Origin of the sequence: Corynebacterium sp. HMSC075F02, assembly GCF_001838335.1 — a bacterium.
Lineage (GTDB): Bacteria > Actinomycetota > Actinomycetes > Mycobacteriales > Mycobacteriaceae > Corynebacterium > Corynebacterium jeikeium_D.
This window is the reverse complement of record NZ_KV836313.1, coordinates 1-55,952: the sequence shown is the minus strand read 5'-3', so window position 1 is coordinate 55,952 and position 55,952 is coordinate 1. Positions and strand designations below refer to the sequence as shown.

Genomic DNA, 55,952 nt, shown 5'->3' with positions numbered 1-55,952 from the left:
AATTACGGCAAAAATAGACACTTGAAAGGGCAGTGATGTTCGAGAGGTTTACGGACCGAGCACGTCGCGTTGTCGTCCTGGCACAGGATGAGGCACGCGAGCTCAATCACAATTACATCGGCACGGAGCACATCCTGCTCGGCCTGATTAGTGAAGGCGACGGTGTGGCTGCCAAGGCGCTCGAGTCCATGGGCATTTCCCTGGATGCTGTGCGCTCTGAGGTAGTCGACATTATTGGTCGTGGCTCCCAGCCGCCGAGCGGTCACGTGCCGTTTACTCCGCGTGCAAAGAAGGTGCTGGAGTACTCTCTGCGCGAGGCTCTGCAGCTGGGGCACAAGTACATCGGTACTGAGCACCTGCTGCTTGGACTGATTCGTGAGGGCGAAGGTGTTGCCGCTCAGGTACTGGTTAAGCTCGGCGCTGACCTGCCGCGCGTACGTCAGCAGGTTATTCAGCTGCTCAGCGGTTTCCAGGGCGATGAGTCCGATGGTTCTCCGGAGCAGCGTCCAGTCGGTGCTACTTCCGGCGCTCGTGTGCAGGAGGGTAACCACCAGTCCGGTTCGCTGGTGCTCGATCAGTTCGGTCGTAACCTGACCGTGGCTGCACGTGAGGGCAAGCTGGATCCGGTCATTGGCCGTGAGAAGGAAATCGAGCGCATTATGCAGGTTCTTTCTCGCCGTACCAAGAACAATCCTGTGCTGATTGGTGAGCCGGGCGTTGGTAAGACCGCCGTTGTGGAAGGCCTCGCGCTGGACATCGTCAACGGCCGTGTGCCGGAGACACTGAAGGATAAGCAGCTTTACTCCCTCGACCTGGGTTCCCTGGTTGCGGGTTCCCGTTACCGCGGTGACTTCGAGGAGCGTCTGAAGAAGGTGCTCAAGGAGATTAACCAGCGCGGTGACATCATTCTGTTTATTGACGAGATTCACACGCTGGTCGGTGCCGGTGCTGCAGAGGGCGCAATTGACGCGGCCTCGATTCTGAAGCCGAAGCTGGCTCGCGGTGAGCTGCAGACCATCGGTGCTACCACTTTGGATGAGTACCGTAAGCACATCGAGAAGGACGCCGCTCTCGAGCGTCGTTTCCAGCCGGTGAACGTGCCGGAGCCGAGCGTGGATCTCACTATCGAGATTCTGCGTGGTGTTCGCGATAAGTACGAGGCTCACCACCGCGTATCCATCTCGGACAAGGCGCTGGTTGCGGCAGCTACCCTCTCGGATCGTTACATCAACGACCGCTTCCTGCCGGATAAGGCTGTTGACCTTATTGACGAGGCCGGTGCTCGTATGCGCATCAAGCGCATGACTGCCCCGGCTGACCTGCAGGAGATCGACTCCAAGATTGCCGATGTGCGCCGCCAGAAGGAAGCCGCCATCGACGAGCAGGACTTCGAGAAGGCAGCTGGTCTGCGCGACAAGGAGCGCAAGCTGGGCGAAGAGCGCCGCGAGCGCGAGAAGAAGTGGCGTGCGGGCGAGTCCGACACCATCGCTGAGATTGGCGAGGAACAGATTGCGGAGGTCCTGGCTTCCTGGACTGGCATTCCGGTGTTCAAGCTCACCGAGGAAGAGTCCTCGCGTCTGCTGCGCATGGAGGATGAGCTGCACAAGCGCATCATCGGTCAGGAAGAGGCTGTCAGTGCTGTCTCCCGCGCTATTCGTCGTACCCGTGCTGGCCTGAAGGACCCGAAGCGTCCGTCCGGTTCGTTCATCTTCGCTGGTCCGTCCGGTGTTGGTAAGACCGAGCTGTCGAAGGCTCTGGCCGAGTTCCTCTTTGGTGAGGAAGACGCACTCATTCAGATTGATATGGGTGAGTTCCACGACCGCTTCACTGCTTCTCGTCTCTTCGGTGCTCCTCCCGGATACGTCGGCTACGAAGAGGGCGGCCAGCTCACCGAGAAGGTGCGCCGCAAGCCGTTCTCCGTCGTGCTTTTCGACGAGATTGAGAAGGCCCACAAGGAGATTTACAACACCTTGCTGCAGGTCCTGGAAGACGGTCGTCTGACTGACTCGCAGGGTCGAGTGGTGGACTTCAAGAACACGGTTCTGATCTTCACCTCGAACCTGGGTACCAGCGACATTTCCAAGGCTGTTGGTATGGGCTTCTCGGGTGTCGGCGAGGCCGATGAAGATGGCAAGTACGAGCGGATGAAGGACAAGGTCCACGACGAGCTGAAGAAGCACTTCCGTCCGGAGTTCCTGAACCGTATCGACGAGATTGTGGTCTTCAAGCAGCTGAGCCAGGCTGAGATTGTCCAGATGGTCGACCTCATGCTGGCCCGCGTCAGCGACCAGCTCGACGAGAAGCGCATCACCATGGAGATTTCCGACCGCGCCAAGAACCTGCTGGCCAAGCGTGGCTTTGATCCAGTGCTCGGTGCCCGTCCGCTGCGTCGCACGATCCAGCGCGAGATTGAGGATCAGCTCTCCGAGAAGATTCTCTACGGTGAGGTTGGTCTCGGCGAGACCGTCTTCATCGATGTCGAAGGCTGGGATGGCGAGTCCAAGGACGTCGACAAGGCGAAGTTCACCTTCACCAACAAGGGCAAGGCCGGTAACGTTGATGCCGACGGCGGTGCTCTGGCTGACTCCGAGGAAGACAAGGGCGTTCTCGGAAATGCTGACGGCACCCTGAGCGTTGAAGCCGACGACATCGAAGGTGCTGCTGACCAAGCCGCTGCCGAGGCAGAGGTCGACTCCGATGACGACGGCCACAACCCGCCACCGGCTGGTGCGGGTGCTGGCCAGTCGCTCTAAGAGGTTTAGCCGCTAGCAGTACCAACGAACACTGCCGCCCCAGTTCCGACTCCATTATGGGAGGAACTGGGGCGGCAGTGTGTCTATATGCGGTCTTTCCTAAAAGCGCGGATAGTTGTAGTTTTACTTGGCCACGCCGAGGTCGACCAATGCTTTCTTTGCCACTTCGGGGTCATCATTTTTGATCATGTACTCAACGATTCCCTGGTCCTCTGGGAGGATTTCCGCAACTGTGATGAGGGACTCCACTCTCTGCGCCTTGAATGTGGAACCGCGCGTTGATTCTGCCGGAATCTCAACGGCATCCAAGACGGGCTTGCCGTCACGAACGGCGGCGGTGGCGGCAGGGTCATCGGTGAAGACTACGTAACCAACGTCGGGTGCCTTCGTAGTATCCACGGAACAGTTGGTACCCATTGCCTGTGGGGCAGGGGCGCTATCCGCACCATAGTAGCTAAACACCACTTCATAGTCTGTGCAGGCCCGCACGAAACTAGCAATCGGTTCGGGTGCGTGGTCGGCAGGGGTGAGGCCGCCAGCGGTATCCCCACCAGTGGCACCGGTGGCGCCACCGTTGGAAGCGCCGGGATCGGCAGGTGCTTCAGCGGCGGACTGTGCGGGAGCAGCGGACTCGTCTGACTTGTCACTAAAGAGCGCGTCTTTAGCTGCAACGTAGGCAATCGCTAGCACCACGATGCCCGCTATCACTAAGGGAAGGAGTAATAGCTGCTTCTTTACACTGAGACCTTTCGATGCGCCGCTGGTCTGGGCACCTGTCGTGCCCGCGCTGGCGTTCGACCTTGAGGCGGCCGTCGTATTTGCTGGAGACGCTCCAGTTTCTAGTAACGAGCCATGCTTGATGTAATGGCGATAGCCATTTTGCGCAATAGCCAGGTTTTGCTCGATGTGTGATGTGTCTTCTGGCCCATTTAAGCGGTCGGGCGAACCCGGGTATGCAAGTCGAATCATTTTTCAGTCCACCACCGTGAATCAATGTCGGAGTACAGGGAGCGCATCGACTCTGCAAACTCTTCCAAGCTATTGCGATTGAGACGGTGCTTGTTTTCTTTCCATCGCTCAAACAGCTCAGTTGACGACACTGCACGCGAGGCCTCAGTTCGTGCCTCTCGGCCTGCGGTCAGAGCCCACTGGGCGGCAAATTGCACACGTTTCGCAGCCTTTTCTGTGAAACCGCTCCACACTTTATATGTGTTGTAGAGCTGGGCCACGACGGCCCAGCCGCCCTTGTAAGGCAGAACTGTGACGTTGCCCAGGTTGTCAAGTTCAAGGAACTCAAAATGGGATGGATCCTTCTTATCGGCGGTCACGAGGATCCTGCGGTTGGTGACAAACGCGGCACCATCCACCCCACTTGCTTTCGTGGCGGCGGCCTCGAGCACAATCTCGTCGACACCAAGACCTTCTACAACAGCGACGGCGGCAGTGCGCACAATCCCGGAATTACCGGTACGTTCAAGTGCGGCACCGAGATCTGGCCGGTCGGTCAATGCAATTTGGGGTCCTGTCATGCACACGAGACTAGCAACACAATAAAAACCGCGCCTGCCGTTCAGTGCTATGGCATAACTCACCCCAGGTGTGGGGTGGTGTGTGAAGTAACGCTGACTCAACCCCGAAACCTCGGTACGTTCTGTGGGTATGAGCTCAACGTTCACGCCAGCAAAGTTTGATGATACTTGGATCTACCGCCTTACAAAGTTCCCATGGCCGGAACCGGCGCCGAGCAAAGATGAGGTGCGCCGCCACTCTTGGGGAATGGTGTACAAGAGCAATAAGGCGTTTGCGACCCCGCTAGGGGTTGAGGCCATCAACGCAAGGGCGGCCAAGTACTACAAAACATCTCTCGAGCAAAACTGGGGGGTCACTGGTGCACAGGAAGCGTATCAGGTTATTGATGCTCTGCTCGAAGGTGGCCAGCACGTGGAAAATGACCTGCTTTTACCGCTCGCATATGCAGTGAAGGACATCTCTGAGAACGAGCTCGAGGCAGAGATGGAGGAGCGAATCGAGTTTCTGAAAGACTTCTTTGTTGTCCAAGGCGTGGATCCGCGTGGTGCAGAACATAAGTTCCGTTACCTTGTACGGATGTTGCGCTCGGAGGGCTTTGCCAAAGCAGCGGCCCCGGCACTGCCCGCCACTACTCGCGCATGGGACATAATCCGTGTTCACAGCGTTGGTGGCGCGGCAACGGAGCTGGGGTGGATCTCTCCAGAAGAGTTCCTTCAGATTTCAGACAAGGCCGTGGCGGCGCTGCAGCGCTACTTCGTGTCGTGGGCTGACGTAGCCGCAAGTTTCTGGTGGGGTCGAATGATCTGGGCGAGTGATGGTGAGCCCGACGTCACCGCTGCGATGAAGGATCAATCGCAACGGCTCACCGAGCTGCTCGCACACAGTGATTCGCCTTGGGTGCGCGTGCCCTTGCACGACATCCAGGCCGAGGAGCCATTCGCATCCCTGGGCGGTTTGCACTAACTAGCTGTCGTCATTGTTCGGCGCGCTGTGGCGGTGGCCGGTTTCATGAGCTCACTAGGGGCGGTCACAAATAACGGATTGAGGCATCTATGGCGCAGGGACGGCGAGTTCAACGACATCTGCAAGGCGAAGTTACCTTCACCAATATGAGGCAAGGTCGGTAACGTTGATGCCGATGAGCGGTGCCTTGGCCGATTCTGAGGAAGATGACGGGCGTTCTCGGCAGCGCTGACGGTATCCTGAGCGTTTGTATCTGGCGACATCAAAAGTACTGCCGATCAGGCCACTGCCGAGGCAGAGGCCGAATCTGATAACTCCGAGGGAGAGAACTAAATGGGGATTCAATTTCGCAAGAAGCAGAACCTGGACAAGGACACGTGGCTGAACTACTCGGGTTCGGGAGTCTCTGGTTCTAAGCGTATCGGTCCAGTGACAATTAACAGCCGTGGCGGGTACACCGTCCGACTGGGCAAGGGCCTAACCTTCCGTGGTCGCTGGAAGAAAAAGTAGCTGTACTTGCTAGATGGAGGAAAGTGGCGGTTGTCGCCGCTAGTACCCCATTTTCTGATTCACCCAGGCAAGCATCTCTTCGTGAGTGAGCACGTAGGCAAGGCCGTGCGTCCCATCACCGAGGTCAGTCTCGACCTCCACGTAGGTGATGTCGGCGCCGGCCTTTTGCCACTTCTGCACAAGCTCGCGTGCCGACGTCACGGGTAACACATCATCCAATGCATTATGGGTAACGAACACGGGCATACTGGGAGTCTTTGTGCCCAGAGCCTGCTCGTCCACGTGGCGTCGAACGACGGGGGAGAGCTCGGGCGAGCGCAGATTCTCCGCTATCCCCAAGTCATTGGCAGTAAATGCCTTGGTGTCATTGCGAGGCCAACGTTCGACAGTGGCGCCAATGCATTCATCGGCGGTGAGCTTCAGGAAGTCCTGCCCCAGTGGGCTGAGCATGCGCTCGATTGGTTCTTTTGTCTCTGGGTACTCTGCAATCAAGCCGTTCATGAAGTAACCGACGAGCCCCGCCAACGCCGAGCCGCGAATATGCAGCGCAGTGTCGGTGAGATCGGCCGGAATAGCCCCGGCGTAAACAGCGCGGATGTTCAACTCCGAGGCGTACTCATCGGCTAGCTCGGCGGCTGCAGCGGTGGCACCTCCGCCCTGTGAGTAGCCGAACAGCGCAATGGGAGTATCTGCAGGTAGTTGTAAAGTTTCAATAGCCGCTCGCGCCATATCGAGCGTGTTATTCCCGGCAACCTCACGGTTGAGATACGGATGTACCCCGGGCGTGCCGAGCCCCTGGTAATCCACGATGGCAACATTCCATCCCTGTGCCAGCAACTGAGGTGCCGGAGGCGTCGGAGGTGCTTCGTAGCGCAGCGCAACCGAACTGGCACAGTTATCGGCCATCCCGAGAGTCCCCGGCGCAATCACCGCCAGAGGCCGTGGGGACTTCTCCGACCAGCGGGCATAGGGCTGCAATACGGTACCAGATACTGCTGTTTGGCGGTGGTCGCGTGCACCTGTGGAGGAAAACACGACCCGCTGTGCGCGTGCGGGCGCATTGACCGGAAATGGTGTCTGCGTAATTACCTGCCCCGGAGGCAATCGCTTCACCGCAGAAGAGTCAGAATCTGAGGAGCCGAAGTCGATGGAACCTAGTCCATCCACCGCCGAGCAACCGCTGATCCCACCCGCGCTAGTGCCAATCAGAGAAATTCCGAGCACCATGCTCAGTGCAATTCTGCGCTTACTAGCCCCAAAGAGACAGCGTTGGCGCTGAGATCGATGGAGCGAGGTGTTCATGTTCCTAATTCTAGGCAACGCACTTGTCCGAATCTGGTCTTTACCGGAGCATTGCCTCGGCTTTAACGGGGCAACTGGAAGCGGCCATCGGGAGTTTGCTCCGCTAGTCCGTCGTCAAGCAGGGAAAACAGTGCGCGGGAACGCTGGTGTGCATCATCCCAGACCGCATCGAGAGCGGCCTGTTCGACGGGGGAGTCGGCAGCGCGGAGCACGTCGAGAAGCAATCCCCGGACTTGGCGGTCGGTGCCTTCGAACTTCTGCACACGCCGTTTAGCAGCGGCGATTTCGTGGTCTTCGGGTTCGGGGCGACCGGCGGCAATCCAGACGCAACTGGTGGCGATGGGGCAGGCCTCGCACTCGGGTGTCGTTCGGCAGACGGTAGCGCCGAGTTCCATGAGCGCGACGGAAGTCTCGGCCGCAGTCGTGGGGTCGAGTGGTAGCAACTCTTCGACGAGCGCCATGTCGGCGCGTTTGGCGATGCCGGGAAGGTACGTGCCCTGGCGGTGTCGCCGGAGTACGCGGCGCACGTTGATGTCCACCACCGGCGTGCGCGCGCCAAAAGCAAACGCCGCTACCGCCCGAGCGGTGTAGTCTCCTACCCCCGGAAGGGCTAACAGCGTGTCCACGTCACTCGGCACTTCGCCGTCGTGCTTTTCGACGATCTTTTCTGCGCATTCACGCAGCCGGAGCGCACGTCGGGGATAGCCGAGTTTTCCCCACATACGCACGACTTCATCTTTGGGGGCGACTGCCAGATCGGCTGGGGTGGGCCATTTTTCCAGCCAGGCGCGCCACGAGGGGATTACCCGGGCGACGGGAGTCTGTTGACTCATCACTTCGCTGACGAGCACAGCCCATGGTGAAGTGCCTTCTTCGCGCCAGGGAAGTGGCCGCATGTTGGCGCGATACCAATCACGTAAGGCGGCATCGACGTGTTCGTCGAAGTCGTCGGATTGGTTAATTGCAGAGGTCAATCTACATTCTCGCTTTCCCATAAACAGCGGAGTCGTTGCACAATATAGCTATGAGCAATTCTGAGAGGACTCCTGAGAGTGTATGGCAATCGATGGTGCGCGGAAACCTCCGCTTCTGTGAGAGCAAGACTGCGCATCCCCGTCAGGACTTGGTTCGTCGTAAGCAGCTGACGCAGGGGCAGAAGCCGAAGGCCGTTGTGCTGGCTTGCTCGGATTCCCGTGCTCCGGTGGAGATTATCTTCGATCAGGGTCTGGGCGATGTATTTGTGATTCGTACTGCCGGTGAGATTACTGACCTGTCGGTGCTGGCTTCGCTGGAGTTCGCAGTTGATGGTCTGGGAGTTCCGCTGGTGATTGTTCTCGGCCACGAGTCCTGCGGCGCTGTGGCTGCGGCGAAGAATGCACTGGACGGTGGCGAACTGCCGGGTGGTTTCCAGCGTGTGCTGATTGAGAAAGTCACCCCGTCGCTGTTGGCGGCTCGCAAAGATGGCGAGACGGAAATCGACGAATTTGAGCGGCGCCACGTGCGCGAGATTGTTAATCACATTATTGATCGCTCGCCAGAGATTTCATCGCGCTTGGTGACCGGCGAGGTAGGCGTTGTCGGTATGCGGTACCGCTTGGAGGACGGACGCGCTGAGACCGTCGTTACCCATGGAGTCAGCGAGAACCCGCTAACCTAAATGTGTGACCAATAAGCTGCCTCCAGAAATCTACCGGCGTCGGCGTATCGCCGCGGCGGTGTTGCTCGTTATCATCCTCGTTCTCCTGGGCTGGGGTATTTCCGCACTGGTAAACCGGGACAGCGAGGATTCTGAACCGGTGAATGTCACCAGGGATGACGGGAAAGAGGTGACTCCTCCGGAACAGCCCAAGGAACCTTACGCGCTTAAGTCTGACAAGGACTCGGAGAACGACAAGTCTGACAAGTCTGACAAGGACGCCAAGAAGGGCGACAAGGAAGGCGAAGACTCCGCGAAGGATAACGCTCAGGCGGCGCTTGCGAGCAAAAAGGACTGTACCCTTGCAGATCTGCAGGTGACGGCCACCTCGGATCAGCCGAACTACGGCGATGAGCAGCCGACTCTGGCGATTACCGTCCACAATCCCACCGGCGGTGAATGCCGCGTGAACCTTGATGAGCAGCAGTTGCGCTTCGAGGTGTACGACCTGGCAACGTATGAGCGAGTCTGGTCGGATGTGGACTGCAATGACTCCGAAGGCCACGGTGAACTGGTATTGGCACCGGGCGAGGAAGTCAACTATGCCGCCACCTGGTCGCGTCTGACCTCGGCGCCGAACAAGTGCTCCGAAGAAGACCGGGTCCCAGTTCCCTCCGGGTCGTACATCTTCTACGGCGTGATTGGTGACAACAACTCTGACGCCTACACGTTCAACATGCGCTAGCGCTTAGCTCCTAACCCAAGCTCAATGGCCTCGGCAACGGTGCCTGCTTCCAGCAGTTGCATCCCTGCCGGGCCTTTTGCGCCTCTGGGCACAATTGCCGTGTCGAAGCCCATTCGATGAGCTTCCTTAAGGCGCCACTCCAAATCGGTCACTCGCCGCACTTCGCCGGCCAACCCCAGTTCGCCGAGTGCAATGGTTTTGTCCTGGAAGGTCCGCTTAGTCATGGATGAGGCCAGTGCCAGCGCAATCGCCAGGTCCGCGGCAGGCTCCGACAGCGTCATTCCGCCGACGGTGGACACGTACATCTCCATGCGGGCTAATTGCTTGAAGTTACCGTGTTCAGTCAGCACGGCCGCGACCATCGGCACGCGCCTCGGGTCGAGACCAGAGACATTGCGTCGTGGATTATGTGCCTCAGTGTTGATTACCAGGCCCTGCACCTCCGCCAGCAGCGGTCTGCGGCCATCCATGGCCACGGTAATTGCAGTTCCCGAGGTCGGCGTTCGGTGATGCAAAAACAGCCCCGAGGGATCCTCAACTTCCGCAATACCGCCCGCGGTCTGCTCGAAGCAGCCCACCTCATCGGTGCTGCCGAAGCGGTTTTTCAGACCCCGCAAGAAGCGTAGCCCCGAGTGTCTATCGCCTTCGAAGTTGAGCACCACATCAACCAGGTGCTCCATCGTGCGCGGGCCGGCCACATTGCCGTCCTTGGTCACGTGCCCTACTAAGAAAATCGCAGTCCCGGTCTCCTTTGCCAACGCCGCCAGGGCAGAGGTTACGGCGCGGGCCTGAGCAACGCCACCGCGAGCACCTTCGACGTCGGCACGCATCGTCTGCACGGAGTCCACAATGAGCAGACCGGGGGAGAGCTCTAGCGTCAGATCGATGACGTCCTCGATATTCGACACCGCCGACAGGTACAGCGAGTCCGACAGCGCGCCAGTGCGTTCGGCACGCAGCCGCACCTGACCGACCGACTCCTCACCTGTGACGTAAAGTGTCGGCCCCAAATCGCCTTCCGCGCAGCGATAGGCCACTTCCAGCAGCAACGTCGACTTACCAACCCCCGGCTCGCCGGCCAAGAGCACCAACGAACCCGGCACAATACCCGAACCGAGCACCCGATCCAGCTCACCGATGCCCGTGCGCACCGCGTGCGCAGCCTTGGCGGAAATCCCGGTAATGGCCGTCAGCTCAGAAGAAGAAGTGGGGATTCGATCTGTTGCGGATGTCTCGGCGAGGAAACGTTCCTCCGCCTCGTCGTCAAGCGCGCGCTGTGCTAAACGCTGGCTCTCAGCCGCGACGGAAGTGGAAGATGCTTTACGACGACCGCCCCGCGTGCCGGGCTCCGTTGCGGCAGCACTCCGGCGACGTTGCTTGGCTGCCCGGGCGGCGATTTTGTCCTCAAGGGTGGAGCCGGACTTCCCGCTGCTGGAGCGGATAGTGACCTTCTCCAGCGTGCCCCACTCTTTGCAGTTGGGACATTGGCCGACCCATTTTGACACCTGCCAACCGCATGCCGAGCATTCGTAGGCTTCGTCTTTGGTCTTGGCCACGGTGCAACCACCTTTGCTTCAAACGAGGGGGCGACAGACCCGACAACGTTTGGTGCGGGATGTGCGGGAAATGTCGCTAAAAAATTGCCCCAGATACGCGAGAACGGGCCAGGGCAGAGTCAATGACATGTGTCAAGGACTGACTGTACCGCCGTGGCCCGTATCAAGCGACCAATCGCCCATGCCCGCTCGATGAAGCTCCTCGCGTTATTTGCGGGACAGGACTGCGCTGTACCAGCGCTGATAGTGCGCTGCGCACGAACAGCGCAGGGAACGCGCTGTACTGCGCTTACTTGGTTTCAATCATGCCGTCAGCACCGCGGTTCGGTGCGCCAGCTTCCAGAATGTCAGCGGAGACGGTGATGTCCAGGTCGTAGGTGTTGGTGTTGCCCTGCGGGTCAGTGAACTCGAAGGTGGCCTCGCGGTTCTGGCCAGCAGCGCTGCTCTTGTCGCCAACCAGGGTGGCCGGGTCCAGCTCATTGGTGTAGTACGCGATGCAGCCGGTGTTGTCCTTAGCGGTCTTAGCCAGCGGATCGATGACGGACTTCGGGCCGGCAACAATCTGGCACTCGCGCGGCAAGGAGTTCTCGCCCTTGGCAGCCTTAGCGAAGGAAGGAGTCTCAGCGACCTTCTTCAGCTCAACCTCGCCGATACCTTCAACGGTGACGGACTTCAGCGTGTAGACCGACTCGGTAGCGCGCTGCTGGTTGCTGGCGGAGAACTTCAGACCAGCGGTACCAGCCTCCGGGTCAACCAGGATGTGAGCGTCGCGGATGTTGACGAAGCCAAGAGCCGAGTTGGTGTTCTCAGCACCCTTGCCGGCAGCATCTTCGCCGCCGTTCATCGCACCGTCGACAGCCGGGTGCTGATTTGCGGTCTGCGAAATCTGACCGGCGCCACAGGCAGCAAGTGCAACTGCAGATGCTGCGGAGACGGTGATGAGAGCGCTGCGGCGAAGTACGGACTTGAAGGCCATGACTAGATTTCCTCCAGTAGCTTGAGGATGGGCGATAGGATTTTCAGTATTTAAAGAACACCTTAGTGTCTTCCTAAGATGTTCTCATACTACCCGTAAAATCATGGGGGGACATGATAGGGTGGAAGGCCGTTGGAAAGGGCGTGTGCATTACATGGAATTCAGCATTGGCGATACCGTAGTTTATCCGCACCACGGAGCTGCGAAAATCGAAAACATCATTGAACGAGAGCTTAACGGTGAGACCGTTCAGTACCTTGTACTGCAGATTCTGCAGAGTGATCTGAATATCCAGGTGCCCGCCAAGAATGCCGAGCTGGTCGGTGTCCGCGATGTTGTTGGTGAAGAGGGACTGCTGAAGGTCTTCTCCGTGCTACGTGAGACCGACGTGGAAGAGGCCGGCAACTGGTCTCGTCGCTACAAGGCCAACCAGGAGCGCCTGGGTTCGGGCGACATTAACAAGGTCGCTGAGGTGGTTCGTGACCTGTGGCGCCGCGATCAGGACCGCGGTCTGTCCGCCGGCGAAAAGCGTATGTTGAGCAAGGCTCGCCAGGTTCTCGTCGGTGAGCTCGCGCTTGCCGACGGCGTTGATGAGGCCAAGGTCGAGGAAGTTTTTGCCCGCGTCGATGCCACTATCGAGCGTCACCGCGCGCTGGCACAGGAAGGTGCCGCTGGTGAGAAGAAGGATGAAGCCGACGATAAGCCGGTGGACCTGGACGCAGACGCATAAGTCGAGCCCCCTTATCGGTTTTCCACCCAGTAGGGATTTTCTGCACTTTTCCGGATAACGGCTAGCGCACACACATTGCCCGTGTGCGCTAGCCGTTTTCTCTTTTTCACCCGTATCTATTTCCCCGCTATGCTCGGGGCTGTGACATTTCAAATCTTCGATACCGCAACCCGCCAACTGAAGGATTTTGAGCCTCTCCGCGAGGGGCATGCCTCCATTTACCTGTGCGGTGCGACTCCGCAGGCTCAGCCGCACATTGGCCATGTTCGCTCTGGCGTGGCCTTTGATATCTTGCGCCGTTGGCTGATCGCCAAGGGGTATGACGTCGCGTTTGTGCGTAACGTCACCGATATCGATGACAAGATCTTGAATAAGGCCGCCGAGCACGGCCGCCCTTGGTGGGAGTGGGTCTCCCGCTTTGAGCGCGAATTTACCTGGGCCTACAACCAGCTCGGTGTTCTTCCGCCGAGCGTTGAGCCGCGTGCCACCGGACATGTCACTCAGATGGTGGAGTACATGCAGCGTCTGATGGATAACGGCTTCGCCTACGCCGTCGACGGCAGCGTCTATTTCGACGTGGATGCCTGGTCCAAGGCTGAAGGCAGCGACTACGGCAGCCTGTCCGGCAACCGCGTCGACGAGATGGAGCAGGGCGAGACCAATACTCCGGGCAAGCGCGGTGCGCACGATTTCGCACTGTGGAAGGCGGCTAAGCCGGGCGAGCCCTCGTGGCCGACGCCGTGGGGCAATGGCCGGCCGGGCTGGCACCTGGAGTGCTCCGCCATGGCCACCTACTACTTGGGCTCGGAGTTTGACATCCACTGTGGCGGCCTCGACCTGCAGTTCCCGCATCATGAAAACGAGATTGCGCAGTCGCACGCAGCCGGCGACGGCTTTGCTCGCTACTGGATGCACAATCACTGGGTCACCATGTCCGGTGAAAAGATGTCGAAGTCGCTCGGCAACGTTTTGTCTGTGCCGCACATTTTGACCATGGTTCGTCCGGTTGAGCTGCGTTACTACCTCGGCAGTGCGCACTACCGCTCCGTGCTGGAGTACTCCGAGGAGGCTCTGCAGGAAGCGGCAGCGGGCTACCGTCGTATCGAGGCGTTTATGCACCGTGCCGTCGATAAGCTCGGCGATATCGAAATCGGTGAGTGGACGCCGGCGTTCGAAGCAGCGCTCGACGACGACCTCGCTGTCCCGCGCGCGCTCGCAGAAATCCACAACGCTGTTCGTGGAGGCAATCAGGCGCTTGCCGACGGCGACGAGACCAAGGCCAAGGAGATTGCCGGTGCTGTCCGCGCTATGGCCGCAGTCCTTGGATTCGATCCGCTGAATGAGCAGTGGGCAACCTCCGATTCCGGTTCTGATGCAGCAATGCATGCGCTCGGTGTGCTGGTTGAGCACCAGTTGGAGGAACGCACCCGGGCTCGTGCAGAGAAGGACTGGGCTACGGCTGATGCTGTGCGCGACCGCCTGAAGGAAGCGGGTATCGAGGTAACTGATACCGCGGATGGTCCAGCATGGTCTGTCGCTGACTAGGGCTGAAAAGCTGGCTTTAGGCTAAAGAAAACTATTAACAACAGGAAGCAGGTAGCTATGGCAGGCAACGGTCGTCGTGGTGCAGTGCGCAAGGCAAGCAAGAAGAACGTTGGCGGCTCCGGTGGCCAAAAGCGTGGCTTGCGTGGCAAGGGGCCGACCCCGAAAGCAGAGGACCGCGTTTATCACGCAGCTCATAAGCGGGCGAAAGAGAAGCGCCGCCGTGACTCGGGGCGTCATGAGCGCAAGGGGGATGGCACCGAGCTGGTAGTTGGCCGTAACCCGGTCGTGGAGTGCCTGCATGCAAAGGTGCCAGCGGCCGCGCTGATTGTGGCGCTGGGTACCGACAATGACGAGCGCCTGCAGGAGTCAGTGCGTATTGCTAACTCCCGTGGTATCCCGATTCGCGAGGTACCCCGCCACGAGTTGGACACCATGACCGGCAACACCATGCACCAGGGTATCGGCCTGCAGATTCCGCCGTACAAGTACGCATCTGTCGAAGATCTGATTGATTCTGTGGCCCAGACCGGTGAGCCGGGCCTTATCGTCTGCCTGGATAACATCACTGATCCGCGTAACCTGGGTGCGGTCATTCGCTCGGTGGCGGCCTTTGGTGGTCACGGTGTGGTGATTCCGGAGCGTCGCTCGGCTGCCATTACGGGCGTCGCCTGGCGTACCTCTGCTGGTACTGCTGCGCGTCTGCCGGTTGCGCGGGCGACCAACATGGTGCGCTCGCTCAAGCAGTTCCAGAAGGCTGGTTACCAGGTCGTTGGACTGGATGCCGGTGGCGATCACACTCTGGACACTTACGACGGCACCACCCCGGTGGTTATGGTCGTCGGCTCCGAGGGCAAGGGACTTTCGCGCCTGGTGCGCGATACCTGTGACACCATCATGTCCATTCCGATGACCGGTTGGGTTGAGTCGCTCAACGCTTCCGTTGCTGCCGGCGTGACTCTGAGTGAGTTTGCCCGCCAGCGCCGGGCAAAGAGTAGCCAGTAGCGCATTTGATACCCCCGTAGGCACCATTACCAATTCGTCATAGTAATGGCGTTTACGTGGGGTATTTTGCGTTCTAAATGGCGGCCGGTACTTATGGCTACCCCCAGTAGTTCAGCGCTTTAAAGATAATTCTATTTCCGGCGTGCGCTGCAGAAATGACGGCGTTATTATCACTTCCAACAGAAAATTATCCGTAGTTTCCTGAAGGGGAGGGCGGGCAAATCATGCTCCTAGAAATGGGGGCGTAATTGGCCGTAATTTAGGGATGCTCACGGACCTAGCGGTGGCTTGTACAGCTAGCTTTTGGGTCACTGAGATGTCAGACCACGACATCCTCAGCGTTAGTTTTTCTGTCTGCCGGGTCACCCCATTTCGGCAGCCTCGCAGTCTTAAAAAGAGCGGGGGTATTGGAGTCTGCTTTTAGAGAATCCAGTAAAAATACGGGCAGCCCCTCGGTGGCGAGAGGGGAGGTGGACGCACCTTCTCCGCAATCGTCACTCGAGGAGCTGCCCGATGTTTTTGTTGTTTTAAAAGCCACTCCGAAAAGCGTATGTGTCTATTTGCTCCACTTGGCAGCCTGAACGTCGTCACGCGTTGCCTTACGCGACTGCACCGTTCCGATGGCGTAGCAAATCAGGTAGAGGACAAACGCGATTGTCGTCACTAGAACGCTGACCGGGATGCCCGGTGCGAGCGAGAGGACGATGCCGCCGACAGCCGCGACCTCGGCGAAGATGGTCGACAGGATGATGGCCTTCACCGGCGAGGCAGTGACGAATGCGGCCGCGGCACCCGGGGTGATAATCAGGGCGATGACGAGCAGGGAGCCGACAATTTGCACGCCCTGGGCGGCGACGAGACCGGTGAGAATCGCGAAGTAGATCGATAGCGCCTTGACGTTGACACCACAGGCGGCGGCCATGATGGGGTCAGCGGAGGCGAATAGCAGCGGCCGCCATTTCCAGGCAACGCCGCCGACGACGATGACCGCGACGATGGCCATCGTCCATAGAGAAGTGTCAGTCAGACCAATGATCTGGCCGGTGAGAAGTGAAAACGCGGTACTTGTCCGGCCAGGGTAGAGGTGGATAAACAGCACCGATAAGCCCATGCCGAAGCTCAAAACCACGCCCACAACCGCATCTTGGCGCCCTCGAAGCGACAGTGCTGCCAGGACTATTGCGATGAGCACCGAGCCGATAATGGCGCCGCTGCTGACACTGACACCAAGTAGTAGGGCCGCGGATGCGCCCATGAGTGCCAGCTCACTGGTGCCGTGGACCGTGAAGCTCATCTGCCGCATGACAATCAGGGGCGAGATGATGCCGGAAATCAGCCCAAGCAGTGCCGCTGCAATGAGGGCATTGTGGACGAAGCCGACCTGGAGTAGAGCGGCGGTGTCGGAGAAATACTGAGTCAGTAGGGTCATTAGACGATAACCAGCTTTCCCTCGACACGGGCAACCACAATTTTGGTTTGGTAGAGCTCCGAGAGCGTCTCTGAGGTGATAATTTCCTCGACCGATCCGACCGCATGTCCATGCGGCGTCAGGTAGAGCACCCGGTCACAGACGCCCAGGATGGGGTTGATGTCGTGGGTGACAAAGACGACTGCCGTGTCATTTTCCCGGCGATGCCGGTCCAGGCGCTCGACCGTGGTCCGTTGTGCCGCAGGGTCGAGGGAGAGCAGAGGCTCGTCGCAAAGCAAAAAATCCGGTGCCGAAACGAGCGCCTGCGCCTGGCGCACAAGCTGTTGCTGACCGCCAGAGAGCGTGCCGACACGACGGTCCGCAATACCCGTTGCGCCGACAAAGTCCAGCATCTGGTCGGTGGCGGAGCGGTTCTTGCCGGCCGCCAGCTCGACGAGGTCGCGAACCCGAATGGGCAGTGAGGGCTCGAACATCCGCTGCTGTGGAATGTAGCCGAGGTTCCCGTCGACTTTTACTGAACCGTGAGTCAGCTGGCGCATGCCAAGGGCAGCGGTCAGCAGCGTGGATTTGCCGACGCCATTGGGGCCCAGGATGGCCAAGAACTCGCCGGGCTCGATATTCAAATTGAGACCGGACCACAGCGGTTCGACGGCTGCGTCAGTAAAAGTCAGTGAGGGCAAAGTTATGCGGACTCCATATCGGAAAGGGTTTGCTTGTAGAGGTCAAAGAACGACTGGTCAGTGCTGGGTGACTCAAAAACACCGACGATTTTAACGCCCTTTGCTTTGGCTGCCTCGACGAGTCGCTGCGAGACCTGGTCGTGGGTCTGTGGCGAGTCGATGAGGTAGTCCAGCTCGCCGGACTCGATCAGCTTGAGCATTTCATTGACATCGCTTGCCGACGGCTCGGACTCATTCAGCGTGGACTGACGGTAGCCCTTCGGGGTGATGTCCTTGATCTTCGTGTCCTTCAGGATGTCATCGGCCAGCGGGTGAACCTGAGCAACCTTAGCGGCCTCGAGCTTGCTCTTGGCCTCTTCGATGTCCTTGATTTCCTTGTCGACAGCCTTGGCGTCGGCCTTGGCGCCCAGCTTGGTCAGAGCTTCGGCGAGCTGCTCTGCAGTTTCTTCAACCGCATCGGTGTCGTACCAGACGTGTTCGTTGGCTTCGCCGTCATGGTGGTGGTGCTCGTGGCCTTCGTGGTCGTCGTGACCTTCGCCATCATGCTCGTGGCCTTCATGGTCGTGCTCGTGGCCCTCGTGATCATGGTCGTCGTGGCCCTCGTGATCATGGTCATGTTCGTGGTCATGGCCTTCTTCCTGCGGCAGCGCAGAGATGATGACCTTGTCCTTTGCGTCACGCAGAGAGGAGGTCAGCCATGCGTCGTAATGCCCGCCACCTGCGACGAGAATATCGGCGTCCCCTACCTTTGCCATGTCGGCTGCGGCCGGTTCGTAGGAGTGAGGGTCGATGTCGTTGGACGCGATAATCGGGTCGATGGAGACCTTCTCGTCGTCGGTGACTGCGTCGGCGACGTCTGCCCAGACCTTGGTGGAGGTGACCACCTTAATGGTGTCTTCGGACTTGCCCGCGGACGTAGCGCTGTCATCATTGCTGGAGCATGCGCCGAGACCTGCGACGAGGCCGGCGCTGGCGACTAGCGCCGCGATGCGCGTGGAAAAGCGTGCCTTCATATATGTATCCAATCCTGTTGCGGGCTGAATTATTCCTTTTATTCAGCTCCTGAGCATCAACCGCTATTGAAAACAGTTGTCTTTTAGTTCAAAGAACATAGTAGGGGCTGCGGAGACCCAGTCACAAGGCGGGCCTCTGCCGGAGTGGCCGAAATGACAGTCGCGCACATTCGTTGGGTAAAGTTGTCCGCGATTAGATGCGTGTGATGCTCGTTGTAGTTCTTTTCCATAAAATCGAGGTTTTCTACCTGAGGTAGCTGGACGAAGATATCTGAGCGGGCAGTCGCTGTTGGTTTTTCAAGAAGGGTCGGTATTCCGTGCAAAGTCGGCGTCGTCGTGGCACCTTGGCTTCCATCGCTGCAGAACTTGGGGTCTCGCGCACGACTGTGTCCAACGCGTACAACCGCCCTGACCAGCTCTCGGAGAAGTTGCGGGAGCACATCTTGGAAACTGCGGAGCGGCTTGGCTATCCCGGGCCGGACCCAATGGCTCGCGGTCTGCGCATGCGCCGGGTTGGCGCCATCGGCGTGCTGTTCACCGAGCACCTCCCGTTCGCTTTTGAAGACCCTGCGTCGGTGGATTTTCTCGCCGGCCTCGCAGAGGAGCTCGGCGAAATGGGCGACTCCATGTTGGTCATTCCAGCTTCCTCCGAGGAGGGCGGGGACGTAGATCTCAATCTGATTCGGCAAGCGGTGGTCGACGGTTTCGTGGTCTACTCCGTCGCGGACAACGACCCGTTCCTCGCTGCCGTGCGCGCCCGTGGCTTGCCGACGGTCGTGTGCGACCAGCCTGCAGATGCGGTGGCTCTACCGTTTGTGGGCATCGATGACCGTGAGGCCATCAAGCCCGCGGTGCGACACCTGACTGAACTGGGACATCGCAAGGTGGGAATCTTGTCAGTGCGATTGTCGCGTACCCCGAACTCGGGATATGTCACGGAGAAGCGGCTGGCAGAAGCTCATCACCAGGTGCAGAAGAACCGCGTCGAAGGTGCGCTGGAAGCGCTTGCCGAGGCTGGTATTCAGCAGGTGGATGTGCCTATCATCGAGCGCCACCTCAATGACCGCGAGAATAACCGCGATGCGGCTCGCCAGCTGCTGACCGACAACCCGGATCTCACGGCGGTGGTCTGTACCACGGATACTCAGGCAATTGCGGTCTTGGAATATGCCAAGGAGAACGGAATTCGTGTTCCGGAGGACCTGTCCATCACAGGCTTTGACGGAATCGAGCGCGCCCTCTTCCACAAGCTGACCACTGTAATTCAGCCGAATAGGCAGAAGGGCATTGCCGTCGGCCGCGCGCTGGCCGAGGAGCTTGAGGCCGCACGCGAGGACAGCGGTCGCGCTCCTCGCGTCTTGTTGGAGACTGAGTTTGTCGTTGGATCGACAACCGCAGCGCCGTCGGCACCGTCAGCCGGGTAGCGGGCCGACGAGGGTAACAACATCGTGGCGCTATCGGGGGCTCTTGGGGTGGTAAACCCCACCTCGTCTTTACTGTGTTCGGATTCAGATTAAGGTCTATTACATGACAGATTCAACAAATTCGAGCACCGACCGATCAGCTGCGGCTCTCAATAGTCCGGAAGCTACCCGCGACGACCATGTCGAACTTGGCGGCCCCGTCGAATTGGATGAAATGTCTATCCGTGGCGCGATGAGTGAGTTCACCACTGGCGTGACCATTATCGCCACCGAGGATGAAGGCGAAGCGTACGGTTTCGCCTGCCAGTCTTTTTCCTCGCTGAGTCTCACTCCACCGATGGTTCTGTTTACTGTCATGAAGACCTCGCGGTCCTGGCCGCATATACGGAACGCTGGACGCTTCTCCGTCAATGTGTTGGCCGAGGATCAGGAGGATATCTCGGCAGCCTTCGGCCGCAGTAATGGCGAAAAGTTCAAGACGGGGAAGTGGACCCGCTCTGAGCTGGGCAACCCTTTATTGCACGGCTGCTCCGTGTGGATTGATTGCACCGTCGTCGATGTTTACGAAGGCGGCGATCACTGGATTGTGACGGCGGATATTGTGGCTATCGGCAAGCGTGAAGAAATCAATCCGCTCATTTACCACCGCGGTTCTTACGCACGGGTTTCTCACCCCGGCACCGATGCGCCTGTCGATCAGAAGTGGCGTCAGCGCCCCTCGGTGTAACCCGAAGTTGTCGCAGTCCAGCCACGGCGATCCTCGCCTGGCTTGGGGTCTTTCATCTCTCGCATGCGCAGACCATTGTTGTCCTGCGTGTAGACGAATTCGCCCGCCACAATCTTGTGGAAACGCTCCGAATAGGTCTGCGCCTGGTCTGAGCAGTCCAAACTGCGAGTCTGCTCCGGGGTACCGAATTCGACCGCCTCGCCCTTCCACTGCAGCGAACCAGAGCCGTTGCCACAGGAATCAGCGAAGGTATATGTTGTCTGCCCCAACGTAATAGTCGGCGCCTGAGTTCCGTCCGGCACACCGTGGGGCAGGTTTGGGTCATCAAAGATCGCGGTTATCTGCCATTGCTTGCCGACGATCTCCGCTGCCGGCTTTGCCTGGCATGCGGTAGCCGTCATGGACACTGCCGCAACGACAGCTACTGCGGCAACCGCTTTTTTCCCGCTCCGACCCATGCTGCGTGACCCCGTTAGTTAGCTGCCTTCTTGGTGGTCTTCTTAGCAGCCTTCTTCGTCGTCTTCTTAGCGGCCTTCTTGGCAGCCTTCTTCGCCGTCTTACGAGTGGTCTTCTTTGCGGCCTTCTTGGTCGACTTCTTCGCAGTCTTCTTAGTGGACTTGCGTGTGCGCTTTGCGGTCTTCGGAGCGTTTTCCTTCTCGTATTCCTCGTGAACCTTCTTGAAGCTCAGGCCTTCCTTCTCCACTCCGAGCATGCACATCAGAGTGACGGCATCGTAGAAATCCTCGGCGAAGGTAGCAACAATTCGCCGTGCGCCAGCAGCGGTCTTTTCTTCGACCTTGTGAAGAGCCTCGTTCTGAGCAGTGCGAGTGTCTGTGACCTTCGGTGGCACGAATCCTCCTGGCAAGCATGGCCTTAATTGCGCCCAATACACCTACTTCTGCCAGCCATCTCGCCATATGCTCCCGTCACTGAGCTCAACCGAGTTCAGCGGAGAAGGAATGGGATTGTGATGACGCAGTTTCGGCTTTAAGCGCTACTTACAATTCAAAAACCTAATTCTACCACGTTGTTGATAGGTCGCGCGGTGTGGACAATGCTCCCACGGTACGGCTAGTCCACGCGCGGGTTCATACCGCCCTTGAAGCGGTAGTTGCGTGGACGGCGAGGCTTGTTCCGCGGATTCACAGGACGGATGCGACGCATACCGGCCCGGATTGGACGGGTCAGGCCACTGTCTTCGCGCAGTGCGCGAGGGCGACGGAGCCTGCGCGCCATCCATTCACCGAGGACAATGCCCGCAGCTAGTGCCGTCGCAATGCCCAGCGCTGAGGCCAGCGCCGTAAACCCCTTGGTCGGGTGGTCGTGCAGCAGTGCGTGCATACCGCGGTAGATTGTCATACCCGGAAGCAGTGGGGTTACGCCTGCCACTGCCGTAATTAGCGGCGGGATGGACCAACGTCGTGCCAGCAGGCCACCGATGAGACCAATCAGTGTTGCTGCCGCGCCTGCGCTGGTCACCGGATGAACTCCCAGCGGAGTCAACACGTAGTAGTAGGTCATTGACCCCAGCAGGGCGACCGTTCCGGACACTGCCAACGCGGTGAACCCAGCATTCGAGGCCAACGCAAATGCGATTGAGGCGGTAGTTCCCGCTATCACCCGCACTGTCGCCTGGGCCAGGTTGAGGTCGGAGCCCGCGATGACGTCGGGAAGCGGAATGCCCAGCATTCCAGAAAACTCGATGCCCATCGCGATGCCAGCGACGATGCCGCCGGTCAACAGCATGGTGTCGAAGAAGCGCGCTGAGCCAGTCACTGGCGCGCCGGTGATGCCGTCTTGCAGTGCTTGCACGAGGGTTAGGCCGGCGAGCATCACGATGATTCCCGAGGCAATTAGCCTGGATGGCTGCATTTCAAAGGGAAGGTATGCCTGTGCCGCATTGAGTACAGCAGCGGAGAGTGTGGCGATGAGACCGCCGACTGCGTTTTGGAAGAATGTGGGCAACTCGCGGGCGGCAAGCTCGCCAATCACAATGACAATGGCCAGTGTGACGGCAGCCGCGATGAGAGCGACCTCGAAACTCGAGCCGAGTAGCACTGTCACAGATGAGGCCAGCAACGCCCAGCCAGCGTAGATGACGCGGAGGCGGTATTTTGCGGGCTCACGCTCGACCTTGTCGATAGCCTCAATAGCCTCCTCCAGGCTCAGATGGCCCGCGCGAATTCGGCGGATGACACGGTCCGTGTGGCGCAAGCGCTCGAAGTCGGGCACTGGTGCGGTGACTACGCGCATAGCCGTAATTGGTGTGCGGCGGGCACCGATGAGGTGGTAGACCGTCACCGAGGTCAACGTGATGTCAACCTGGATCTGGGTGAGGCCATAGGCTGAGGTCACGGTCTTAATCTGCAGCTCGGTGTCGCGGTTGCCCGAGCCACATGCCAGCAGCAGTCCTCCGATGCGAGCAGCGAGATCGAGTACGGCCGTAACCTGGCTGGGGTCGGAATAATCAATCGGTGCCAGCGGCAGTGGGGTAGTGGTCGAGTGCACTAGGTCGACAGTTGCCGTTGGGCCGGAAACGAAATCAATCACGCGCTGCTTGAAGGTGGACTGATTGTCGATTGCAGGAAACTGGGTCTGCGGAGTGTCGTCGTAAGAGACAGTGGGGTCAGCGGGGTAAGCGACAGCGGCTTCGGCATCGTAGGCATCATCCTTCGCAGCGGAGTTTTCTTCGGCGTTGGATTTGTTGCCACCATCGAATGGCATGTCGACACTTCCTTTCCCCGATACTGCCTGGGGTGCGTTGCAGCGCTATTGCAAAGACGAGTTCTAGAGGCGTTGCAGCAACATAGCCCCAGTGATTTAGCGATAGTCACACTACCCCGTCGGTGACGGAGAATCTCAATTCGTTTTCGGTGGGGTGAATTTACCTATCTGAGCGGGGCTTTTAGTGTGCAGAAAAGTGTTCAAGAAGTGCGGTTGCAGTATTCCTGTGGTGTCGTTTTTAACTTCTGCTTGCCAACCTGTACAATCGCCTGTCAGCGGCACAGCTGAGTTCGATTCTCAGGTTGACTCTGATTCTTTCGAGCCAGCGACGGCTAACGCCAAAAGGGTCGCTTTAAAGTTGCCGGGATGGCGCAATTGGTAGCGCAACTGATTTGTAATCAGTAGGTTACGGGTTCGAGTCCCGTTTCCGGCTCCAAAGCCCCAGGTCAGGAAGTTTTCTGGCCTGGGGTTCTTTGGTTTAAACGGTGCTTGCAACGGTATTGCAATTGTTTTCGTCGTCTCAATGCAAAAAACCCGCACCGGGAGGGCGCCGGGGGGGGGCAGCGACTAGCCGCCGAAAATCGCCAGTGCGTCGGTGGCGAACGCCTCGATAATCGCGGAGTTGGCAAACCCACCCGCGCGGTTGATGTAGGCCGCCTCGGTCGTAGAGACGGAGGCATGCCCCAGTTGCAAGGTGGCCAACGCGGCGTTACCGGCCCCAGTCGTAGCTGTGGCTGCCGTGTGACGTAGGCCATGACAGGATATTATCGCGGGCAGTAATTCCCTATCCGTCTGTGTCAACATCGTCGCCGGCGAGGTGTGGCAAGCCTGCTCATGTTAGAGCCCGGCCAGAGTTTTGCCAGGGTGGGGCGTGTGCCGGATGGGTCGTCGCGCATAGGCAGTACCCGCGTCGTCGGTGCCCCTGTCGTGCGTTGGCCGTGGAATAAGCTCGATAGGCTTATCGGCCAAGCGCTCGGCAATCCTCGAGTCTATTGGTCTGAGAAGCTGGTCTAGCAAAAACATGTAGGTGTGACGATCAGCTATAACTTTCCTCCCTGTAAGCAGGAAACCCGCTCGCCTCTCATGACGGCAATGTACTTGGATAACCACATCGCTACTTGACCGTAGATTGATGCAGCGATACGCTTTGAACATGTTCAGTGAACAAGTTCAATCAAGTCGTGCTACTCAAAAGGAGGCGACGCGCAATAAAGTCTTGGACACCGCCTATGCCCTTTTTGTGTCAGTCGGGTACGCGGATACAAATGTGCGTGCCATCGCGCAGAAAGCCAACGTCAGCGTTGGAACCGTTATGAGCGTCGGGAGCAAGCAGTCGCTGTTGGTTCAGACCGTCGGACATCGAATCACCGTCATGCACGATGAGCTCCGCGGACAATCAGACAACCTTCTCGACGTTCTCGCTCCTTTTCTGAAAATGTTTACTGGGCAGGAAGAATTATCGAAAGCGTATGGCGCTGCCCTAATCACACAGGGAAGCAACGGAGAGATTCTCAACGGGCTTCGAACTCTCTTGGTAGATGAAATCGTGTTGCGCCTAGGCAACATGCTCCCTAAAGATGACGCTAGAGAGTTCGCAACAATCCTTTACAACATTTATCTTGGGTTGCTTCTTGGCTGGGCTGCCGGTGCATACGACACCGACGAACTATCCATTCACGCGAACAGCTCCATCTCCCGTCTTAAAATCGCGTACGGAGTAAAATAATGATTCTCGAATCTTCGCCTGCTTGGCCCTCCATCATTCTTGCCGCCATTTTGTTCGGAGATGCGGTACTCTCGCTCAAACCCGTAGCATTCATCGAGGCCTGCCTCAGAGGAGTACGACTTCCTACAGAGTGGTGGTGGGCTCTTATCGTTATCAAGTGCCTAGCAGCAAGTGGACTCATTATTGGGCTCTGGATACCAGGCATTGGAATAGCGACGATGGTTGGAGTCATTGCCTACTTCTGCACCGCAGCAATCGCACATATCCGAGCCAAGTTTCTAGGTAGCGAGTTTTGGGTCAATTGCTTAGGGATGCTCGCTATTTCACTAGGTGCTCTCATTGCAACACTACTGATAGCCTGAGACGACCAATTTACCAATTGTGTTCGCCCATTGAGGGGCGCCGTTGCCCGCGCCGGGCGGCCTGCCGCGGGTGCCTGTGACCCGCTAGCCGCCTACCGCCTCGCCGGCCTGTCGAAGGGTATGAGCGTCTGCCTCGGTGCAGAAGGCATGACAAAGCCCTAGCTGATTGGTCGGGGCTGGGGGAATTGCGGAGTGGCGGGCTGCTGCGGGACTGGTAGATAGGTGTCCAGCTCTTCGACGGGTATCTGCAGTACTGGATCCGAGATGCTAGTGGCGAGGGCTGCGCGACTGGGCCCGCGCCGGGATGTCATACCCGACGACGTGGGGTGGCAGGAGCAGTAACCGGAATTGAGGGGTTGGGGGCAATCTCAGTCCCTTTTTATGCGCGGGGTAGGGGGCGACGGGCAGGGGTTGCTGGGGCAAGGGGTGTGTGGCCCCTAGCCGACACCGCGCAGCCACCACGGGTTAAGTCTTGTACTCAGGCTGTGGCGTATGTCTAGCTGCGGGTCTACTTCGGAAAACTCCGCACTTCCCCAAAGGCTTTCCTCAAAAATTAGTAGGGGAGGTGCCCCTGTGCGGCGCGAGAAACGGCCTTTGACAGGCATAAATGGCATTATAGGTCAAACCTTTACAGGGTGCCCTAACGGTAGGTTACGGGTTCGAATCCCATTTCCGGCTCCAAAACCCCAGGTCAGGAAGTTTTCCGGCCTGGGGTTCTTTGGTTTAAAGGAGAAAAGTAGGGGGTTAAGTAGCGTGAGGGGTGAAATCGTCTAACAGAACGTCCGCATCCCTTCTGCCCCGTAAGCCGGCTTAGAAGCTGGAAGAACCACCTGAACCGGAAAACCCCGAGCTAAACCCGCTGTTGACGCCGCCGCTACTAGAAGAGCTGTCGCGGGCAGTGGTGGCATCGCTATCCCAGGTGCTCACGACATAGAAGGGCACGTAGCCGTGGTAGCCGGAGCCAGCGAAGAAATTAGAGTCGTAGATGCGCGTGCGCTCGGGGCGCTCGTCGGCCTCATTGCGCTTCTGCAGCTGGGACTGCACGTGCTCCGACAAGAGCGCGGAGCGATCCAAGAGTTCTAGGTAGCGCTCCATGAACTGCGGATGGTGTGGTTCCTTGGATAATTCAGTGGCGGCATCTTCCAACTCCTTCGCGTGGCGCTCAAGCGTCGAGTCGATGCTTGCGGCCAAGTAGCCTGCCTGTGCCAGATCCTTCCCCAGCTCGTAGAGTTCATAGCGGCGAGCATCCGCATCAGCGTTCTCAATGCGGTGCAGCTTTTCAATATTGACCTCAGCGGTTTCCACGCGCTCGCACAGTTGGCGCGCATTGGCGATGAGCTCAGAGCGTGAGCGGAATTGCTCATCTGGCGCATCCGCCGGAATCGACATGAGGGAACCAACCTGGCTATCGATCGCTAGGAAGTCATCGCGCAAACCCTCCCAGTCCTGGCGCAGGCGCTCATCCACCAGTCCTGATTGGAGCGAGTGCGCTCGAATATCAATCTCCCTTAGCCGTTGCGCCACATCGGTGTAGGTCTGCGACACGTAGTCCCAGTCCTCGCGTGCCTGCTGTGCCTTCTTCTGTCGGCTGCGGCGTATACCGCCGGCGAGGCCGACACCAGCGCCGCCAACGCTCAGGCCCGCCACCCCGAGGCCAACGGCCGCCCCCATCCGATCCTCTTTTGCGCCCTCGTACTGAGTATCCGCAGCACGGTCTACGTCGATTGCAGCCGCTGCGCCAGCAAAGAGGCCAGCAGGAATGTTGCCATCCCGCACGCCCGGCTTAATTGCTTCGATGGACTGTTTCAGATGGCTGTCATTCTTGCGTAGCTTCATTTGAGCAGCCACGTCCTCACCCGCGAAGACGAAGGCTTGGCGCGGATCAAGGCCCACGCCGACGAAGACCTGGCCATCAGCAAACTTATCCTTGCCGATGAGCTCCTGGTGGTTATCGCGCAGGTACTCCTCTACGGAGTCATTAACGTTTTCCTTGTTCTCGGCAAAGACCATGTAGTGCAGCTCTTGGACCACGTCAGGGGCGGCGATCAGGGAGACATCGCGAAGCATGCGCTCTTCTTCCTCTGGGGTGAGCACATCGTCCGGGTCCATGATGTCAGCCTGTACCTCACGCTGCGCAGTCTTCATGACGTAGTCGGAGCGCTCGGGCACATCGAGAATTGCCAAGCAGGTGCCCGCACCGACACCTCCGAGAAGTAGGCCGCTCACTGCTGCTGCGCCGATGATGGAGCCGATGGAGGTCACTTTGGAGCTGCGGTTGGCTGCAAAAGGTTTAATATCGCGAGAGTCGGTCACGGTGATTCTCCTATTCGCGAGCGATTGGCCCCGCCAGTTTTATCCGGTCTAAGGGGGCCGGGGCGGGGAGCAAAGGATTCTTTTGAAGGCAGATTAAAGGGCAAATGCCTGTCGGGGGCTGGGGCGGGGGAATTTTCTGTCACTTATGCGCACGTTGTCGGAAGTCCCGGTCGACATATGGATGAGCTTTCCACTTATGGCCACGCTGCTGCGTATCGATAGGTGAATATTGCATCGATAGGACAGCGCAACGCCGCCAGCAGGACAGCGCAACACCGACAGCAGGACAGCGCAACGCCGACAGCCGGAAAATCACAGGCCACGGAGCTTTCACATCTGCAACTCTAGCCCCATGCTTCACAGGGGTTGCATGCGCATGTAAAGTGGACTTTGTTTTTAAGTCATAAGCGTCGATAGGGCTGGTCTCGGGGAAGGGCCTGCGCTATGGGCGCTTTTGGCATTTTTCTGCAAAACCTTCCAGAAAACCCCACAAGCTGGGGTGATTTCTCCTAGAAAAATATTCTACGATAGAGCCATGTCAGAGGTGCTCTTTGTCAGTAGTTCAAACATGGGACTCTCACGCGTACTCGAAGGGCTGCTGCGGCAAGCTGCCCCAGGCCTGACAGTTTTGTCAGCAGGTATCAGCATCGATGATGATGACCGCGGTCTGGATGAAGACGCGCGGCGTGCGCTCTGTGAGGTGGGGGCACGGTGCGATGGCGATCCTCATCAACTCACGCCGTCTCTCGCAGACAGTGCGGATGTGGTCATTGTTGTGGGGAAAATCGACGTTTCGGACTACATCGCGCCAGATGTAGAGACTGAGCGCTGGGAATATGATGACCCAGCTGACCGCGGGATTTATGGTTATTCCCGCTACGCGGAATTGCGGGATTTCTTCACTCTGCGCGTCAATACGCTGGCGGAACGGTTTGCTGCCTAAATAGTCGCTGAAATAGTCGCTGACTTAATAGAAGGTAGGGCGCGGGAACCGTCGTAAAGCATGTGCTGAAGCCGACACACTTTTGTTTTCTGACAATAATGCCCGCGTTCGCCCGGTCAACACCTAATGTAAGTAGTTATGTCTATTGGTCCATCGCTGCGACGCACCCTGTACAAGCTTGCTGAGAAAGAGATGTCCCCGGCTAAGGCAAAGTTCTTGCTGAATATTTGGCCGCCGCTGTTTGGCACCGGCATCCGTATCACCGAGATTGCGGATGACTGGTCGGCAGGTCGGCTGGAGCTGCGCCTAAACGCTCTGACTGCGAATATGCATGGCGCGGCATTTGGCGGTGCACTGTTTTCGATGACGGATGTGCTGTTTGGCACGCTGGTTATGCAGCGCCTGGACGTCAAGAAGTACGAGGCATGGACCCGAACTGGGTCGTTTGAATTTATCCGCCCAGGTAAGAACGGTGCGTACCTCGAGGTAGAGGTGCCGGATGAGATGGTCGAAAAGCTTAAGGCCGAAACTGAAGGTGGCTATTCGACGGTCGTTCCATACACCTCTGTAATCCGAAACCGCGATGGCTCCCTGGTCGGTATTGGTCAGCAGGAGCTCTACGTGCGCCGTCGTGGTCGTAAGAAGCCGCCGGCCAATCCGAACCAGCAGGATTGTGTTGCCGGTGAGAACCTCATCTCTGCTGCTCGCACTCTTGCACGGCTGGGGATGCGCGGGGTGGAAAACCGTGATGTGCTCGTCCAGCAGGAACGCACCGCACGACGCTGCATTTCACCAGAGTCGCGTGCAGTCGCATGGCTCCACGGGGTCCTCGAGTACGGCGATGTCACTGTCGACGACTACCGCGCCGCAGGGCTTCCCGACGTCGTCATCGAGGCCCTCACCTCCGATAACCCCTCGCTAGCCGCGCAGCAGCTGCTTGCGGATGTCGTCACCGCGCGCGAGTCGCTGACCAAGTTCTAGGTCGAAGCTCTACGCCAATAGCCGAGTGATCAGTTCGATCACTTCGGGGTCTGTTTGCTGCTTCCAATGCGCAACAGACCTGCCCTCCAGCTCGGTTTCGAGCAAAACAGCTCGACTGTCCGGCAGGAAGCTCTGCGCGGTATCGGACCACGGAATGACCAGGTTGTCATGGTGGCTGATGACATTAATCCAGTCAGGTGTGGCTGCCTTGCGCCTTCGGAGGTGTGGGGCAGTGTTGGCTGCAGGAAGTTCATATTGTCCTGCCGCTACCGCAATTTGATCGGCTAAAGCCTGTCCCATTAGCCAGCGGGCAGGAGCCCCATTCCACCAGCCCAAAATGCGGGAGATCTCAGTCAGATTTACACCGCCGACAGAGCCCGACACACTGATGACACGTCGAAACGAAAAACGCTCGCATTCATGGTTTGCAAGACGCGTAAACAGCAGGAAAGCCAGTAGCCCACCCTGCGAGTGAGCCACAATATCGACCGTGTCCGAGTTCGTTTCAGTGCAGACTCCGTTGATATAGGCCTCGACTTCGGCGACAGAATCTACGAGGGCAGCAGTGCCACGGTCTCCGTAGGCCGGTACATAGACTCGGCGGCCGCGGGCACGGAGTCCGTCGGCAAGCGGTGCCCACGCGCCGGGACTATCGAGCGTGCCATGAAGTGCGATAACCGGAACGGGGTCTCTGAGGTCCCCCGACGCTGGACTTGGATTTGGCAGGGACGGATGTGCGGCTGTCGGTGGGAAAATCCGCGTTAGGAGCGGTCTATTCCGCATGCTCGATTGGGTCAAAATCCTCGCCTACCAGCTTGAATAGTGCCTCGCGAGTAAGCGCGCGGGGGCGCCAATCGTGCGCCATCTGCTCATGCAAAACGATGGCTTGAGGGAACGTGTCCTGCACATAGAGATTGGTGACCATGCCTGTGTCACCATCATCCAAGAAACAGGACTGTGGAGGGGAAATGAGCTGGTCATACTTGGTGGCAATGCAGGTGTAAGTAACACCGGGACCGAGGATATCGTGGGAATTGGAGTTCAAAACCATCTTTGAACCCGTGAGCTGTTCCAAACCGGAAACGCCCCAATAGCTCTGCACAAAGTTGCTCATCAGCGACTTTGTGCCGGGGATCTTAGTGATACTGGAAGCGATGCCGCCCAGATTGGTGCCGTGATTGGGCGCGGCAAGGCAGACAACATGCTTGATGTACTTGGAAATGCGCAGAGAAAGCAGGGTGGCAATTAAGCCGCCTTGCGAGTGCCCCACGATAACGGCGTGCTTGGCGTCAGTCGCGTGCAGGACAGCCTTGATGTAGGGCACGAGCATGTCGATGGACTGATTGATGGGGTCTGTTGCACGGTGCCCAAAATCTGGCGCGAAGACAGCCCAGCCATCTTCCCGCAACTGACCGCCAAGGGTCTCCCAAATGCCCTTGACCTGGCCTGTTCCGTGCAGGAGGATGACCGGCCACGGCCGGGACTTGGATACTTTGGCTCCCCAGTTATCTTCGAAAACACCGCGCAGCGGACGGAAGATGGCATAGGGAAGCGATGCTGATCCTTCAGCTGCAGCCGGTTTATGCGCCTCCGGTTCCTGCGCTTCAGGGGCAGGGGCTACCGGAAGTTGTTCTTCCCGAAAATCCTCGTTTGAAGCGGCGATTAGCGCACCAACTTTCCGTCTTCGTCAGTCCCGAGGGCCTCCCGTAGCTTAGCGGCGGCCTCATCCATGGACTCTGCGGAAGGATTGCGATTCACCGACTGCAGGTTGTACCCGGACATATCGTGGGCAGGGAAGATATGAATGTGGGTGTGCGGAACTTCGAAGCCGGCGATGAGGTAGCCAGCACGCGGAGCGTCAAAAGCGGAGACAACAGCCTGACCAACCTTCTGGGCAACCTCATTGAGGTGGGCCCATAGCTCAGGCGAGGCGTCCGTCCACTTGTCCACCTCTTCAACAGGGACGACCAGCGTATGACCAGGCGCAATTGGCTCGATGGTCAAAAATGCGACGACCTTGTCATCGCGGTAGACAAAACGACCGGGGAGTTCACCGTTGATGATCTTGGTAAATACTGTGCTCATGTGCCAAGGGTAACCCGAATAGCGGATTGAGGGGTTGGGTGCGATGAGAGTTATCCGGGCTGATTAGTAAGATGATTGCTATGCGCATCCTCGTAATTGGCTCCGGTGCCCGTGAGCACGCCCTGTTGTACGCAATGAGTAAGGACCCGCAGGCTACTGATCTTCACGTAGCCCCTGGTAATGCGGGTATGAGTGAAATTGCAACCATGCATCCACTGGTCGTGGATGACCCCGCTGGCGCTGTTGCGCTGGCCAAGGAAATTGGGGCCGATTTGGTTGTTATTGGCCCTGAGGTTCCGCTGGTCGCGGGTGTCGCAGACGCGCTGCGCGACGCTGGTTTCGCAGTCTTCGGACCGAACGCTGATGCAGCTCGGATTGAGGGGTCCAAGGCTTTCGCTAAGGACGTCATGAAGGCGGCTGGGGTAAAGACCGCCTCGGCAGAGGCCATTCAGCCGGAGGCCTCCGACGAAGACATCGAGGCCGCCATTGACCGCTTTGGCCCGAACTGGGTCGTGAAGGATGACGGTCTGGCTGCTGGCAAGGGCGTTGTGGTCACTAAGGACCGCGCTGAAGCTCTCGAACACGCAAAGGCGGTGCTGGCAGCCGGTAACCCGGTGCTGCTGGAGTCCTTCCTGGACGGCCCGGAAGTTTCCCTGTTCTGCCTGGTCGACGGCGAAACCGTCGTCCCGCTGTTGCCGGCTCAGGATCACAAGCGCGTCGGTAATAATGACGAGGGGCCGAACACCGGTGGCATGGGTGCTTACAGCCCGCTGTCCTGGCTGCCGGAAGGCGCAACTGAGCGCATTGTCGCCGAGGTCTGCGAACCGGTCGCTCGTGAAATGGCTGCTCGCGGCTGCCCGTTCCAGGGTCTGCTGTACGCGGGTCTGGCCTGGGGCGAGGACGGCCCGGCTGTCATTGAGTTCAACTGCCGTTTCGGTGACCCGGAGACCCAGGCCGTGCTGGCGCTGCTGGAGTCCCCGGTGGCGCAGCTGCTCAACGCCGCTGCTACCGGAACATTGGCGGACTTCGGTCCGCTGTCTTGGCGTGATGGTTACGCTCTGACTGTTGTACTGGCCGCTGAAGGCTACCCGGTATCGACTCGCACGGGTGATGTCATTGAAGGTGCAGAGCCTGGCCGCGAGGAAGATGGCATTCTCCACGCTGGTACTGCCCGCAACGCTGCAGGTGAGCTGGTCTCCGCTGGTGGTCGTGTGCTCAACGTCATCGGCGTTGGTGACACGCTGGAAGAGGCCCGCGACAAGGCGTACGAGACCATCAAGACCATTAAGCTCGAGGGCTCGCACTACCGCACCGACATTGCACTACCTGCAGTTGAGGGCCGCATTTCCATCTAAATAATGCCCGAGGTGTTTAGGCTGCACTCGGATACCTCACTGGTGCACCCACCCGGGTTGAACTGGATTTCCCGGGTGGCCTCGGTGGCTGCAAAGATGAAGGTATGCACGCCGAATCTCCGCAGTCACCGCAGCCGTTAAACTCCTCGCAGTCACCGCAGGCATCCCAGCCCCAGCGCAACCTAGCATCCCGCCGCTGTGAGGTCGCACCCTTCCATGTGATGGATGTTCTCGCGCTCGCACAGGAGCGTCAGCGTACTCACGGTGACGCTCTATTCCTCTGCGTGGGACAGCCCGCGACCGCGGCCCCGGCTGCCGCGATTGCCCGTGCGCGTGCTGATTTAGAAAATCAGGTTCTGGGCTACACAGCGGCCGTCGGCACGCCTGAGCTGCGCGAAACCATCGCCGCCTGGCATCGTGAAAACTACGGCACGGCCACGGAGGCTGCTGATGTTGTCATCACTACCGGTTCTTCCGGCGGTTTCGTGGCACTCTTCCTCGCAGCGCTCGACGTCGGCGACGATATTGTGCTCGCGCGCCCGGGCTATCCCGCATACCGCAATACGCTGCAGGCGCTCGGCGCCAACATTGTTGAGATTGACTGCGGTCCCGAGACTCGTTTCCAACTCACTGCCCAGCACCTGGAGGCACTTCCGCGCGTGCCCAAGGCCGTGATTGTCACCAGTCCGGATAATCCCACTGGCACCATTATCGATGCCGACGAGCTGCGTGCCATTGCGAAGTGGTGTGAGCAGCACGATTGCCTGCTCATTTCCGACGAGATTTATCACGGCATTACTTATGGCCGACAGTGTGCGTCTGCACGCGAGTTCTCCGACGCGGCGGTCGTGGTCGGCAGTGTCAGTAAGTACTTCTCGATGACCGGCTGGCGCGTCGGCTGGCTAATCGTTCCCAAGTGGCTGCGTGCGCCGCTTGATCGCCTCGAAGCCAACCTCACTGTCTGTCCACCGGCAATTTCGCAGGCAGCGGCGGTGGAAGCGTTCAACTCCGAGTCCATTGCCGAGCTCAATTCGCACGTGACGCGTTACGCACGCAACCGCGACGTTTTGCTCGAGGGGCTGCCCCGCGTCGGTCTCGGTAATATCGCCCCACCCGACGGCGGTTTCTATATCTACGCCAATATCGCAGGGCTTTACGACGACCCGAACTCCGTCGACTCCATGACATGGGCACGGGAACTGTTGGCTGCAACGGGCGTGGCCGTTGCCCCTGGAATCGACTTCGACACAGAGAACGGCCATCAGTGGGTTCGCCTCTGCTTCGCCGGTGAGACTTCCGAGATGGAAGAGGCTGTTCGGCGTATTGGGGTATTTACTGGTCGTCGTTAAAGCGGCTTTAGTGGCGCTCACGGTGTGATTTACCTCACCCTTTCAGGGGTGTTTTCAGCCGGTCGAGATAGGGAGCTCGACGGGCGAATCGCTGCTTTAAATCCTCTACCGGCGGCCACTGGTAGAGCCGATGTTGGGGCATTCCTGGAAGGAGCCGTTGGGCCTCTGTTTTCTTGATCGCCCGTTCGCTCTAAAGGCGGAAAAACTGCCTCAGATTGAGGGCTCTGTGGCTGCAGTCACATCAAGTGAGGCTGGGGTTGGGGCGATAGTGGAGTGGGGTGGGCTTCGTGGCAGCATCTTTGACAGCCGGCAGCTCTGTCGGTGGTCTATTTCCGCTGGCAGGGGGACCCTTTTTCTTTAATTGCCGATGGGGTTGACCTCTGAGGAGTTGACGGCTATCCCCGCACGGGGTGACGATTGAGCGCGGTGTGTAACTCATGTTCAACGATGGTTGCAAGCGCTTTTAGTGGGGATAGTTTATGTCCGACCGAAAGATGCTTCCGCGCCCTGTTTTTGGCTGTGTAAAAGCGCGATTTTTGAAGCCGCTGTCGGGAGCGGTGAAGCGAGGCTTGGGGTGGCGCCGAGGGGTGCTGTTTGTGGTGCAGTGCCTGAGCTAAAAAGCGTCCAAAAGTTAACAAAAGGTTAACTAAAAATAAAGTTTAGCGCTTGCCAGGTCTTGTGTTGTCGTCTACGGTTGCAAGTCATAAGTTCCAAACGATTCGATGAAACGACGTTTCAACTGCGGAATCGCAAAGAATCGGTTGGAGAAGTCCAACAATAAAGATCAAAGAGATCTTAAGAGAGGTGACCTCTGATGAACGCATTCAACGAGATTATGGATACTGTGTCCCCGATTTTCCAGGACGGCAAGGAATCCAAGCAGGATGCGCTGGCATCGCTGCTTGCCGAAGCCATCGTGGAGGCGAACCCGAAGCAGGGCATCGCCGCCGACGATCGCCGTGCTGCCTAACAAGAATTAGCTTTGGTCCGATTCCTGCTAGGCAGCTAGTGGGGAAGCAATCCCTACTGGTTATTCCTACTGGTTCAGGAACTCCCGGACCTGCTCCATATCCTTATCACCGCGACCCGACAGGTTCACGAGCAACAGCAAAGGCTCATCGCCTTCGTGAACCGGCAGCCCGAGCTCGCTACCAGCGGCAGGGTCGGTTTCACGGAGTCGCGCAATTTTAATGGCCTGCGCCAGCGCATGCGAGGATTCCATCGCCGGAATAATGCCCTCCATGCGGCTGAGCAGCTGGAACGCTTCCAGCGCCTCCTCGTCGGTAATTCCGACATAGCTGGCGCGGCCATTCTCCTTCAGCATGCCGTGCTCCGGGCCAACAGACGGGTAATCCAAGCCCGCCGAGATGGAGTGCGATGGCAACACCTCGCCGTCGTCGGAAAGCATGACAAATGAGCGCATGCCGTGAAGGACACCAGTCTTGCCCGCATTGATGGGCGCGCCGTGACGGTCGGTGTCGAGACCCTCACCTGCGGGTTCGACGCCAATGAGGGCGACATCGGAGTCGTCGATGTAGTTAGCAAATGCGCCGATGGCGTTGGAGCCGCCACCGACGGCTGCGATGACAGCGTCGGGAAGCTTGCCGTAACGCTCGGCCATCTGACTGCGTGACTCCTCCGAGATGACCTGCTGGAATTCACGCACGATAGTGGGGAATGGGTGCGGTCCGGCGGCTGTGCCCAGCAGGTAGAAAGTGGAGTCGAGAGTCTTGCTCCACTCGACCAGTGCCTCGTCAATAGCATCCTTCAAACCGGCCTCGCCGGTGGTGACGGGAACGACCTTCGCGCCCATGAGCTCCATGCGCTCGACATTGGGGTGCTGGCGGGCGACATCGTGCGCGCCCATGTAAATCTCGCACTCAAGTCCCAGCAGCGCTGCGGCCATCGCGGTGGCCGTGCCGTGCTGGCCTGCGCCCGTCTCAGCAATGAGACGGGTTTTTCCCATGCGCTTTGCCAGCAGCGCCTGGCCGACCACGTTGTTGCCCTTGTGCGCGCCGCCGTGGTTCAAGTCCTCGCGCTTGAGCACAATCGTCGTGTTCGGCGTGGATAGACGTCGGCATTCGAACAGCGGGGTTGCGCGGCCGAGGAAATCGCGACGCAGTTCTTCCAGCTCGTGCTGGAACTCCGGATCGCTCATCGCCTCGATGTAAGCCGCTTCCAGCTCATCGAGTGCTGGCAGCAGGAACTCCGGCACTTCCTGTCCACCGAAGCGACCGAAAAATGCAGGCAAGAGGGTTTCGCGCACCTCGCCCGCGCCGTTAACGCTTGCCGACGGCACCCTGGTTGCAGTCGGTGCTGCAGCCTTGGCGATGGCATCCGCGCTGGGGTTGTAATCAGTCATTGAAGAGAGCCTTTCGTTGCTGTTGTTTATTTCAGCGGGCCCTGGTTCTCTTCGCCGAACCGATAAAAGAAAAGAGCCCGCCAGATTTATCTTCTTGCGAGCTCGTACTTGACGGGTTTGCCGTCGACATTAATGAGATGACGTGACGTTGCTCGCGGACTTAGGCGAGCCACCACCACTGTGCGCCGCACGGCGCGGGTGTGTTCATCAGGGGTGTCATCATGAATCTGACCATAACTCAAGGTTTCCGTAGTAGCCAAAGCGGGGTGGGGTGTGGGGGCGGGGATGGGGCACGAAATGTGTACGGGATATCGCAACGGTGTCTGGGGTCGTAAAGCAGCTCCCCGCTAAGTCCCGGCATATGCAGAGGCGGAATATCAGCATTCCCCTCGACATCGCTGGCCACGAGGACTAACGTTCCGATGGTGATTACGCTGTCGCGGCAGGCCACTAAAACACGTCGGGGAGTTCGTCCCACGACGTTGGTGGTGTGGTGTTATGTCGCCTTGATAACCGCTGGCACGGTTTTGTTAATGCTGCCGATTTCGGCGGTCAATAGCCATCCTACGGGGCAGTGCGCCCCGAGCCCTGGGGATATGTGTTTGCCCACGGCGCTGTCTGATGCGCTGTTCACAGCCACCTCGGCAACAAGCCTGACCGGCCTGATCACCGTAGATACGGCCACCCATTGGTCAACCTTCGGCAAGGTCGTCATCATGTTGTTGATTCAGCTGGGTGGTCTCGGGTTCATGACCTTGGCTTCACTTTTCGGCCTCTTCGTAGCAGGAAGGCTCGGCCTGAACCGCCGTGCCGGTGCCCGCGTTGAAGGCCGCGGTATGGATATGGGCGAGATTTCGTGGGTTGTCCGTGCTGCCGTTAGCTTCACTCTGTTGGTGGAGTTTGTGGTGGCAGTGGCACTTACGCTGCGGTTCCACTCCGGATACGGGTATGGCTGGGGAAAGGCTGCATGGGAAGGCTTGTTCCATGCCATCTCAAGCTTCAACAACGCCGGTTTCGCTCTGTATACCGACAATGTCATCGGGTTCTATAGCGATGCCTGGGTGCTTTTGCCACTGGCCTTCGCCCTCATCGTGGGTGGTCTGGGTTTTCCTGTTTTGCTCGAGGCCTGGCGGCACGGCAAAGCGTGGCTTAGTGTCTGCACTCGAGGACAGCTGCCTAAACGCTGGTCGCTGACTACTCGCTTCACCATTAAAGGCACGATTCTGCTGATTGCTTTGGGTACGCTCATGGTGGCTTTTGGGGAGTGGTCCAATGCCATGTCTGGATTCACCGCGGGGGAGAAGATACTCAACTCATTCTTCGCTGGTGTGAGCCCGCGTACCGCGGGGTTCAACGCGCTCGATTACGCGGAGTTCCATCCATCGACACTGCTGGGCACTGACTTCCTCATGTTCATTGGTGGTGGCACCGGCGGTACTGCAGGTGGCGTGAAAATCACGACGTCGGCCGTCATTCTCGCCGCTGTTCTCGCGGAGATTCGCGGTGACACCTCCGTGTCCGTGGCTAGGCGGCGCCTCAACCCAAAGGTGCTGCGCCAGGCTCTCGTAGTCCTTGCCTTCGGTATCGGCCAGGTATTCCTGGCAGTAATCGCCGTCAGTTTCCTAGCACCACAGTTTTCTACTGACCAAATTCTTTTTGAAGTAATCAGTGCTTTCGCCACGGTAGGCCTTTCCACAGGTATTACCGCCGACCTGCCGGTGGCAGCACAGGCAATCTTCATCGTGCTGATGTTCACCGGACGTGTTGGCCCAATCGCCTTGGCGACGGCCTTGGCCGCCCGCCCACGCCAGCGCGTCTACGAATATCCAGAAGAAAGGCCCTTCATTGGCTAACTCGAAATTCAACCCGTTTGCTGGTTTTGCAGATCATTTCTCCAACCAAGCCAGCTCTTCGCCTGTTGTCATCCTCGGTATGGGGCGTTTCGGACAGGCACTCGGCGAGGAGCTGGTCGCTGGCGGTATCGAGGTTCTCTGCGTAGACCATCGCGAAAAGGTGGTTCAGGAGCTGTCCTCGACCTTCGACCACGTGGTCACCGCCGACACCACCATGCCGGAGGTACTGAAGCAGCTCGGTGTCGATGAAGCCGAACGTGTTGTTATCGCCATCGGCAGTGACATTGAGGCTTCATTGCTGACCGCGTCTGCGCTGGTGGATATGGGGGTGCCCATGATTTGGGCAAAGGCCGATAACCAGGCCCACGCCAAAATCCTGGGCCAGATTGGTGTGCACCACGTCATTCGCCCGGAGGCCGACACCGGTCGTCGTATTGCGCACCTCATCGGCGGCAAGGTCCAGGACTTCCTGGAGTTCGACCGCGATTACGCAGTAGGCAAGGTCGCGCCGCCAATCCACTGCCTGGATAAGACGGTGGCGGAGATTAACCAGAGCGCACCGATTACGGTTGTCGCCGTACAAAAGCGCGGTCAGCGATTCCGCCCTGCGCTTGCCGACGACCGCATTTCCGCAGGTGATCTCCTGATTGTCTCCGGCGCTATTCGGCAGTTGGAGACATTCGCCGGAGAGTAACAGGAAGCGACGGAGTCCGTGCACGCGGGGCTCCGTCGCGATGGAAATCAACGACCAACAGTGTGGAAAGGCGGGGTCCACGCCCAGCTCAACGGGCTGCAAATGTGAAACTGTGCGAGTTTATGACGCTTTCAGGCCATTTTTGGGCCAATTTTGTCATAAACGCAGTCACTAACTCGCATTGGGGCAAAGTAGGGCTAGATAGCAAATGGTGCCCACCCAGCGACACGCCGAGCGGACACACTTTTTGCCTATTAACCCACACTTTTGCTACTTAACCCACGAAACTCAGCGACCGTTCGTAACCGCAGCGCGCAGGGCACGAGCTGCCTCTTCCGGATTTTCTGCCTCGGTCAGTGCGCGAACCACCACAATGCGCTCCGCACCAGCGGCGATAACCGCATTGGCGGTCTCGGCGTTGATACCGCCAATTGCCCACCATGGCTTGACGGGGTCACTTGCGCCGCGGTCGTGCGGGCGCACAATATCGGCCACGGAATCCTGGTGGGACTCCGCAGAACCCTGTGCACGCGCCCTCCGCACGAGTGCCGCAGCTTCACGGACCATCTCGACTCCGACGGGCTGACGGTCGGGCTTTGTCGGGGTGGCATACACCGGACCGATCACCGCGTAATCGATGCCATCGTCGGCAAGCGAGGCGGCGAACATGTCCAGATTTCGGTTGGAGCGGCCGATGAGAACCTCGGGGCCAACGATCTGGCGGGCCTGCTCGGTTGTGAGGTCCTCCTGGCCCACATGCAGGATGTCTGCGCCGGTCAGTGCGGCAATGTCGGCGCGGTCATTGACGGCGAAGAGCTTGCCGTGTTCAGCGGCGACCTCGGCGAGGGTCTCCACAGCGACAATCTCGTCGCGGGTGTCGACTTTCTTGTCGCGCAGCTGGATGATGTCGGTGCCGCCTTCGTAACAGGCGTGCAGGAATTCGCGCAGATCACCGCGGGATGCGCGCGAGTCGGTGCAGAGGTACAGGCGGGCGTCGGCAAGCAGGGCGCGTCGTGTTGTGCGAGTGGCGGCTGATGAGGCGTTCATGTCCCCATGTTAGGCGAGGTTGGGGATGCGGTGTCGTGGCGGTGAGTCCGAAGTCATATGATGGGGGAGTACCACGTTCCGCGGGAGCCGTACTCGGTATCGATGAGATGCCGCTGGCTGAGAGGGCGAGTAACGCCGACCGCTTTTACCTGATGCGGGTTATGCCGCCGGAGGGAGGAATGGCAGTGAATGCTGCCGCTATGGGTGCCGCCTCGACAAGTGAGGGCGGCACAGGGAATACGTCGTCAAGCGTTGTTATCGCAGGCGCGGGCATTATCGGCTTGGCGACGGCATGGAGACTACTCCGCCAGGGATTCGATGTGACCGTCCTCGATGCCGAGCCCGTTTCCGGCGCAACCTTCGCCGCGGCTGGCATGCTGGCGCCGGTTGCCGAAGTCGTGTGGGATCAGCCGACGCTGTATCCGCTGATGGTGGAATCGGGCAAGCTCTACCGCGACTTTGCCCAGGCCATCGCCGAGGAATCGGGCCACGATGTTGGCTATATCGAGAATTCCACGTTTGTTTGTGCGGGCGATGCCGCTGACCGGCAGACACTCAGCGAGCTCGTTGAGCTGCAGCATGACATGGGCATGGAGATCAACCGCATCACCGCCACCGAGGCGCGCCGGGCAGAACCGGCACTGGGGCCGGGCTGTGTTGGTGCGGTGGATATTCCGGGAGATCACCAGGTCAATCCGCGTCTGCTCGCCGAAGCGTTGCTGACCATTCTGGGAGACCGCGTCATCCGCACCCGCGCGGAAGAGGTTATTTACGCTTCCGATGCCGACCCCCGCCAAGCCATTGGGCTGCGCGGCACGGACGGAAATGACTACCTCGCCGATGAGGTCGTTCTGGCTGCGGGGCTGAACACCGCCGATATGGCCGGTCTGCCGGAGAATCTGAATCTGCCGCTGCGCCCGGTCTATGGAGATGTGCTGCGTCTGCGTGTACCGGAGCGCCTGCAGCCACTGGTCACTCGCACTATTCGCGGTGTGGTTCAGGGGCGTCCGGTTTATATCGTCCCGCGTGCCGACGGCACCGTCGTGCTCGGCGCAACCTCGCGTGAAGATGACCTGACCGGCGTCTCCGCCGAAGGAGTCCACCAGCTACTCCGCGACGCATACCGCCTGGTGCCCGGCATTCTCGACTGCGAAATCTACGAGATGACCGCCCGCGCCCGGCCTGGTTCCCCAGACGATGTCCCCATGATTGGTCGCGTGGCTCCAGGACTGACCGTGTCCACCGGCTACTTCCGTCACGGCATTCTGCTTACGGCCATCGGCTCCAAGCTCACGGCCGATGTCGTCGCAGGTCGGGAAACTGACAACGACCCGGCGCTTCTTTCCGCCGTCAATCCATTCCGCTTCAGCGATTAGAGGAGGCTCGCTTATGTCCACCACAACACTCAATGGCGAAGGCTACACACCGGCTGCGGGGGAGATGGTCGCAGATCTCGTCGCAAAGCACACGGGGCACGCGCTTAACGACGACGGCACTGCCGCGGACGGCACCCGCCTGGGAATCGCGGTAGCCGTGGATGGTGCGGTAATCCCGCGAGCCAAGTGGGCGAGCACGCCCGTGGCAGGTGCAATCGACATCGTGACAGCAGTTCAGGGAGGCTAGAGATGACCGAGAATTCCGCACAAGCAAATATGTCCGCGCAGGAAAATGAAACCGGGACGGCGAGCGGACTTACACGCGAACCGCTGCGCATTGGCGGGCTGGAGTTGAACTCCCGTCTGATTATGGGAACTGGCGGTGCGACCAGCATGGATACGCTGGAGCGCGCGCTGGTGGCTTCGGGCACTGAGCTGACTACGGTGGCGATGCGCCGCTTTACGCCCGGTACGAAGCAGAACGTTTTTGAGATTTTGCAGCGCAACAATATTGCGGCGCTGCCGAATACTGCGGGGTGCTATACCGCTCGTGACGCGGTGCTGACTGCGCAGTTGGCCCGCGAGGCGCTGGAAACCAACCTGCTGAAGCTCGAGGTCATCGCCGACGAGGACACGCTGCTGCCGGACCCGGTCGAGCTGGTCGCGGCAGCGGAGCAGTTGGTAGCTGACGACTTCGTCGTTTTCGCCTACACCAACGACGATCCGGCGCTGGCCAAGCGGCTGGAAGATCTGGGCTGTGCAGCTGTCATGCCGGCGGGCTCGCCCATTGGTACTGGCCTGGGAATTCTTAACCCACACAACATCGAGCTGATTGTGGACCGCGCGAATGTGCCCATCATCCTGGATGCGGGCATCGGTACCGCGTCTGAGGCAGCTCAGGCGATGGAGCTTGGCTGCGATGCAGTGCTGTTGGCATCCGCAGTGACCCGTGCACATGATCCGGTGGGCATGGCCACAGCGATGCGCTTCGGCGTTGAGGCAGGACTGACTGCTCGCGAGTCGGGTCGCATCCCACGGCGTCGACTGGCCCAGGCGAGCTCGTCGTTTGAGGGCATCATCACTGAGCGCGTCAGCGGCGCACGCGAGCAGGATTCTCTGTAATGGCGGAGCAGGGTGTCAATCTTTCGGACCGCGACCTGCGCCGGTACGCGCGGCACCTAACACTGCCGGGCTTTGGTGCCGAGGGGCAGCGAACTTTGCGATCCTCCCGCGTCCTCGTTATCGGAGCTGGTGGCTTGGGATCGCCTGCGCTGTTATACCTGGCCGGGGCAGGGGTCGGGCATATCACAATCATTGACGATGACGTGGTCGACGAGTCCAATCTTCAGCGCCAGGTCATTCACCGTGAGTCCGATATTGGTCGCCCGAAGGCCGAATCTGCCGCGGATGCCGTGCGGCGCCTTGACTCCGAGGCATCGGTGACCGCAATCGTCGGCAGGTTAAGCGTCGACAATGCTGAGGAGCTCTTCGCCACTCACGATGTAGTGCTCGACGGCGCGGACAACTTCGCCACGCGCTACCTGTCCTCCGATGCCGCGGAGCTGACCGGAACGCCGCTGGTCTGGGCCACGATTCTGCAGTTCGCAGGGCAACTGTCCGTCTTCTGGCCTGGCCACGGCCCCATGCTTCGCGATCTTTACCCCGACATCCCCGATCCCGGCTCCGTGCCGTCGTGCGCCGCAGGCGGTGTCCTCGGCGCAATGGTCGGACAGATCGGCTCCATGATGGTCGTCGAAGCTATCAAGGTGCTCACTGGTGTCGGCAAGGTCGCCGTCGGCAAACTCGTGCTTATCGACGCCCTGGAGGCAACCACCCGCACACTGTCCTTTGCAGCCGACCCGGAGCGCGAACCCGTTTCCGACTTGACCGAAATTGCGCAGGTGTGCGCAGCTTCGTGGACCGAGGATGAGGAGGCCCCGGCGCAGAGCGTGCGCAGCATTGGTCCCAACACGGCGCACGAGCTTCTTGCCGAGGGGGTGCCTCTCATCGATGTACGCGAACCCGAAGAGCACGCGGAGGTCGCCATTGCCGAATCTGTGCTTGTGCCACTCGGCGACATTCGCAGCCGTGGGTGGGCTGCGATTCGCGAAGCGTGGGCTGAGCGGAACCTCCAGTCGAACTACCCACGAGTTCTGATTCACTGCCACTCGGGTGCCCGCTCGCAACAGGCAATTGAGCTGTTGGCCAGCGAGATCGAGGCTGATGGCGCCATACCGGAGCTCATCAATCTGGACGGGGGCATTGTGGCCTGGCAGGCTGCAGGGCAGGAGACCGTCGTAAAGCGTGGCGGAACGCACTAATTAGTGGCTACCGCCACGCGCTGTTGAACAGTGTGCCTACGCCTGCGGCTTCAGCGTTGTCGACCACAACTCGGTGCCACGAGTGGTGAGCAGGCGGACGGTCATCTCGCGTGAGTCGCCGTCGATATCGACTTCGCCGAAGTGCTGGAAATCCTGTGTGGGGTCGGCGTTGGCATTGTCTTTACCCGGTGCGTGGACGTACTCCACCTTCGGCCCGAAGGTCGAATCCATTTCGTTGGGGCCGAAAGCGCCCGCGTGGAGAGGACCGGAGACGAATTCCCAGAAGGGTGCGAAGTCGGTGAACTGTGCGCGCTCTGGGCTGTAGTGGTGAGCCGCGGTGTAGTGCACATCGGCGGTGAGCCAGACGACATTTGAAACATCTTTAATGGCGCTGAGCAGGCGGGCGATTTCACGTTCACGTCCTGCAGGTGCACCGGCGGCACCATTGGATACGCTTTCTTGGTCACCATCGTCGCCGTCGGGGACGATGATGCCAAGCGGTAGGTCATTAGCAACAATCTTCCACGTCGCGCGGGAGTCCTTGAGGGAGTCGATTAACCAGTTGGTCTGCTTTTCGCCAAGGATTGGTTCTTCAGTTGTCGAGCGCGGATTATTGGAAGTGTTTTCTCCCTTGTAACTGCGCATATCCAGAATGAATATGTCTAGCAACGGGCCGTAGGAAACCTTGCGGTAGACGCGCCCATCTACAGCCATTTGTTGATCAATTGGCTGCCACTCATGGAAGGCCTGGTAGGCACGCTTGGCCAGGGTGTTGACATCGCGCTCGGTATAGCGATCATCGTCTAGGACTTCGTTGGGGTACCAGTTGTTGACTGTTTCGTGGTCATCCCACTGGACTAGCTGCGGAACCTGCGCATTGAAGGCCAAGTAGTTCTTGTCCATGAGGTTGTAGGAGTACTGGCCCCGGTACTCTTCGAGAGTTTCAGCAACCTTGGATTTGGCCGGAGTGACATGGTTGCGCCACACAGTGCCGTCGGAAAGCGTGACGGATTCATCCAGCGGACCGTCGGCATAGCAGGTGTCGCCTGAGTGAATGAATAGGTCTGGATTGCGCTCCATCATGGTGGAAAAGCCGGTGTAGCCACCGATTTCGTCGTTAATTCCCCAACCCTGACCTGCGACATCGCCGGACCAGTGCAGGCGGATGTTGGATGCGCGGTTTGGGGCAGTACGGAAGGTGCCGATAACGGGATCAGAGCAGATTCCAGTATCTGCCTCTTCGAGCGTGACGCGATAGAAGATTTCCTGCCCCGGTTCGAGACCGACGACACGTAGACGTCCGGTGCCGTCAGTGTCTGGAGTTAACAGAGAGTTACTGCGGAATACCTTGGCATTCTGGAAGCTCTCAGTTGCAGCAGTTTCAACCACCATGTGGGCGGGGCGGTCTGAGCGAGCCCAAATTAATGCGCCGTCGCCGCGGATATCGCCACTTGCAACGCCGTGGGTGAGCTGTGGCCGAGAACGCAGTAACCATGGGGAGGCCAGTGACGGCGAACCCGGTGTAGCTGAAGCCGCAGCTCTAGAGGCATGAGCGAGCGTGACTGAAGTGGCAAGTGCGGTGGATGCGCCTAAACGTAGAGCGCTGCGACGGGAAAGCTGCATGGAGTCGAACGATAGGTTTTCCACTTTGACGTTCAGTTAAACCAGCGTGAACTCGAAGGAAAAAGTCGCAATTACAGCACAAAGGCTTAGTTATTGAGAATGACTGGGCTTCCTTTTGTAACGTAGATAACCGACTTGGGAGGAATGTGTCTTCCGAGCTGTCTTTTCTGAGACAGACAATCTAGAAGTGAAAGGCGCTGACCCCGATAATGGGATCTACACAAACGCCACAAGTAAAAACGCAAGAAAAGAAGTCGGGCGGTTTTCTTAAGAACCTGCCGACCGACCCGTTGATCTTCACGACGGCGATGGGTTTCATTGTCCTCTTTGTGGCAGTGACCATAGCGCTGGGGGATACCGCTCGGGATGCCTACTCGGCCGCTTCCGATTGGGTTACGTCTAACATGGGCTGGCTGTTCATCGGTGGTGTCTCGGCAAGCTTTATCTTCCTCATCGGCTTGTTTGTGTCCCGCTACGGACGCATCCAGCTTGGCGATGATGACGAAGAGCCCGAATACACCATCGCCGAGTGGTTCGGCATGCTCTTCGCCGGTGGTACTGGCTCCATGCTGATGTTCTGGGGCGTGGCTGAACCGCTCAACCACGCTTACAACCCGCCGTTCGGTCAAGAGCCGATGAGCCGCGAAGCTCAGAACACTGCGATGGCATTTACCATCTACCACCTGGGTATTCACATGTGGGTCATCATGGCGCTGCCGGGGCTCGCGCTGGGGTACTTCATTTACAAGCGTCACCTGCCGCCGCGCGTCTCCTCCATCTTCGCGCCGCTGCTCGGTACCCGCATCTACTCATGGCCGGGCAAGCTTATCGACGCCGTCGCCATCATCGGTACCGTCGTCGGTATCGCGGTATCGGTGGGCATGGGTGCGCTGCAGATTAACTCCGGTGCTGCACGTGTAATCGGTACCCCGGAAAGCTCGATGGTGCAGCTCATTCTGATTGCCATCATTATTGTGATTGCCTCGATTTCCGTGGCCCGCGGTCTGGACAAAGGTATTAAGGTGTTGTCCAATGCGAACATTTGGGCCGCCATGGCATTGATGGTCTTCGTGCTGCTCATGGGCCCGACATTGACGCTGCTGCGCCAGACCGTCGATACGACAGGTGTCTACTTGGATGCGCTGCCTCGCATCATGTTCTGGACTGACTCCTACGACGTCAACCCGAATTGGAAACAGGGCGCCTGGACGGTCTTCTACTGGGCCTGGACAATCTGCTGGTCGCCATTTGTGGGCATGTTCGTCGCCCGTATTTCCCGCGGCCGTACTGTGCGTCAGTTCATTGCCGGTGTGATTGCACTGCCGACAATCGTGTCAATCATGTGGTTCTCTATCTTCGGCCGCGCTGGCTTCGAACTGGAAAATGAGCAGCCGGGCATTCTGACGGAACCAGTCGTCGAAGGAGGGGATCCCTCGCCGGCTCTATTTATCCTGCTGGAGCAGTACCCACTGGCAACCCTTGTCAGTGTGTTTGCGCTCTTTGTGATCATGATCTTCTTCGTCACCTCCATTGACTCCGCTTCGATGGTGATGGACATGATGTCCACCGGTGAGGAAAACAAGGCTCCGACCTTCTACCGAGTGCTGTGGGGCGTCATGATCGGTGCTGTGGCAGCTTCTCTGCTGCTGATCTCTGGTGAAACCGCACTGGAAGCGCTGCAGTCTGCCGTGATTGTTATCGGTGTACCGTTCTTCTTCCTCCACTTTGTGATGATGTACTCCTTGGTCAAAGGCATGAGTGATGACCACATGGCAGTGCGCAAGCCGGTTACCCGCCAGTGGGAGAAGACCGATACTCCAGAGAAGTTGGAGAAGCACGAAGCCGCACCCGCGCCGGGCTACGACGAAGAGGGCAATGAGCTGCCGCGCTTTGAGTACACCCACGATGAAGAGGGACGTCTGGTTATTCAGTCCGATGTGGTCGTTGAAGGCGAGTTTGAGTCTGGCGAAAAGTCGGAATCAGAGAGCCCAGAGGAGTCGGGGACGAAGTCTGAGTCGTAGTAGAGCACGGTCGCAGTAGTGCCCGGCACTTGTGGCCACGCTATTCACCTATCGTTGCGCTGTAGCGTGGCCATCAGTGAGTAGCTCATCGATAGGAGCGAAGGCAAAGGCCGTAGCCAAACAAAAACGCCGCCCGGCGGAAACCATAAGCAGTTTCCGTGGGCGGCGTCGCTGTGTTCGTCGTAAAGCAAGTGTGGCGTTAAGCCGTGATTAGCTTTACTCGTAGGTGCCTCGGAGGTCCTTGTAGTCCTCATCGTGCCAATCCACGTTGGCCTGGTCCTTGGTGGTGACACCGACATCAGGCTGATGCGGGACCTTCGCAATGATGTTGCGGCGGGCGCGGCCGGCGCGGAGCTGGCTTTCGATGCGCTCAGCAAGGTTGGCAAGGCCGAAGTTGATGGCAATGAGAATGATTGCTACGACGACCAGCGATGGAATCATGGCGCCGTAGTACTCGCCAAGCTGGCGGCCAGAGCGGACAACCTCGACGTAGCCAATCATGTAACCCAGCGCGGAGTCCTTCAGCGCAATGACCATCTGCGAGATAATCGCCGGCAGCATGGCGGCGACTGCCTGCGGCAGCAAAATAGTGACCATCGTCTGGCGGTGGGAGAGACCCAGCGCAATCGCAGCCTCACGCTGGCCCTTCGGCAGCGACTCGATGCCGGAACGCAGTGTCTCGCCAATGACGGAGCCGTTGTACATGGTCAGGCCAAACACAACGGCGGCAAAGCCGAGGTAGTTCGACGGAAACAGCTGCCAAAGCGCGAACACCGAGTAGGCAAACAGCATGAGCACCAGCACCGGAATGGCGCGGAAGAACTCGACAATCACCGAGCACAGCCAGCGCACCGGTGCGACCGGGCTCAGCCTGCCGACGCCCAGGAGAGCGCCAATAACCAGTGCCAACACAATAGAGACCACAGCCGCGATAATGGTGCTGACCAAGCCGGGCAGAATGTACGTGGTCCAAGTGGTGGATTCGAGGAAGAACGACCACTTATTCGCCTCGAACTGGCCCTTGTCGGCCAGTTTCATTCCGACCCCGGCGAGGATCGCAACGGTGATTGCAGCCACGATCCAGGTGAGGGTTCGGTTGAAGCGCTGAGCCTTGGGGCCCGGCGCGTCGTAAAGAACTGTTGCGCGAGTAGCCATTAGCGCTTCACCGCCCATCGCTTGCCAGCCCAGCCGAAGAACAGGCCGGTCGGCAGAGTCAGAATAATAAAGCCGACAGCGATGATGCCGAAGATAATCAGGATATCGCTGGCGTAGTTTTCGGTCATGGTCTTCATCAGCAGCGACGCTTCAGCCACACCGATTACCGAGGCAATCGTGGTGTTCTTGGTCAGCGCGATCAGGGTGTTGCCGAGCGGCACGATAGCGCCACGGAACGCCTGCGGGAAGATGATGTAGCGGAAGCTCTGGCCGAAGCTAAGCCCCAGGGAGCGGGCGGCTTCGGCCTGCCCGAACGGCACAGTATTAATACCGGCGCGCAGGGACTCCGCAACGAAGCACGAGGTGTAGGCAACAAACGCCAACACCGCGAGACGGAAGTTCTGCTTGACAATGAAGGAGTCATTCTCCGCAGCCAGCAGCAGCCCCAAGTTGTAGTAGAGACCCATCGAGGCCAGCAGCACAATCAACGTCAGCGGGGTATTGCGGACAATGTTGATGTACCAGGTCGACAGGGTACGCAGGATTCCCACGGGGCTCACGCGCATAGCGGTGAGAAGCGTGCCAAAAATCAGGGAACCAATTGCCGAAGCAATCGTCAGTTTGATGGTTACCCAGAAAGCCGGAAGCAGTTCCGGCCCCATTTCACTCCATAGTTCTGGATTCATTGTTTGCTCGCACCCCTTCCTACTTCTTCTCTACAAACGACAGATCGCCGATTGCCGGCTTGTCGTCGAGCTCGAACTTGTCGCCCAAATGCTTCTTCAGGATCTTCTGAAGCTCACCGGTGTCGTACAGCGACTCCAGCGCCTCATTGATGGCCTCACGGCTGGCATCATCACCCTTGGGCAGGCCGATGCCGTAGTACTCATTGGTCCAGTAGGAACCATCGGGGTTGCGCAGCTCGACCACGCGGAAGTCGTCGCCGAAGCGCTCCTTGTAGCGCTGGGCGAAGCCCGCGAGAATGGTCGCATCGGTGGTCAGGGCATCGACGACACCCTGCTTCACACCTTCCGCGCACGCGGCGTAGGTATCGAACTCCTGCAGCTGTACCTCCGGCAGAGCGTCCTTGACCTTCTGCGCTGGGGTGGAGCCGGATACAGAACACAGGCGAGTGCCCGGGGCGACGTCGTCAAGCCCCTGGATGCCCTCGGAACCGCGCACTAACAGTGCCTGGTGCGTGACCAGGTACGGGCCGGCGAAGTCGACGGCAGCCAGGCGGCCAGCGTTGATGGAGTAGGTGGCGGCGATCATGTTGACCTCGCCGTTGTTAATCAGCGTCTCGCGCTGAGCGGACGGGGTCTCGCGCCACTCCATCTCGGGCACATCCCAACCGTTCTTGTTGGCGATGTACTCAATGACGTAGCGGGAAACATCGTTGTCGACGCCCGCGAACTCACGGTCCGGAGTGCGCTCACCGAGGCCCGGCTGGTCAAACTTCGTACCCAGCGTCACGTGCCCGGCTTCGATATCGGCCAGCAGGTTTCGGGGTCCGCCGCTACCGCAGGCCGCGAGGCTCATCGTCGTGGCAACAGCTACGACAGCCGCCGTAACTCGCTTGCCGACGACACCTCGGCGGCCCTGGTTGCGACTGCGTCCCCGGCCTCCTCGTAATAGTGAAAGCTTCATGGTGACCAGCCCCGCCTAGTGTCCGACGATCTTGGCCAAGAAGTCCTTGGCGCGATCGCTCTGCGGGTTGGTGAAGAAGGTCTCCGGGTCGGTGTCTTCGACAATCGCACCGTCGGCCATGAACAGGATGCGGTCGGCCACGCGGCGGGCGAAGCTCATCTCGTGGGTGACACAGACCATGGTCATGCCGCCCTTGGCCAGGTCGGTCATGACATCGAGGACCTCGTTGATCATTTCCGGGTCGAGCGCGGAGGTGGGCTCGTCGAAAAGCATGACCTTCGGGTCCATGGCCAGGGCGCGTGCGATGGCGACGCGCTGCTGCTGACCGCCGGAGAGCTGCGCCGGGTACTTGTCAGCCTGTTCCGCAATGCCGACACGGGCGAGCAGCTTGTCCGCACGCTCGCGGGCCTCGGCTTTGGAGATCTTGCGGACCTTCAGTGGGGCCAACGTGACATTGTCGCGAATGGTCATGTGGCTGAAGAGGTTGAACTGCTGGAAGACCATGCCGACCTCAGCGCGCAGGCGGGTGAGTTCCTTACCTTCTTCGGGAAGGAGCTTGCCGTTGATGCGAATTTCGCCGCTGTCGATGGTTTCCAGGCGGTTGATGGTTCGGCACAGTGTGGATTTACCAGAGCCGGAGGGGCCGAGGATAACTACGACCTGGCCAGCTGGGATTTCCAGGTTGATGTCGCGCAAAGCGTGGTAATCGCCGTAGTGCTTGTTCACCTCGGCAATCGAAATCATGCTCTGTGGTGTGGATGATTCAGTCATGGGGGAAAGTATAGGTGACTCACGACACATAACTGCTATCGGTGTTCCTTGTCCGATATTCACCTGTAAAAAGTGACTGCACACCAATTAGTTCTAAAGATCCACGCGATGGCGCCTCGCAACAGGCTTGCGGCCATGCACGAACCAGTAGAAGACGGCCGCGAGAACCACCACGACCGCCAGGCCTGCGTACATCTTGTCGAAGCCCATAGTGGCGGCTACCGAACCAAGCACGATTGGGCCGAGGCCGATGCCCGCGTCGACAAGCAAGAGCAGCGTCGAGATGCCCGTGCCCAACTTGTGCGCCGGCGCCAGGTGCACAGAGATGGTCTGGCAGGCCGGCATCAGCGTGCCGTAGCCCAGGCCGCAGAGCGCACCGGCGGCGATAACGTGCCAGTCAGCGCTAGCGAAAGCCAGAACAAGCAGTGAGATGGTGAAGCACACCAGGCCGATGGCGATGACGGGGTTGTCGCCGCGGCGATCTTGTAGGCGTCCCAGTGAGAAACGCGCCGCCATCATCGCCACCGCATAGGCGATGAAGAAGAAGCTGGCGCCCCTAGTCAGGCCGCTCAGCTGCGAGTATCGGTTCAGGAATGTAATCACGCCCGCATACGCCAGGCCGACGAGCAGCATGAACAGGCCGATTGGCACCACTCTCGGCGTCATGATGTCATCGAAGGAAAACGTGCGCTTCGTCTCGCTTGCCGACGAGTCTTCGGTGGCCTCGTCCTTGGTTGCCACAGTGGCAGGCTCGTTGGGTTGTGGCAGAACGAGCGCCAGCACCAGTCCGACAATGGACAGGCCGAGGGCTGTGGCAAAGAGGACGCCGTAGCCGACCGAACCAATAAGGGCAAGGCCGAGAGCTGGGCCAATCGCTGTGGCCAGGGTGGTGCCGAGCGAAATGTAGCCAGTTCCCTCTGCGCGCCGCGAAGCCGGAATAGCGGTTTGGGCGGCGGCCATCACGGCGGTGGAAGCGAATGCGTAGGTCAGGCCGTGGATGATGCGGATTGCAATCAGGATCGGCAGGGATGCGGCCCACAGGTAGGCGGCACAGGCTGCCACGATGACAGCGAGCGAGCCAAGCATGATTCTGCGACCACCGAAGGTGTCCACCAAGTAGCCGGAAAAGAGACGAGCGATGGTGGCGCCGACCACGAAAGAACTGGCGGCGAAGCCACCGGCGGCATCGGAGGCGGAGAAGCGCTGGACGGCGTAGAGCGCCATGACCGTGATTGAAAGGTAGAACACCAGGTACATGCTGAAGTTAATCAGCCAGCTGATGATGAACGCGGGGGAGAAGAGCTTGTCCTGCCCGTGCTGCTCGTCCTGCTCGTTCTGTTTGTGCCTGTTCTGTGTGGTCGTATGCGTTGTCATGCTGAAGATACGGTCTCTTTTCTCGTTTGAAAACGATCGTGGAATTAGTGCTTTGGCGAAACTGCTTTCCGGCATTTGTATCATGCAAAAATGCAGTTAGGGCTCGAATTATAACAATTGGTTTGTATGATGCAAATGTGCTTTTTCGGCCTTAACCGCATCCGTGGCGCGCTAGAATAGGGGCTGTTCAGCAAACAGATACATCCCGCAGGCCCATTAAAGGGCCGACATAAAGGCGACAAGAGGATTGACTGCCACCGTGCGAAACGACGACCTGGCCGCGCTCGTTTACGAGAACATGCTGCTATCCCGGGTGAGCTCCAGCGGCTACCGACCACATCGTAAGGACATCCTGTTGGATCGCTCCGCCGCAGCACTGCTGGCTAGGCTGGAAGCACAGCCGGATATGACGGTCGCCGAGCTCTCCGATGCACTAGGGCTGGACATTTCTACAGTGCATCGCCAGCTGGCCGCCGCCATGCGGCAGGGGTATATCGCGAAGAGGTCCGCGCCGTCGTCAAGCGCGAAGGTGCATAGCGCGACCGACAAGGGGCTAGAGCTGCTGCACCGGGAGATTGAGGCGCGTAAGAATACCGTCGATGACATTACGCATGGCTGGGAAGACTCGGAGCTCGCGGAGTTCGTGCGATTGATGCGCAAATTCAACGAGGGCGTGGAAGAAATGCGTGGTCATCCATGGCCTAGATAACCGCGGATGCAGTGGTCATGGAATACTTGAGGGCGTGGCTGAGAAAAAGAAGATCGCAAACGTCCTTGCTAACCGATACGCCTCTGCGACTCTGGCTGAGTTGTGGAGCCCTGAGTACAAGATCATCCTCGAGCGCAAGCTCTGGATTGCCGTTCTGAAGGCTCAGGTCGCTCGCGGAATTGAGGTGCCGGAGGGCACTATCGAGGCGTATGAAAAGGTCATCGACCAAGTTGACCTCGACTCCATTGCCGCCCGTGAGCGTATTACTCGCCACGATGTGAAGGCCCGCATTGAAGAGTTCTGTGAACTGGCTGGCACCGAGCACATTCACAAGGGAATGACCTCACGAGACCTGACTGAAAACGTCGAGCAGCTGCAGGTTCTGCAGTCGCTGAAGGTCGTGCGTGACAAGGCCGTTGCCGTTGCCGCCCGCACTGCCGAGAAGGCCTCCGAGTACCAGTCGCTGGTCATGGCGGGTCGTTCCCACAACGTCGCCGCGCAGGCAACGACTCTGGGCAAGCGCTTCGCCTCCGCTGCGGACGAGATGCTGCTGGGTATCGAGCGCGTAGAAGACCTGATCTCCCGCTACCCGCTGCGCGGCATCAAGGGCCCGATGGGCACCGCCCAGGACATGCTGGATCTGCTTGACGGTGACGAGTCCGCGCTGGCCTCCCTGGAAAACGAAATCGCTGAAGGCCTCGGCTTCGACCGCGTCTTTGACTCCGTCGGTCAGGTTTACCCGCGCACCCTCGACTTCGACGCTCTGTCCGCGCTGGTCGAGCTCGGTGCAGGGCCTGCATCGCTGGCCACCACCATCCGCCTGATGGCCGGTAATGAGACCGTCACCGAGGGCTTCAAGGAAGGCCAAGTTGGCTCTTCCGCCATGCCGCACAAGATGAACGCCCGCTCCTGTGAGCGCGTCCACGGTTTCCAGGTCATCCTGCGCGGCTACATGACCATGCTCTCCGAATACGCCGGTACTCAGTGGAACGAAGGCGACGTTTCCTGCTCCGTGGTCCGCCGCGTTGCACTGCCGGATGCATTCTTCGCCATGGACGGCATGTTCGAAACCTTCCTCACCGTCCTGTCCGAGTTCGGTGCATTCCCGGCCATGATTGACCGTGAGCTGGAGCGCTACCTGCCGTTCCTCGCCTCCACCAAGATCCTCATGGCAGCCGTCCGCGCTGGTATGGGCCGCGAGGAAGCCCACGAGATCATCAAGGAGCACGCCGTCGCCACCGCACTGGATATGCGCGAAAAGGGCGCCGAGCAGAATCTCACTGAACGTCTCGCTACAGATGAGCGTTTCCCGCTGGATGCCGCAGGGCTTGCCGACGCTCTGGCAGACCGCCACGCTTTCATCGGTGCCGCAGAATCTCAGGTTGACCGCGTAGTTGCGCGTGTGCAGACCGTCGTGGACAAGTACCCAGAGGCCGCGGCCTACAAGCCGGGCGAGATTCTGTAGCTTCACGTGCGTCACGCGCGAATCGCGAAGCGCGAAACGCGCAAACGTGCAAACGTAAGTACCTTTGAAAAACTCTGTCACGTTGGTGGCAGAGTTTTTCGTCGTTTGTTGGCGAAACCACCAGTGAGCAGCCAAGTTCCTCGGTACGATGAGCGGTAAGTATCGAAACCTCTACGCGAAAGGTGCCCGACGTGACATCGGCTGTTAGGACTTCGCTTTCTCGCCCAGGTGCCACATTGAATGTGCTGCGCTGGGTCCCAGAAAATGACAAGGGCGCGCCCATTACTCCTAAGGGAGTGGTGCAGATTGTCCACGGCATGGTCGAGTACGCCAACCGCTACGCTAAATTCGCCGAGTACCTCGTATCCCAGGGCTATGCCGTCGTCGCGCATGACCATCGCGGCCACGGTATGACCAAGACGGATGCTGGCATCCCGGGCTACTTCGCTGACTACGGTGGCTGGAATCTAATTCTCGAAGACCTCCACGCAGTGCGCCAGTACGTTGATGCAGAATTCCCAGGCAGCAAGCACTATATTCTCGGCCACTCCATGGGCTCGCTTCTGACTCGTAACTACATCGCCAAGTACGGCGAGGGGCTTACCGGCGTCATTATCATGGGCACCGTGTCGTGGCCAGGAGCTAAGGGCGATGCGGGAATGAAGGTTGCAAACCTGCTGGCTAAGATTCGTCCTACCGCGCCGGGCAAGCTGCTCAACACCCTCACCTTTGCTGATTACAACAAGGGCTTTGAGCGCCGCACTAAGTTTGATTGGCTCACCCGCGACCACAAGATTGTCGATGCTTATATTGCGGACGACAAGTGTGGTTTCGTTCCCACCAATGCCTTTTTCCGCGACCTTCTCGTCGGCACGCACTACGCGAATTCGTCTGAAGCCTATGAGAAAGCGCCTGATGATCTGCCACTTTTCGTGGTTTCCGGTGCCGTTGATCCGGCGGGTGGCGCTGCCTGTGTGACTGAGGTCGTGGGCAAATACCTGAACGCAGGGAAGAAGGACGTGCGCTTTAAGGTCTACCCGGATGGTCGCCATGAGATTCTCAACGAGTTGAATAAGGAAGAGGTCTACGCCGACATATTGGCGTGGTTGGAGTCCCGCTAAGGGGAGCTGGTTAATAGGCGAAAGGGGATGCGGACGTTTTTTTGGACAGTTTCA

The 55,952-nt window shown here is 59.0% G+C and carries 53 protein-coding genes, 1 tRNA gene and 1 riboswitch; of the genes, 29 read left to right on the top strand and 25 right to left on the bottom strand.

The window, feature by feature from the left end; translation table 11 throughout:
- Positions 1 to 35: 35 nt before the first annotated feature.
- Entirely contained in the window at positions 36 to 2,753 is a 2,718-nt protein-coding gene (locus HMPREF2920_RS06635) for an ATP-dependent Clp protease ATP-binding subunit (protein ID WP_070439699.1), read from the top strand.
- A 123-nt stretch (positions 2,754 to 2,876) separates the two neighbouring features.
- On the opposite strand, the gene HMPREF2920_RS06630 is transcribed toward HMPREF2920_RS06635, so the two are convergent.
- Together HMPREF2920_RS06630 and HMPREF2920_RS06625 are read right to left on the bottom strand one after the other, a co-directional pair.
- Complete coding sequence (locus tag HMPREF2920_RS06630) at positions 2,877 to 3,461, bottom strand: hypothetical protein (RefSeq protein ID WP_231367153.1); 585 nt, start codon at positions 3,459 to 3,461, stop codon at positions 2,877 to 2,879.
- Between the two features lie 257 nt (positions 3,462 to 3,718).
- Positions 3,719 to 4,282, bottom strand: coding sequence for a hypothetical protein (locus tag HMPREF2920_RS06625; protein WP_042388222.1), 564 nt, complete (start codon positions 4,280 to 4,282; stop codon positions 3,719 to 3,721).
- 130 nt (positions 4,283 to 4,412) lie between these two features.
- Here HMPREF2920_RS06625 and HMPREF2920_RS06620 point away from each other — a divergent pair, with 130 nt between their 5' ends.
- Positions 4,413 to 5,246 carry a DUF1266 domain-containing protein gene (locus tag HMPREF2920_RS06620; protein ID WP_016421456.1) on the top strand — a complete coding sequence of 278 codons (834 nt, stop codon included), beginning with the start codon at positions 4,413 to 4,415 and terminating at the stop codon, positions 5,244 to 5,246.
- Between the two features lie 333 nt (positions 5,247 to 5,579).
- Positions 5,580 to 5,756 carry a hypothetical protein gene (locus HMPREF2920_RS10805; protein ID WP_005510144.1) on the top strand — a complete coding sequence of 59 codons (177 nt, stop codon included), beginning with the start codon at positions 5,580 to 5,582 and terminating at the stop codon, positions 5,754 to 5,756.
- Positions 5,757 to 5,795: 39 nt separating this feature from the next.
- On the opposite strand, the gene HMPREF2920_RS06615 is transcribed toward HMPREF2920_RS10805, so the two are convergent.
- On the bottom strand, positions 5,796 to 6,983 hold the full coding sequence (locus HMPREF2920_RS06615) for a lipase family protein (protein ID WP_048731803.1): 1,188 nt from the start codon (positions 6,981 to 6,983) through the stop codon (positions 5,796 to 5,798).
- Between the two features lie 137 nt (positions 6,984 to 7,120).
- The gene (locus HMPREF2920_RS06610; RefSeq protein WP_048731806.1) at positions 7,121 to 8,053 is read right to left on the bottom strand and encodes an HhH-GPD family protein; all 933 of its coding nucleotides are present in this window, start codon (positions 8,051 to 8,053) and stop codon (positions 7,121 to 7,123) included.
- A gap of 29 nt (positions 8,054 to 8,082) precedes the next feature.
- Between HMPREF2920_RS06610 and HMPREF2920_RS06605 the strand changes: the two genes are divergently transcribed.
- Positions 8,083 to 8,715, top strand: a complete 633-nt coding sequence (locus HMPREF2920_RS06605) for a carbonic anhydrase (protein WP_042388218.1) — start codon at positions 8,083 to 8,085, stop codon at positions 8,713 to 8,715.
- 4 nt (positions 8,716 to 8,719) lie between these two features.
- Complete coding sequence (locus HMPREF2920_RS06600; protein WP_049171874.1) at positions 8,720 to 9,439, top strand: hypothetical protein; 720 nt, start codon at positions 8,720 to 8,722, stop codon at positions 9,437 to 9,439.
- On the opposite strand, the gene radA is transcribed toward HMPREF2920_RS06600, so the two are convergent.
- Both radA and HMPREF2920_RS06590 read right to left on the bottom strand, forming a co-directional pair.
- Positions 9,436 to 10,995 carry a DNA repair protein RadA gene (gene radA / locus HMPREF2920_RS06595; RefSeq protein WP_049171872.1) on the bottom strand — a complete coding sequence of 520 codons (1,560 nt, stop codon included), beginning with the start codon at positions 10,993 to 10,995 and terminating at the stop codon, positions 9,436 to 9,438. The two genes, HMPREF2920_RS06600 and radA, sit on opposite strands and share 4 nt — an antisense overlap.
- Positions 10,996 to 11,284: 289 nt before the next feature.
- Positions 11,285 to 11,971, bottom strand: a complete 687-nt coding sequence (locus tag HMPREF2920_RS06590) for a hypothetical protein (RefSeq protein ID WP_049171870.1) — start codon at positions 11,969 to 11,971, stop codon at positions 11,285 to 11,287.
- A gap of 154 nt (positions 11,972 to 12,125) precedes the next feature.
- Here HMPREF2920_RS06590 and HMPREF2920_RS06585 point away from each other — a divergent pair, with 154 nt between their 5' ends.
- The 3 genes from HMPREF2920_RS06585 (at position 12,126) to rlmB (ending at position 15,248) form a co-directional block, all read left to right on the top strand.
- A complete protein-coding gene (locus tag HMPREF2920_RS06585) occupies positions 12,126 to 12,701 on the top strand; it encodes a CarD family transcriptional regulator (RefSeq protein ID WP_005510159.1) in 576 nt (191 codons plus the stop codon).
- A 141-nt stretch (positions 12,702 to 12,842) separates the two neighbouring features.
- A complete protein-coding gene (cysS, locus tag HMPREF2920_RS06580; protein ID WP_049171927.1) occupies positions 12,843 to 14,246 on the top strand; it encodes a cysteine--tRNA ligase in 1,404 nt (467 codons plus the stop codon).
- Between the two features lie 57 nt (positions 14,247 to 14,303).
- A complete protein-coding gene (gene rlmB / locus HMPREF2920_RS06575; RefSeq protein WP_016421447.1) occupies positions 14,304 to 15,248 on the top strand; it encodes a 23S rRNA (guanosine(2251)-2'-O)-methyltransferase RlmB in 945 nt (314 codons plus the stop codon).
- Between the two features lie 556 nt (positions 15,249 to 15,804).
- On the opposite strand, the gene HMPREF2920_RS06570 is transcribed toward rlmB, so the two are convergent.
- From HMPREF2920_RS06570 to HMPREF2920_RS06560, 3 genes are read right to left on the bottom strand one after another with little or no spacing between them, the layout of a single operon-like run.
- A complete protein-coding gene (locus HMPREF2920_RS06570; RefSeq protein WP_070601112.1) occupies positions 15,805 to 16,677 on the bottom strand; it encodes a metal ABC transporter permease in 873 nt (290 codons plus the stop codon).
- Positions 16,677 to 17,357 carry a metal ABC transporter ATP-binding protein gene (locus HMPREF2920_RS06565; RefSeq protein WP_070601113.1) on the bottom strand — a complete coding sequence of 227 codons (681 nt, stop codon included), beginning with the start codon at positions 17,355 to 17,357 and terminating at the stop codon, positions 16,677 to 16,679. The genes HMPREF2920_RS06570 and HMPREF2920_RS06565 overlap by 1 nt, the downstream gene beginning before the upstream one ends.
- Positions 17,358 to 17,359: 2 nt before the next feature.
- The gene (locus tag HMPREF2920_RS06560) at positions 17,360 to 18,370 is read right to left on the bottom strand and encodes a metal ABC transporter solute-binding protein, Zn/Mn family (RefSeq protein WP_070854099.1); all 1,011 of its coding nucleotides are present in this window, start codon (positions 18,368 to 18,370) and stop codon (positions 17,360 to 17,362) included.
- A 317-nt stretch (positions 18,371 to 18,687) separates the two neighbouring features.
- Here HMPREF2920_RS06560 and HMPREF2920_RS06555 point away from each other — a divergent pair, with 317 nt between their 5' ends.
- The gene (locus tag HMPREF2920_RS06555) at positions 18,688 to 19,794 is read left to right on the top strand and encodes a LacI family DNA-binding transcriptional regulator (RefSeq protein WP_016421443.1); all 1,107 of its coding nucleotides are present in this window, start codon (positions 18,688 to 18,690) and stop codon (positions 19,792 to 19,794) included.
- A 103-nt stretch (positions 19,795 to 19,897) separates the two neighbouring features.
- On the top strand, positions 19,898 to 20,521 hold the full coding sequence (locus tag HMPREF2920_RS06550; RefSeq protein WP_016421442.1) for a flavin reductase family protein: 624 nt from the start codon (positions 19,898 to 19,900) through the stop codon (positions 20,519 to 20,521).
- Here HMPREF2920_RS06550 and HMPREF2920_RS06545 read toward each other — a convergent pair.
- From HMPREF2920_RS06545 to HMPREF2920_RS06535, 3 genes are all read right to left on the bottom strand, one after another.
- Positions 20,503 to 20,979 carry an META domain-containing protein gene (locus tag HMPREF2920_RS06545; RefSeq protein WP_016421441.1) on the bottom strand — a complete coding sequence of 159 codons (477 nt, stop codon included), beginning with the start codon at positions 20,977 to 20,979 and terminating at the stop codon, positions 20,503 to 20,505. The two genes, HMPREF2920_RS06550 and HMPREF2920_RS06545, sit on opposite strands and share 19 nt — an antisense overlap.
- A gap of 14 nt (positions 20,980 to 20,993) precedes the next feature.
- Positions 20,994 to 21,371 (bottom strand): hypothetical protein, encoded by a 378-nt coding sequence (locus tag HMPREF2920_RS10800; RefSeq protein WP_016421440.1) that lies wholly within the window; start codon positions 21,369 to 21,371, stop codon positions 20,994 to 20,996.
- 221 nt (positions 21,372 to 21,592) lie between these two features.
- A complete protein-coding gene (locus HMPREF2920_RS06535) occupies positions 21,593 to 23,245 on the bottom strand; it encodes a threonine/serine exporter ThrE (RefSeq protein ID WP_070601116.1) in 1,653 nt (550 codons plus the stop codon).
- Between the two features lie 360 nt (positions 23,246 to 23,605).
- On the opposite strand from HMPREF2920_RS06535, the gene HMPREF2920_RS06530 reads away from it, so the two are divergent.
- Positions 23,606 to 23,681, top strand: a tRNA-Thr gene (locus tag HMPREF2920_RS06530).
- Between the two features lie 131 nt (positions 23,682 to 23,812).
- On the opposite strand, the gene HMPREF2920_RS11005 is transcribed toward HMPREF2920_RS06530, so the two are convergent.
- On the bottom strand, positions 23,813 to 23,947 hold the full coding sequence (locus tag HMPREF2920_RS11005) for a hypothetical protein (RefSeq protein WP_256374817.1): 135 nt from the start codon (positions 23,945 to 23,947) through the stop codon (positions 23,813 to 23,815).
- Between the two features lie 132 nt (positions 23,948 to 24,079).
- On the opposite strand from HMPREF2920_RS11005, the gene HMPREF2920_RS10720 reads away from it, so the two are divergent.
- From HMPREF2920_RS10720 to HMPREF2920_RS10935, 3 genes are all read left to right on the top strand, one after another.
- Positions 24,080 to 24,259 carry a hypothetical protein gene (locus HMPREF2920_RS10720; protein WP_141744786.1) on the top strand — a complete coding sequence of 60 codons (180 nt, stop codon included), beginning with the start codon at positions 24,080 to 24,082 and terminating at the stop codon, positions 24,257 to 24,259.
- 139 nt (positions 24,260 to 24,398) lie between these two features.
- Positions 24,399 to 24,971: a TetR/AcrR family transcriptional regulator gene (locus HMPREF2920_RS06520; protein ID WP_070549875.1), complete on the top strand. Its 573-nt coding sequence runs from the start codon at positions 24,399 to 24,401 to the stop codon at positions 24,969 to 24,971.
- Complete coding sequence (locus HMPREF2920_RS10935; protein ID WP_016421436.1) at positions 24,971 to 25,333, top strand: DoxX family protein; 363 nt, start codon at positions 24,971 to 24,973, stop codon at positions 25,331 to 25,333. The genes HMPREF2920_RS06520 and HMPREF2920_RS10935 overlap by 1 nt, the downstream gene beginning before the upstream one ends.
- An 810-nt stretch (positions 25,334 to 26,143) precedes the next feature.
- Here HMPREF2920_RS10935 and HMPREF2920_RS06510 read toward each other — a convergent pair.
- Positions 26,144 to 27,646 (bottom strand): hypothetical protein, encoded by a 1,503-nt coding sequence (locus HMPREF2920_RS06510; protein WP_070549865.1) that lies wholly within the window; start codon positions 27,644 to 27,646, stop codon positions 26,144 to 26,146.
- Positions 27,647 to 28,214: 568 nt separating this feature from the next.
- Here HMPREF2920_RS06510 and HMPREF2920_RS06505 point away from each other — a divergent pair.
- On the top strand, positions 28,215 to 28,589 hold the full coding sequence (locus HMPREF2920_RS06505) for a hypothetical protein (RefSeq protein WP_016421434.1): 375 nt from the start codon (positions 28,215 to 28,217) through the stop codon (positions 28,587 to 28,589).
- Positions 28,590 to 28,727: 138 nt separating this feature from the next.
- Positions 28,728 to 29,570: a PaaI family thioesterase gene (locus HMPREF2920_RS06500; protein WP_070854098.1), complete on the top strand. Its 843-nt coding sequence runs from the start codon at positions 28,728 to 28,730 to the stop codon at positions 29,568 to 29,570.
- 9 nt (positions 29,571 to 29,579) lie between these two features.
- Here HMPREF2920_RS06500 and HMPREF2920_RS06495 read toward each other — a convergent pair whose 3' ends face one another.
- The 3 genes from HMPREF2920_RS06495 to HMPREF2920_RS06485 all read right to left on the bottom strand — a co-directional run bounded on the left by HMPREF2920_RS06495 (position 29,580) and on the right by HMPREF2920_RS06485 (position 31,655).
- Positions 29,580 to 30,353, bottom strand: coding sequence for an alpha/beta fold hydrolase (locus HMPREF2920_RS06495; protein ID WP_016421432.1), 774 nt, complete (start codon positions 30,351 to 30,353; stop codon positions 29,580 to 29,582).
- Positions 30,343 to 31,029, bottom strand: coding sequence for an esterase/lipase family protein (locus tag HMPREF2920_RS06490; protein ID WP_255462160.1), 687 nt, complete (start codon positions 31,027 to 31,029; stop codon positions 30,343 to 30,345). The genes HMPREF2920_RS06495 and HMPREF2920_RS06490 overlap by 11 nt, the downstream gene beginning before the upstream one ends.
- A 203-nt stretch (positions 31,030 to 31,232) precedes the next feature.
- Entirely contained in the window at positions 31,233 to 31,655 is a 423-nt protein-coding gene (locus HMPREF2920_RS06485; RefSeq protein ID WP_070595805.1) for an HIT family protein, read from the bottom strand.
- Positions 31,656 to 31,735: 80 nt separating this feature from the next.
- On the opposite strand from HMPREF2920_RS06485, the gene purD reads away from it, so the two are divergent.
- The 3 genes from purD (at position 31,736) to HMPREF2920_RS10795 (ending at position 35,329) form a co-directional block, all read left to right on the top strand.
- Positions 31,736 to 33,010: a phosphoribosylamine--glycine ligase gene (gene purD, locus HMPREF2920_RS06480; RefSeq protein ID WP_070601145.1), complete on the top strand. Its 1,275-nt coding sequence runs from the start codon at positions 31,736 to 31,738 to the stop codon at positions 33,008 to 33,010.
- Positions 33,011 to 33,231: 221 nt separating this feature from the next.
- A complete protein-coding gene (locus tag HMPREF2920_RS06475; RefSeq protein WP_070601147.1) occupies positions 33,232 to 34,359 on the top strand; it encodes an aminotransferase class I/II-fold pyridoxal phosphate-dependent enzyme in 1,128 nt (375 codons plus the stop codon).
- An 814-nt stretch (positions 34,360 to 35,173) separates the two neighbouring features.
- Entirely contained in the window at positions 35,174 to 35,329 is a 156-nt protein-coding gene (locus HMPREF2920_RS10795) for a hypothetical protein (RefSeq protein WP_162837147.1), read from the top strand.
- A gap of 66 nt (positions 35,330 to 35,395) precedes the next feature.
- On the opposite strand, the gene trpB is transcribed toward HMPREF2920_RS10795, so the two are convergent.
- Entirely contained in the window at positions 35,396 to 36,721 is a 1,326-nt protein-coding gene (gene trpB, locus HMPREF2920_RS06465) for a tryptophan synthase subunit beta (protein WP_070601120.1), read from the bottom strand.
- A gap of 422 nt (positions 36,722 to 37,143) precedes the next feature.
- Here trpB and HMPREF2920_RS06460 point away from each other — a divergent pair, with 422 nt between their 5' ends.
- Both HMPREF2920_RS06460 and HMPREF2920_RS06455 read left to right on the top strand, forming a co-directional pair.
- Entirely contained in the window at positions 37,144 to 38,574 is a 1,431-nt protein-coding gene (locus HMPREF2920_RS06460) for a TrkH family potassium uptake protein (RefSeq protein ID WP_038626542.1), read from the top strand.
- The gene (locus HMPREF2920_RS06455; protein ID WP_049172150.1) at positions 38,567 to 39,268 is read left to right on the top strand and encodes a potassium channel family protein; all 702 of its coding nucleotides are present in this window, start codon (positions 38,567 to 38,569) and stop codon (positions 39,266 to 39,268) included. The genes HMPREF2920_RS06460 and HMPREF2920_RS06455 overlap by 8 nt, the downstream gene beginning before the upstream one ends.
- Before the next feature lie 288 nt (positions 39,269 to 39,556).
- Here HMPREF2920_RS06455 and HMPREF2920_RS06450 read toward each other — a convergent pair whose 3' ends face one another.
- On the bottom strand, positions 39,557 to 40,315 hold the full coding sequence (locus HMPREF2920_RS06450; protein WP_070438817.1) for a thiamine phosphate synthase: 759 nt from the start codon (positions 40,313 to 40,315) through the stop codon (positions 39,557 to 39,559).
- A 70-nt stretch (positions 40,316 to 40,385) separates the two neighbouring features.
- Positions 40,386 to 40,508, top strand: a riboswitch (TPP riboswitch).
- Positions 40,509 to 40,515: 7 nt separating this feature from the next.
- Between HMPREF2920_RS06450 and thiO the strand changes: the two genes are divergently transcribed.
- The 4 genes from thiO to HMPREF2920_RS06430 are packed head-to-tail and all read left to right on the top strand — an operon-like array spanning position 40,516 to position 44,012.
- Entirely contained in the window at positions 40,516 to 41,691 is a 1,176-nt protein-coding gene (gene thiO / locus HMPREF2920_RS06445) for a glycine oxidase ThiO (protein WP_070854097.1), read from the top strand.
- A 13-nt stretch (positions 41,692 to 41,704) separates the two neighbouring features.
- Complete coding sequence (locus tag HMPREF2920_RS06440; RefSeq protein WP_070601122.1) at positions 41,705 to 41,938, top strand: sulfur carrier protein ThiS; 234 nt, start codon at positions 41,705 to 41,707, stop codon at positions 41,936 to 41,938.
- A 29-nt stretch (positions 41,939 to 41,967) separates the two neighbouring features.
- On the top strand, positions 41,968 to 42,813 hold the full coding sequence (locus HMPREF2920_RS06435) for a thiazole synthase (protein WP_070601152.1): 846 nt from the start codon (positions 41,968 to 41,970) through the stop codon (positions 42,811 to 42,813).
- Positions 42,813 to 44,012 (top strand): ThiF family adenylyltransferase, encoded by a 1,200-nt coding sequence (locus HMPREF2920_RS06430; RefSeq protein ID WP_070601124.1) that lies wholly within the window; start codon positions 42,813 to 42,815, stop codon positions 44,010 to 44,012. Before HMPREF2920_RS06435 ends, HMPREF2920_RS06430 begins: the two co-directional genes overlap by 1 nt.
- A gap of 36 nt (positions 44,013 to 44,048) precedes the next feature.
- Here HMPREF2920_RS06430 and HMPREF2920_RS06425 read toward each other — a convergent pair whose 3' ends face one another.
- Entirely contained in the window at positions 44,049 to 45,635 is a 1,587-nt protein-coding gene (locus HMPREF2920_RS06425) for an alkaline phosphatase D family protein (RefSeq protein WP_070438812.1), read from the bottom strand.
- A 209-nt stretch (positions 45,636 to 45,844) separates the two neighbouring features.
- On the opposite strand from HMPREF2920_RS06425, the gene HMPREF2920_RS06420 reads away from it, so the two are divergent.
- A complete protein-coding gene (locus tag HMPREF2920_RS06420) occupies positions 45,845 to 47,656 on the top strand; it encodes a BCCT family transporter (protein WP_049189683.1) in 1,812 nt (603 codons plus the stop codon).
- Positions 47,657 to 47,872: 216 nt separating this feature from the next.
- On the opposite strand, the gene HMPREF2920_RS06415 is transcribed toward HMPREF2920_RS06420, so the two are convergent.
- The 5 genes from HMPREF2920_RS06415 to HMPREF2920_RS06395 form a co-directional block, all read right to left on the bottom strand.
- Positions 47,873 to 48,811 carry an amino acid ABC transporter permease gene (locus HMPREF2920_RS06415; protein ID WP_070438833.1) on the bottom strand — a complete coding sequence of 313 codons (939 nt, stop codon included), beginning with the start codon at positions 48,809 to 48,811 and terminating at the stop codon, positions 47,873 to 47,875.
- Positions 48,811 to 49,497, bottom strand: a complete 687-nt coding sequence (locus HMPREF2920_RS06410; protein WP_048733083.1) for an amino acid ABC transporter permease — start codon at positions 49,495 to 49,497, stop codon at positions 48,811 to 48,813. The genes HMPREF2920_RS06415 and HMPREF2920_RS06410 overlap by 1 nt, the downstream gene beginning before the upstream one ends.
- Before the next feature lie 19 nt (positions 49,498 to 49,516).
- Positions 49,517 to 50,458, bottom strand: a complete 942-nt coding sequence (locus HMPREF2920_RS06405; RefSeq protein WP_070438809.1) for a glutamate ABC transporter substrate-binding protein — start codon at positions 50,456 to 50,458, stop codon at positions 49,517 to 49,519.
- A gap of 15 nt (positions 50,459 to 50,473) precedes the next feature.
- A complete protein-coding gene (locus tag HMPREF2920_RS06400; RefSeq protein WP_042388208.1) occupies positions 50,474 to 51,202 on the bottom strand; it encodes an amino acid ABC transporter ATP-binding protein in 729 nt (242 codons plus the stop codon).
- Positions 51,203 to 51,322: 120 nt separating this feature from the next.
- Positions 51,323 to 52,603, bottom strand: a complete 1,281-nt coding sequence (locus HMPREF2920_RS06395; RefSeq protein ID WP_070429294.1) for an MFS transporter — start codon at positions 52,601 to 52,603, stop codon at positions 51,323 to 51,325.
- A gap of 259 nt (positions 52,604 to 52,862) precedes the next feature.
- On the opposite strand from HMPREF2920_RS06395, the gene HMPREF2920_RS06390 reads away from it, so the two are divergent.
- The 3 genes from HMPREF2920_RS06390 to HMPREF2920_RS06380 all read left to right on the top strand — a co-directional run bounded on the left by HMPREF2920_RS06390 (position 52,863) and on the right by HMPREF2920_RS06380 (position 55,898).
- On the top strand, positions 52,863 to 53,312 hold the full coding sequence (locus HMPREF2920_RS06390; RefSeq protein WP_049172172.1) for a MarR family winged helix-turn-helix transcriptional regulator: 450 nt from the start codon (positions 52,863 to 52,865) through the stop codon (positions 53,310 to 53,312).
- 34 nt (positions 53,313 to 53,346) lie between these two features.
- Positions 53,347 to 54,777, top strand: coding sequence for an adenylosuccinate lyase (gene purB / locus HMPREF2920_RS06385; RefSeq protein ID WP_042388205.1), 1,431 nt, complete (start codon positions 53,347 to 53,349; stop codon positions 54,775 to 54,777).
- A gap of 191 nt (positions 54,778 to 54,968) precedes the next feature.
- Positions 54,969 to 55,898: an alpha/beta fold hydrolase gene (locus HMPREF2920_RS06380; RefSeq protein ID WP_048733074.1), complete on the top strand. Its 930-nt coding sequence runs from the start codon at positions 54,969 to 54,971 to the stop codon at positions 55,896 to 55,898.
- The last annotated feature ends 54 nt before the right edge of the window (positions 55,899 to 55,952 follow it).

Bases quoted from the DNA above. Each gene is read 5' to 3' on its own strand.
- HMPREF2920_RS06635 (WP_070439699.1), top strand. From the start codon at position 36: ATGTTCGAGAGGTTTACGGACCGAGCACGTCGCGTTGTCGTCCTGGCA.
- HMPREF2920_RS06625 (WP_042388222.1), bottom strand. From the start codon at position 4,282: ATGACAGGACCCCAAATTGCATTGACCGACCGGCCAGATCTCGGTGCC.
- HMPREF2920_RS06620 (WP_016421456.1), top strand. From the start codon at position 4,413: ATGAGCTCAACGTTCACGCCAGCAAAGTTTGATGATACTTGGATCTAC.
- HMPREF2920_RS10805 (WP_005510144.1), top strand. From the start codon at position 5,580: ATGGGGATTCAATTTCGCAAGAAGCAGAACCTGGACAAGGACACGTGG.
- HMPREF2920_RS06615 (WP_048731803.1), bottom strand. From the start codon at position 6,983: ATGGTGCTCGGAATTTCTCTGATTGGCACTAGCGCGGGTGGGATCAGC.
- HMPREF2920_RS06610 (WP_048731806.1), bottom strand. From the start codon at position 8,053: ATGGGAAAGCGAGAATGTAGATTGACCTCTGCAATTAACCAATCCGAC.
- HMPREF2920_RS06605 (WP_042388218.1), top strand. From the start codon at position 8,083: ATGAGCAATTCTGAGAGGACTCCTGAGAGTGTATGGCAATCGATGGTG.
- HMPREF2920_RS06590 (WP_049171870.1), bottom strand. From the start codon at position 11,971: ATGGCCTTCAAGTCCGTACTTCGCCGCAGCGCTCTCATCACCGTCTCC.
- HMPREF2920_RS06585 (WP_005510159.1), top strand. From the start codon at position 12,126: ATGGAATTCAGCATTGGCGATACCGTAGTTTATCCGCACCACGGAGCT.
- rlmB (WP_016421447.1), top strand. From the start codon at position 14,304: ATGGCAGGCAACGGTCGTCGTGGTGCAGTGCGCAAGGCAAGCAAGAAG.
- HMPREF2920_RS06570 (WP_070601112.1), bottom strand. From the start codon at position 16,677: ATGACCCTACTGACTCAGTATTTCTCCGACACCGCCGCTCTACTCCAG.
- HMPREF2920_RS06560 (WP_070854099.1), bottom strand. From the start codon at position 18,370: ATGAAGGCACGCTTTTCCACGCGCATCGCGGCGCTAGTCGCCAGCGCC.
- HMPREF2920_RS06550 (WP_016421442.1), top strand. From the start codon at position 19,898: ATGACAGATTCAACAAATTCGAGCACCGACCGATCAGCTGCGGCTCTC.
- HMPREF2920_RS06545 (WP_016421441.1), bottom strand. From the start codon at position 20,979: ATGGGTCGGAGCGGGAAAAAAGCGGTTGCCGCAGTAGCTGTCGTTGCG.
- HMPREF2920_RS06535 (WP_070601116.1), bottom strand. From the start codon at position 23,245: ATGCCATTCGATGGTGGCAACAAATCCAACGCCGAAGAAAACTCCGCT.
- HMPREF2920_RS10720 (WP_141744786.1), top strand. From the start codon at position 24,080: ATGTTAGAGCCCGGCCAGAGTTTTGCCAGGGTGGGGCGTGTGCCGGAT.
- HMPREF2920_RS06520 (WP_070549875.1), top strand. From the start codon at position 24,399: ATGTTCAGTGAACAAGTTCAATCAAGTCGTGCTACTCAAAAGGAGGCG.
- HMPREF2920_RS10935 (WP_016421436.1), top strand. From the start codon at position 24,971: ATGATTCTCGAATCTTCGCCTGCTTGGCCCTCCATCATTCTTGCCGCC.
- HMPREF2920_RS06505 (WP_016421434.1), top strand. From the start codon at position 28,215: ATGGGACTCTCACGCGTACTCGAAGGGCTGCTGCGGCAAGCTGCCCCA.
- HMPREF2920_RS06500 (WP_070854098.1), top strand. From the start codon at position 28,728: ATGTCTATTGGTCCATCGCTGCGACGCACCCTGTACAAGCTTGCTGAG.
- HMPREF2920_RS06495 (WP_016421432.1), bottom strand. From the start codon at position 30,353: ATGCGGAATAGACCGCTCCTAACGCGGATTTTCCCACCGACAGCCGCA.
- HMPREF2920_RS06485 (WP_070595805.1), bottom strand. From the start codon at position 31,655: ATGAGCACAGTATTTACCAAGATCATCAACGGTGAACTCCCCGGTCGT.
- purD (WP_070601145.1), top strand. From the start codon at position 31,736: ATGCGCATCCTCGTAATTGGCTCCGGTGCCCGTGAGCACGCCCTGTTG.
- HMPREF2920_RS06475 (WP_070601147.1), top strand. From the start codon at position 33,232: ATGGATGTTCTCGCGCTCGCACAGGAGCGTCAGCGTACTCACGGTGAC.
- HMPREF2920_RS10795 (WP_162837147.1), top strand. From the start codon at position 35,174: ATGAACGCATTCAACGAGATTATGGATACTGTGTCCCCGATTTTCCAG.
- trpB (WP_070601120.1), bottom strand. From the start codon at position 36,721: ATGACTGATTACAACCCCAGCGCGGATGCCATCGCCAAGGCTGCAGCA.
- HMPREF2920_RS06460 (WP_038626542.1), top strand. From the start codon at position 37,144: ATGGTGATTACGCTGTCGCGGCAGGCCACTAAAACACGTCGGGGAGTT.
- HMPREF2920_RS06450 (WP_070438817.1), bottom strand. From the start codon at position 40,315: ATGAACGCCTCATCAGCCGCCACTCGCACAACACGACGCGCCCTGCTT.
- thiO (WP_070854097.1), top strand. From the start codon at position 40,516: ATGGGTGCCGCCTCGACAAGTGAGGGCGGCACAGGGAATACGTCGTCA.
- HMPREF2920_RS06440 (WP_070601122.1), top strand. From the start codon at position 41,705: ATGTCCACCACAACACTCAATGGCGAAGGCTACACACCGGCTGCGGGG.
- HMPREF2920_RS06435 (WP_070601152.1), top strand. From the start codon at position 41,968: ATGTCCGCGCAGGAAAATGAAACCGGGACGGCGAGCGGACTTACACGC.
- HMPREF2920_RS06430 (WP_070601124.1), top strand. From the start codon at position 42,813: ATGGCGGAGCAGGGTGTCAATCTTTCGGACCGCGACCTGCGCCGGTAC.
- HMPREF2920_RS06425 (WP_070438812.1), bottom strand. From the start codon at position 45,635: ATGCAGCTTTCCCGTCGCAGCGCTCTACGTTTAGGCGCATCCACCGCA.
- HMPREF2920_RS06420 (WP_049189683.1), top strand. From the start codon at position 45,845: ATGGGATCTACACAAACGCCACAAGTAAAAACGCAAGAAAAGAAGTCG.
- HMPREF2920_RS06415 (WP_070438833.1), bottom strand. From the start codon at position 48,811: ATGGCTACTCGCGCAACAGTTCTTTACGACGCGCCGGGCCCCAAGGCT.
- HMPREF2920_RS06410 (WP_048733083.1), bottom strand. From the start codon at position 49,497: ATGAATCCAGAACTATGGAGTGAAATGGGGCCGGAACTGCTTCCGGCT.
- HMPREF2920_RS06405 (WP_070438809.1), bottom strand. From the start codon at position 50,458: ATGAAGCTTTCACTATTACGAGGAGGCCGGGGACGCAGTCGCAACCAG.
- HMPREF2920_RS06400 (WP_042388208.1), bottom strand. From the start codon at position 51,202: ATGATTTCGATTGCCGAGGTGAACAAGCACTACGGCGATTACCACGCT.
- HMPREF2920_RS06395 (WP_070429294.1), bottom strand. From the start codon at position 52,603: ATGACAACGCATACGACCACACAGAACAGGCACAAACAGAACGAGCAG.